Origin of the sequence: Luteimonas yanweni, assembly GCF_039548475.1 — a bacterium.
Lineage (GTDB): Bacteria > Pseudomonadota > Gammaproteobacteria > Xanthomonadales > Xanthomonadaceae > Luteimonas.
On record NZ_JBCLVC010000002.1, the window covers coordinates 113,823 to 171,493 of the forward strand.

Below are 57,671 nucleotides of genomic sequence, written 5' to 3' on the forward strand. Positions count from 1 at the left end.
GGCGGGCAGGTGCCCGGTGGCGTCGACTGTGAACGTAGCCGACATGCTGTTGGCATCCGCACCGGTGGTCGATCGCCACTGCGCCAGCGAACCATCCGTCAGGTTGCTGCCGGGCCGCGCGTCCCGGAACCGGCAGCTGGCCTGGAAACCGTTGTAGTCACTGCCGGGCGATCCGCTGAGCCCGGACAGGCCGCCGAGCTCGCTGGAGTAGCGGATCTCCACGCAGCGGCCGCCATCCTGGATCACCAGGTTGTTGCGCAGCATCGGATTGCGGTTGGCGGGGCGCCCCGCGGCCGGGTCCCAGTCCTGGAAGGTGATGCCGAAGTACAGCGGCGCATGGCCCTTCCGCGCCGAATTGACGATCGTGTTGTTGGCGACCAGAGAATCCCTGGACGCATACAGGCCGATGCCCGCATAGCCGGCGTTGCGCACGTAGTTGTTGCGCACCGTGCCGCGGATCGCCTCGTAGTAGCCAGGGTTGAGCTGCAGGTCGAAGAATTCCGGGCTGGTGTCGAAGCCGACCAGGATGCCCGCGTCACCGGTGTTCTCGATCCGGTTCCGCTGGATCACCACGTCGGCCGCGCCGCCCTTGAAATACAGGCCGGTGGTCGCGGTGTCGTGGATGTAGCTGTCTTCCACGACCATGCCTGAGCCATTGACGTTGTCGATGCCGTCGGCGTTCTTGGAATCGTCCGGCGTGCCCGGCGGATAGCCGACGCCGGTGGTGTGGATTTCGACGCGACGGATGGTCGCGTTGTCCGACTTGGGGGTGATCTTGATGCCGTCACGACCGGTGTCGTGGATCAGGAGATCCTCCAGCACCACGTTGCGCGCGCCATGGGCGCTGGACGGCCCGCCCTGCTCCCAGTTGGTCATCAGCATCACGCCGTAGTAGCCGCCGCTGATCTCCAAGCCCGCCACACGGCTGCCCGAGGCGTTGACATCGATGCGCACCGCGACATCGGACGTGTTGCCGCATTGGATATGCGCACGTTCGCCCGGATGGGTGCGGAGCACGAGCCGGTGGCGCAGGCGCACTTCGCACTCGTTGTAGGTGCGGTTGCTGGGCGGGCCACGGACGGTGATCGTGTCGCCCGCGGACGAAACGCTGCCTGCTGCGGCGTGCCTGATGGTGCGGAACGGCTTCTGCAGCGTGCCGGTGCCGGTGCTGTCACTGCCCGCCGTGGATACGAACCACTCGGCGGCAAAGCCCGGGAGCGAGGCGGCAAGAAGGAATACGGTGGCTGCTGCAGCCAGGATGCGCGTGTAGCGGGGCCTGCGCGAAGGCCGTGATTCGGGATCTGCGGCGGTCGAGCACGCAGGTAATCGCACTTCTTGGTGAAGACATAATCGCATCGGGGGAACTCCGGGAATGGCGACAGCGCCCCTGTTCGACGTCGCGGCTTGGATGTGGGCACCGGCGTCCGCGCGCGCGGACAGGTGCGGATCGGATCGTACCGGCGCGCCGCGCCCCGGAGGGTGCCGGGCGTCACACTTGGTCCCGCGATGGGCCGCGGCCTCAGCCGGGCGTCAGGCTCGCGACCCGTGCCGGCCCGCAAAAGCAGAAAGGCCAACGGTGCAAGCCCGTTGGCCTTTTGCGTGTTGCCTGTGGTGCGCCCGGAAGGATTCGAACCTCCGACCCCCAAGTTCGTAGCCTGGTGCTCTATCCAGCTGAGCTACGGGCGCGTTGTGCAGAAGCGGAATTATGCAGAGACAGCCAACTTTCGTCAATCGCCTTCCGCCGTTGAACTGGCGGAGAGTGAGGGATTCGAACCCTCGATAGAGCTATAAACCCTATACTCCCTTAGCAGGGGAGCCCCTTCAGCCACTCGGGCAACTCTCCGGGTGTTGCATCCCCACGCTGGCCAGGCCGGCGCGGTGCGTAAGAATACCGGCTCGGCCCGCAGCCGGCAAACTTAATTCGAATTGCTGACGTCCTCGTCGGTGCCGCCGTCCTCGCCGGCCGCTGCCACGGGCTCATTGCGCTGGATGCGCTGGTAGATCTCTTCGCGGTGGACCGAAACATCCTTGGGCGCGGTGATGCCGACGCGCACCTGGTTACCCTTGACGCCGAGCACGGTCACCGTGACCGAGTCACCGATCATGAGCGTCTCGCCGACCCGCCTGGTCAAAATCAACATGTGGGAGCTCCATGGGCCGGGTCTCCGCCCGGTCTTTGCTGGAAGGCGCGCACCAGCGGCCTTCCCGAGTGTTCACGCGATCCCGCCATGATAACTAGGCGCCGACCCGCTGCGTGCATGCACAAAGTAACGAATCCCGGCGCGGTTCAGGCCACCCGCTCCGCAACCCAGGCCGGGACCGCGGCGAGCGCGGCCTCGAGGGCCGGCCCGTCCTCGCCGCCGCCCTGGGCCATGTCCGCGCGGCCGCCGCCCTTGCCGCCGACCTGCGCGGCCACGTGCGAGAGCAACTCGCCCGCCTTGATCCGGCCAAGCGCGTTTCCGCTGACGCCAGCCACCAGTGCGGCACGGCCGTCGCTGGCGCCGGCAAGCAGCACCACGGCATCGCCAAGCTGCTGCTTGAACCGGTCCAGGGCATCGCGCAGCGCGCGGGCGTCGAGGCCCTCGATCCGCGCCGCCAGCACCTTGATCCCGCCGACATCGACCGCGCCGGCGGACAGGTCGGCCGTGGCACTGCTGGCAGCTCGCGCCTTCATCGCCTCGAGTTCGCGCTCCAGCTTCTTCTGCCGGTCCAACAGCGCGCGCAGCTTCTCGCCGACCTCGGCGGTGGTGCCGCCCAGGAGGCGCGCGGCTTCGGACAGGCGCGCCTGCTCCCCCGCCACGTGATCGAGCGCGGCGCGGCCGGTGAGCGCCTCGACGCGACGCACGCCGGCGGAGACACCACCCTCGGACACCAGCTTGAACAGGCCGATCTCGCCGGTGCGGCCGACGTGGGTGCCGCCGCAGAGTTCAACCGAGTCGCCCATCTTCACCACGCGCACCCGTTCACCGTATTTTTCGCCGAACAGGGCGATGGCGCCGGCGTCGATCGCCTCCTGCATCGCCATCTCGCGGATGCTGACGCCATGGTCGGCCCGCACTTCGTCGTTGACCCGGAGCTCGATGTCGCGGAGCTCGTCGGCGGTGATCGGCTCGAAGTGCGAGAAATCGAAACGCAGGCGGTCGGGCGCGACCAGCGAGCCCTTCTGCGCAACGTGGTTGCCCAGGCGCTCGCGGAGGGCGCCGTGCAGCAGGTGGGTGGCGCTGTGGTTGAGCACGGTGGTTCCGCGGCGGGCGCCGTCCACGCCGGCGGACACGCGGTCGCCCACCGCCAGCGTGCCGGTCCGGAGGCGACCGATATGACCGTGGTACTGGCCCGCGAACTTGCGGGTGTCCTCGACCAGGAAGCCGCCGCCGGTCGCCACTGGCGTGGCCGCCGCATCGGGCGCGAGCTCGCCGGTGTCGCCGACCTGGCCGCCGGATTCCGCATAGAACGGAGTGCGGTCCAGGAACACGATCGCCTCCTCGCCCGCTTCGATACGCTGCGCGGGGCGTCCGTCGCGCAGCAGCGCCACGACCTCGAGCCCATCGGCCTGCAGCTGCTCGTGGCCGAGGAAGCCGGTCGGCGCCATCTTCGCCACCAGCTCCGCCGGAAGCGTGGTGCCGCCACCGAACTTGCCGGCGGCGCGCGCGGTCTCGCGCTGTTGCTCCATCGCGGCCTCGAAGCCGGCGATGTCGACGTCCATGCCACGCTCGCGCGCCATGTCGGCGGTGAGGTCAAGCGGGAAGCCGTAGGTGTCGTACAGGCGGAACGCATCGATACCCGGGATCATTCCGCTGGCCGCGGGCCCCGCGCTGCGCGCGGCGACCTCGTCGAAGATGCGCATGCCCGAATCCAGGGTCTCGGCAAAGCGCTCCTCCTCGGCCAGCAGGGCGCGCTCGACCAGCGCACGCTGCGCGCGCAGTTCCGGGTAGGCATCCCCCATCAGTGCGTCGAGGGTGGGCACCAGGGCGTGGAAGAAGGGCTTGCGCACGCCCAGTATCCAGCCGTGGCGAAGGGCGCGGCGGATGATACGGCGCAGCACGTAGCCGCGGCCCTCGTTGGACGGCAGCACGCCGTCGACGATCAGGAAGCTGCAGGCGCGGATGTGGTCTGCGATCACGCGCAGCGACTTGTTGTCGAGATCCTGCGTGCCCGTGAGTTTCGCCGCCTCGCCGATCAGGGCCTGGAACAGGTCGATTTCGTAGTTGCCGTGCACGCCCTGCAGCACGGCGGCCAGCCGCTCCAGGCCCATGCCGGTGTCGACGCAGGGTGCCGGCAGCGGGGCCAGGTGCCCATCGGGCTGGCGGTCGAACTGCATGAACACCAGGTTCCAGATCTCGATGTAGCGGTCGCCGTCCTCGTCGGGCGAGCCCGGGGGACCGCCGGGGATGTGGGCGCCGTGGTCGTAGAAGATCTCGGTGCAGGGGCCGCAGGGGCCGGTGTCGGCCATCTGCCAGAAATTGTCCGAGGCGAAGGGCGCACCCTTGTTGTCGCCGATGCGCACGATGCGCTCGGTGGGCACGCCGACCACGTCGTGCCAGATGGCGTAGGCCTCGTCATCGGTGTGGTAGACCGTGACCAGCAGGCGCTCGGCCGGGATCTTCCAGACCTGCGTCAGCAGCTCCCAGGCCCAGGCGATGGCCTCCTTCTTGAAGTAGTCGCCGAACGACCAGTTGCCGAGCATCTCGAAAAAGGTGTGGTGGCGCGCGGTGTAGCCGACCTGGTCGAGGTCGTTGTGCTTGCCACCGGCCCGCAGGCAGCGCTGGACGTCGGTCGCGCGCACGTAGCCCGGCTTCTCGGCGCCGAGGAACACGTCCTTGAACTGGACCATGCCCGAATTGGTGAACAGCAGGGTCGGATCATTGCCCGGGACGAGCGATGCCGAGGGCACCACGGCGTGGCCGCGGCTGCTGAAGAAGTCGAGGAAATCACGACGGATATCGGCCGTGGTGGGGCGCGCGGAGTGGGTGCGATCAGGCATCTGGCGTACGGGCTTTTTGCGGGGGCGGCGCCTTCCCGGCGCCTCCACTGGCCGCAGCCGGACACGGGCGCCGGGCGCTTGCGCTCGGAACGGTCTAGGTTAGCAGGCCGCGGCCGCCCCGCAGCACTCCGCAGTGGGCGGACAGCCGCCGGACAGGCCGCTCAGTCGTCGGCGTCACCGGAGGCGGTCGCCGCGCGCACCGTCTCATGGTCGAAGCCGCGACGGAACAGGAGGTCGGCGGCCTTGCGCCGCAACACCGGATCATGGGCAAGCGCGGCCCCATAGCGGCGCCGCGCCAGGTCGCGCGCGCGCGCCCTCCAGTCGTCGGCGCCCGATTCCGCCAGCGCCTCGAACGCGGCCCCGATGTCCTCGCCGCCAAGCCCATGCGTGCCGAGTTCAGCGCGGATGCGCAGGGGGCCGTAGCCCGACTCGGCACGCATGCGCGCCAGCCCTGCGGCGAAGCGGCCATCGTCCTGCCATCCCGCTTCGGCCATGCGCTCGACCGCCGCCTCGGCCTGCCCGGCCTCGACGCCGCGGGCCTCGAGCTTGCGGGCGAGCTCCTTGCGCGAGTGCTCGCGCCGGACCAGCAGGGCGAGCGCCCGCTGTGCCGGGGTCGGCTCCGGCCGGGGCCGCCGGCCGCGACCGGACCCACCTTCGCGCTCGCCGCTGCCAGCCCCGCCCTCACCCACCCGCGCCATGCTCAGGCCTTCGCTTCCTTGGCCTCTTTGGCACCTTTGCCCGTCTTCGCACCCGTCTCGACGGCGACCTCGGCGCCTGCTTCGGCCGCAGCCAGGACGGCCTGCGGCATCAGCCGCGCGCGCAGTTCGCCCTCGATCCTCTTCGCGACCTCGGGGTTCTCCTTGAGGTACAGGCGGGCATTCTCCTTGCCCTGCCCGATGCGCTCTTCGCCGCAGCTGTACCAGGCACCGGCCTTCTCGACCAGCTTGGCCTCCACGCCCATGTCGATCAGCTCGCCTTCGCGGCTGATGCCCTCGCCGTAGAGGATCTCGGTGATGACCTGCTTGAACGGCGGCGCCATCTTGTTCTTGACCACCTTGATGCGGGTCTGGTTGCCGATGATCTCGTCGCCCTTCTTGATCGCACCGATGCGGCGGATGTCCAGGCGCACCGATGCGTAGAACTTGAGCGCGTTGCCGCCGGTCGTGGTCTCGGGACTCTGGCCCGGCATCATGATGCCGATCTTGTGCCGCAGCTGGTTGATGAAGAACACCATGCAGTTGCTGCGCTTGATGTTGCCGGTCAGCTTGCGCAGCGCCTGGCTCATCAGGCGGGCCTGCAGGCCCGGCAGCTGGTCGCCCATCTCGCCCTCGATCTCGGCGCGCGGGGTAAGCGCGGCGACCGAGTCGATCACCACCATGTCGACCGCGTTGGAGCGCACCAGCATGTCGGCGATCTCCAGCGCCTGCTCGCCGGTATCGGGCTGCGACACCAGGAGGTCGTCGACGTTGACGCCGAGCTTCTGGGCGTAGGTCGGGTCGAGTGCGTGCTCGGCATCGATGAAGGCCGCGGTGCCGCCCTGCTTCTGGCATTCGGCGATGGTCTGCAGGGTAAGCGTGGTCTTGCCCGAGGACTCGGGACCGTAGATCTCGATCACGCGGCCGCGCGGCAGGCCGCCGATGCCGAGCGCGATGTCGAGCTGCAGCGAGCCGGTGGGAATGACCGGCACCACTTCGGCGACGCGGTCGCCCATGCGTATCACCGAGCCCTTGCCGTACTGCTTCTCGATCTGGCCCAGGGCCGCGGAAAGCGCGCGCTTCTTGTTTTCGTCCATCGTTGGTGTCCTCGGATCAGGTATTCGGAATGTGGTCAGTGTGGGTGGCGAGGGTCGCAGGGGCTGCGACATCGCGCCGTGGTTCGAAACTAGTGCCAGCCCTGGCTCACCGGCAGCGGTGGAAGGCGCGCGCGGCAGTGGGGGAATTCCCCGTCACCGGTTCGGCCTGACGAGGCCGCAGTAGAGGCCCTCGATGGCGAAGTCCTGGTCCGGCAGGACCTCGATCGGCGCGTAGTCCGGGTTGCGCGGCAGCAGGCGGATGCGGTCCTTGCCCATCTTCAGCAGCTTGACGGTGATTTCGTCGTCGATGCGGGCGATGACGATCTGGCCCGAGCGCGCGTCGGCCGTGCGATGCACGCCGATGAGGTCACCGTCGAAGATGCCCTCGTCGCGCATGGAATCGCCGCGCACGCGCAGCAGGTAGTCGGGCGCCGGGGAGAAGAAGGCGCGGTCCATCAGCACCATCTGGTCGCTGCCGATGTCGGCGCCGATGGGGACGCCGGCGGCCACCTGCCCGAGGACGGGAAGCTCCAGGAGATCCGCGGCGGAGTTCGCAGGCGCCGCGCCCTCGGGGAGGGTTGTGCCCACGGCAGGCCGGCGTTCCGTCCCAGCGGTTGTGGCTGCGCCATCGTCCGCGCCGTCCACTCCCGGGAAGTCCAGCGCCCCCTGCGGACGCTCCGGCGGCCGCAGCACGCGGATCCCGCGCGCGCGCCCCGGGATGCGTTCGATCGCGCCGGCGGCTTCGAGGGCCTCGAGGTGGTACTGCGCGGCGCGCACGCTGCTGAAGCCGCAGGCGCGGGCGATCTCGGCCTGCGAGGGCGGCATGCCCTCCTCCGCTATGCGCTCGGCGATCAGGGCGAGGATGGCCTGCTGGGTATCGGTAAGATCCATGGTTAGTAGTAATACTACTAATGCCCGCGGGAATCAACGCCTGTGCGCGCCTTTCCAGATCGAGTACACGATCCACACTCCCACCGCGGCGGCGCCCACGAAGCCGGCCACCCCGAGCGCCATCAGCCACTGGTTGCGCGCCCCGCCGCCGACGCTGTTCATCACGATCGACGAGCCGATGATCAGCGCCGCGGTGATCACGCCCATCGTCAACCGGCTGGCTGCCCGGTCGACCTGGTCGCCCACGGCCTGCAGCGAGGGGATGTCGATGCGCGCGCCGAGCCGCCCACCGCGCGCGGCGCGAACCAGCCGGCGCAGGTCGCGCGGCAGTTCGGCACCGAATTCCAGCATTCCCGCCAGGCCGCGGCGGCCACGCCGGGCCAGGACGCCGGGTGCGAAGCGTCGGCGCAGCGCCCGCTCCAGCCACGGCCGCGCCTCGGTGGCCATGTCGAAACCGGGATCCAGCTGGCGGCCGAAGCCCTCCAGCGTGAGGAAGGCCTTGATCACCAGCGCAAGGTCCGGCGGCAGCATCAGTCCGTGGCGGCGCAGCAGGCCGGCGGCGTCGGACAGCATGGTGCCCATGCGCAGGTCCTTCAGGGCCACGCCGCGATAGCGGTCCACCACCACTGCGGTGTCCGCCTCGAGCCGCTCTTCGTCGACCTCGCCGCCAATACTCCAGTCCAGCAGGATGTCGGCGACCGCCTCGGCGTCCTGTTCGACCATCCCGTGCAGCAGGCGCGCGATTTCGATGCGACGGCGCTCGCCAAGGTGGCCGACCATGCCGAAGTCGATGACCGCGATGCGGCCATCCCGCAGGAAGAAGAGGTTGCCCGGGTGTGGATCGGCGTGGAACAGGCCATCCTCGAGCACCATCTTGAGCACGATGCCCGTACCGGCGCGGGCCAGCGCGCCGCGGTCCAGGCCGGCGGCATCGACCGCGGCGAGGTCGCCGGCGGGAATGCCATCCACGAAGTCCTGGACATTGAGCCGCTCCGACGTCCACTGCCAGTGCACCCGCGGCACCAGCACGCTGTCGTCGCCGGCGAAGTTGGCAGCGATCCGCTCGGCGCTGCGGCATTCCGCGGCGAAGTCCAGTTCGCGCCGCAGCGAGGCACGGAACTGGCGCACGACCTCGACCGGCCGATAGCGGCGCAGGTCCGGCAGTTGCGATTCGACCATTTCGGCCAGGCGCCCCATCAGCCGCATGTCGGCCTCGACCACCTCCACGATCCCGGGCCGGCGCACCTTCAGGATCACGGCGGTGCCGTCGTGAAGCCACGCCCGGTGCGCCTGGGCGAGCGAGGCCGCGGCGATCGCCACCGGCTCCACGCGCGCGAAGGCCACGTCCGGCTCGACGCCCAGGTCGTCCACGAGCTGCGGCCGCACGGCGTCCCAGGGCAGCGCGGGGACCGCGTTCTGCAGAAGCCCCAGCTCGGCGATCCACTCCGGCGGCAGCAGGTCCACGCGCGTGGCCAGCACCTGGCCGAGCTTGACGAAGGTCGGTCCCAGTTCCTGCAGCGCGCAGCGCAGGCGCTGCGGCGGCTTCATCTCCAGCCGCTCCTCGGCACGCTCCCAGTGCAGCAGGCGCCCGGCCCGCTCGAGCACGCCGGCCATGCCGCTGCGGCGCACGAGGTCGCCAAAGCCGTGGCGCACGAAGACGCTGGCGATCTCCTGCAGGCGCCCCAGATCGCGGACCCCGGCGAGGGCGTCGAGCATGGTCACCGGTGGCGAACCCGGCAGGGAACGAGGTCGATGCAATCGCGGCGCATCGCGCAACTATACCGGCGGCGCGCGCATCCGGAGCTCCGCCGGACATGTCCAGCACGCGGTACTTCCTGCGTTATCAAGCCTGCAACGGGCGGAAATCCGCCGCCGAACAGGGGACCCGACGTATCCATGAACGCATCTCGCATTCCAGGTGTCCAGCTGACCGAGGTCAGGCGGATTGATGACGCATTCGCCCTGGAGATCGACCACCTGGCCGCCAACGCGACCGAACCCAACCCGTTCTACGAGAGCTGGTGTTTGCGACCCGCACTGGAGCACCTGTCCAGCGAGCCTCTTCAGCTGTTGTCGGTACGCAGCGCCACGAACGGGTTGATCTGCGTGTTGCCGCTGACGTACCGCTCCCACTTCAAGCGCCTGCCGAAGCGGACGTTGCGGTCCTGGATCCACGAATCCGCGTTCCTCGCCGCGCCGCTCCTCCACCGCGGCCACGTGCAGGAAGCCATCGACGCCCTCCTCGACTGGTTCGCCAGCAAGGGCGCGGCGGCAGGCGTCATCGAGCTGGTCGACATCCGCATGGACGGCGAAGTGGCCTCCGCCTTGGACACGGCCATCGCACGGCGGCCGCAGCTGCTGACCCGTCGCACGCGCTGGACGCGCGCGATGCATCGCCTGGACAGGCCCGACGACCCCGGACACATGTCCGCCAAGCAACGCAGCACCCTGCGCCGCAAGGAGCGCCGCCTGGCGGAGGAAGGCGCGCTAGGCTACCGGACCATGTCCGACGGCGACGACCTCACGACCTGGCTGGAAAACTTCATGGACGTGGAAGCCTCAGGCTGGAAGGGCCGCGCAGGGACCGCCATGGGCGCCGATGCGGCGCGGCGGGCATTCGTGCTCGCCGCCTGCCGGGCAGCCCATGCGCGCGGCCAGCTGCACATGCTTGCACTGGAGCTTGACGGCCGGCCGATCGCGATGAAGTGCAACTTCATCAGCGGGAACCAGGCGTTCACCTTCAAGATCGCGTACGAAGAGGCGCATGCCCGACATTCGCCCGGGGTGCTCATCGAACTGTTTCAGATGCGCTGCATCCGCGACACGCATCCGCAGCTGCAGGCAGTCGATTCCTGCACCGTGGCCGACAACACCATGTTCCCGAACCTCTGGCCCGGTCAATGCGAACTGGGCGATTACGCCATCCTGCACAACACCCTGCTCAACCGCGTGGTGCTGAACCATGGCGAGCGGGTGCACCGGTTGCTGAAGCGCCTGCTGGTGGCGAGTGCATGAGCGCTGTCAAAGCGGCCATCGCGGCACCCGAGCCGTCGCCGCACTACACCATCCATTCCGGCGACGTCGAGCGCGATCGCGATGCGATCCTTGCGATCTGGGGCGACCATTTCGGCCCGCTGGCGATGCAGCCCGACAAGTACGACCATTTCTATCGCGACAGTCCACATGGGCCACCCATCATCCAGCTCCTGCGCCACCAGCCGGATGGCGCGCTGGTCGGCGTGATCGGCGCCGGTCCACGCCCCATGTATTGGCGGGGGCAGCCTCTCCGCGCGGCCGTCGTCGCCCATTTCGCCGTCACTGCGTCGCACCGCTCGCTTGGGCCGGCCCTGCTCCTGCAGCAGGCCCTGGTAGAAGCGGCCCGGGGGCGGTTCGATCTGTTGTATGGACTGCCACGACCGGGCGCCGTCGGGGTGAGCAGGCGTGCCGGCTTCGGCGTGATGGGCGAGCTGGTGCGGCATGCCAAGGTGCTCCGCCACGGCGCCTACCTGCGGCGACGCCTGCCTGCCACCCTTGCCCACCCGCTCGGTGCGATCTTGGACACCGCCGGCGTCGTGCGCGACCGCGTGGCCGACGGTTTGACGTCCGGTCTGCACTGGCGCTGGTCCGCGGCGAGCGATCCGGCGATGGATGGCCTGTGGCATTCCCCGGCTCGTCCTGGCGCCTTGGCCAGCGTCCGTGGTCACGCTGCAGTGCAATGGCGCTTCGACCTGCCGCCTGCCGGGCGGGCGCGCTATCTGCTCGTGTCCGACGGCGACGGAACGTTGCTGGCGTGGTTCGCTTGCGACGCCGAGGACAGGCCCGGTGATCCGCTGCAGGTGCTGGACTACTGGTCGGCCGACGCGCTGACCGGGCTCTCGCGGCCGCTTGTCCGGGCGCTGGCCGCCGCCGCGCGCGCGCAGCGGCGGCCCGCGATCCACCTGCTGCTGGCGGCAACACCCGCAGCACTGGCCGGCTGGCGTGCCGAGGGATTCGTCGCCCGCAGCAGCCAGCCGATCATCGGCCTCTGGCTGGGCGATGCCCTCGCTCCAGCCGGGCGACCCGACCTGCACATGACCTGGCTGGATCAGGACGGCTGAGATGATCGTATTCTCGCGAAAACTGGTCCGCCAGGTCCGCATCGATGGCGTGTCCGGCGTCATCGCCAAGATCCCCCTCTGGCTGCGGACGCTGCGCGAGATGCGGCTCGATCGCAAGCTGGGCATTGCCACCATGGGTCGGATCGAGGCCACCGAATCCGTCGGGACCGGACCGCACCCGCAACACCTGGACAACGCGGTCTTCTATGCCCCGCTGCCGTTCGTCAAGTTCAACCGGCTGATGCGTGTCGCGCAGCCGTTCGATCCTGCCGAGTACACCTTCATTGATTACGGCGCCGGCAAGGGGCGTGCGCTCGCGCTCGCCAGCGACATGGGCTTCCGGCACGTGGTCGGCGTCGAGCTGTTCGAATCGCTGTGCGTGGAAGCGCGCGTGAACATCGCCGCGTTCAGCGCGCGCCAGCCGCGCGGTGCCGCCATCGAACTGCTGTGCATGGACGCGGCCGCCTACGAGCCGCCGCCCGGCGACCTGTTCTGTTACTTCTACAATCCGTTCGACGACGTGGTGATCCGCAAGGTGCTCGCCAATCTCGAGGCGGCCCTCAGGGACGCCCCGCGCCGGCTCATCATCGCGTATTCGAATCCGCAGCACGCGGACGTGTTCGACGCCGCGCCGTTCCTGCGGTCGCACTATCGCAGCGACACGATGTGCGTCTACGTCGGCGTGCCCGCGCGCGTCATCCCGCCCGGTACGCAACACCGCTAGCCAAGGTCGTCACACGCGACTCAAAGCAGCCGCTCCAGTCCCCGCAGGGCTTCGGCCACGGTCTGCCTGCGGACCGCATCGCGATCACCGGCGAAGACGAAGACCTCCGCCTGCGGGTAGCCGCCCCGGCGCTTCCAGCCGATCCACACCGTGCCGACCGGCTTGTCTTCGGTGCCGCCGCCCGGCCCGGCGATGCCGGTCACCGCCACCGCCACCGTGGCCCCGGAATGGACCAGCGCGCCGGAAACCATTTCGATCACGGTCTCGCGGCTGACCGCACCGTGTTCCTCCAGGGTCTGCGGCCGCACGCCCAGCAGCGCCTGCTTGGCCTCGTAGCTGTACGCAGCCAGCCCACAGTCGAACCAGGCCGATGAGCCCGCCACGTCGGTGACGGTCTTTGCGATCCAGCCGCCGGTGCAGCTTTCCGCGGTCACCAGCATGTCACGGTCGGCCTGCAGCCGCGCGCCGGTGTGCTCGGCCAGTCGTGCCAGTTCTGCGTCGCCAGGGACATCCATCGCGTCGTTCCGTGCCGAAAGCACGCAGTATCGGGCGTCGTGGGCGGCTTGTCGCCCCGATGGGCGTGGCGCGCGCGGCGGCGCAGGGACCCGGAACGACGGCGGCCCGCCGAAGCGGGCCGCCGGACCAGCATGCGACCAGGGGCCGCGGACTCAGAAGTAGTTGAACCGCACGGTCACCCCGTAGGTCCGCGGCGCACCCAGGAAGGTGTTCCACGAGCCCGCCTGGATCGGCGCGTCGATCCCGACCTGCTTGTAGGTCTCGTCGGTCAGGTTCTGGCCCCAGAGCTCGACCATCCAGCGGCGGTTCCTGCTGCCGAAGCCGAGGCGCGCGTTGACCAGGGTGTAGGCATCCTGCTGCTTCTGCGGATCGAGGTCGGAGCCGGTGTTGTAGTCCGACATGTACTTGGCACCCACATTGAAGCGGCCAAGGAAGTCGGCACCGAAATCCCACTCGTAGGTCAGCGAGGCGTTGCCCGACCACTCCGGCGCGAAGCTCATCTGGTTGCCGGGCAGCAGCACCAGGTCGGCGTCGGGCAGCAGGTCGTCGCCGTACTCGGTCTTCGCATAGGTCAGGCCGCCCTGCAGCATGAGGCCTTCGATGCCCGGCTGCCACAGCAGGTCCATGTCGACGCCGGTCGAGGTCACCTCGGGGATCGCGCGGACCACGAACGCGGTGCCGAGGAAGCTGTTGAGCTGGAAGTCCTCGTACTTCTGGTGGAACACCGCGGCGTTGAACAGCAGGTTGCCCTCGGCCCAGGTCGACTTCATGCCCAGCTCGAAGCTGTTGACGAACTCGCCCGGGAAGTAGGTGTCGTCCTGCGGGGTGATGCCGACCTGCACACGGTCCAGGTTGAAGCCGCCGGCCTTGTAACCGCGCGCCGCCGAGACGTAGCCCATGACGTCATCGGAGAAGTCGTAGGCGACCTTCAGCGTGCCGGACCACTCCTTCTCGGTGCTCTCCTGCCGCGTCTCCCGGCCGTCGTGCAGGACGTTGGCCCACGGCAGGCACATGAAGCCGGCGACCTGCTGGATCGCGGGACCCAGCTGCGGCAGCATCTGTTCAAGCAGCTGCTGCTGCAGCGCCGGCGGCAGGTTCGCGAAGCCATTTACCCGCCCGATCATCGCACCGCCCACCGCACCGACCGGATCCGAGAGGGCCACGCCGCAGGCCGCGCTGCCGTTCGGGTTGGTGAAGTGCGAATCGAGCGTTTTCTTCTCGCGCGTGTAGCGCAGCCCCAGGGTGATATCCAGCGCGTCGGTGGCGTGGAAGGTGTTGTTGGTGAAGATCGCGGCGCTCCTGGCGTTCTGCGCATAGGTGTCATGCGCGCCGATGCCCCTGTAGTTGGTCCCGAATGGCAGGCCCGTGACTTCAGACAGGAAGGTTGCGGGATTGGCCATGTTCACGCTCAGTCCCAGCTGCGGCGGAAGCTGCCCGATCGCCCCCGCCAGCCCGGCCAGCACCTGGCTGCCCACGAGCGTGGACAGGTAGGGCTCGTAAGCCGCGCCCATGAAGTAGGAATCGTTGCGCGCCAGGTCCTCGTCGGAATAGAACAGGCCCACCATCCAGTCGACGCGGTCGGTCGAGCCGGTCAGGCGGAACTCCTGGCTGAAGTTCTCGAACGCGACCAGCGAGTAATCCTCCTCCGGCGGCCGGTACATGATGTCGGCCGCGGTGTAGTCGAAGTCGATGCTGGTGATCGCATCCCAGTTGCGGAGCGCGGTGATCGAGGTCAGGACCGCCTCGTTGGCCCAGGGCGTGGTCCAGTTGACCTCGGCCGAGATGCCCTTGTCCTTCAGGTCCTGCTCGGTGGTGCGGTTGGCGAAGCCCAGGCGGCGGTCGAGGTCCGGCACCGGGATCACGCCCACGCCACCCGGCGTCAGCGCATCGATGATCGCCGCCGTCGGCCCGCGATGGGTGGTCATGGTCACGCAGCAGTTCTCTTCGCGGCTTGCGTAGTCGGCCACGAAGTTGATGTTCAGGGCGTCGGTCGGCTCGAACAGCAGCTGGGCGCGCACTGCATGGTAGTTCTGGTCGCCGTCGTCGGTTTCCTGGCGCGGGCCGTTGGCGGTGAACACGTCATCCACGCCGTCGCGCTTGCGCTTGGTGGCATAGACGCGGAACGCGGCGTTTTCGCCCAGCGCGTCGTTGTAGGAGCCGGAGACGCCGAACAGGCCGTAGTTCCCCGCCGTGACCTCGGCTTCGACGCTCTGCGAATAGCTCGGGCGGCGGGTGATCACGTTGATCACGCCGGCCGAGGTGTTCTTGCCGAACACCGTGCCCTGGGGGCCCTTGAGCACTTCGATCCGCTCCAGCTCGCCCAGGTCGCCGAAGGAGACGCTGTTGCGGGCGCGGTACACGCCGTCGATGACCACGCCCACCGACGATTCCAGGCCGGGGTTGTCGCCGACCGTACCGATGCCGCGGATGCGCGCGGTGGTCTGGGCGGCCGACTGGGTGCTGGTCACGGTCAGGCCGGGCACCAGCACCTGCATGTCCTTGATGTCGCGCACGCCGGTATCCACGAGCAACTGCTCGGGCAGCACGTTGATCACGATCGGTACATCCTGCAGGGCTTCCTCGCGCTTCTGCGCGGTGACCGTGATGCCGGCAAGCGTGGTGGGTTGTTCGTCGGCCGCGGGCGCAGCGTCCTGGGCATGCGCCGTGGACACCAGGGACGGAGCGGCGAGGATGGCGAGAAGCGCCGTGGCGAGCGCGTGGCGTTGCAGATGGCCTGAGACCATGGGTGTCCCCCTACGATGGATGTTGTTTCGGTCATCGGTGTCGGCGCGGCCGCCGCCATGAATTGCATGGCGGAACGCACGGGGCCCGTGTGGGGGGACTGGCCCGGTGCTGCGGTTTTCGCAACCTTGAGGCGACGCTAGCACAATTCCGGACGCATGCGTATGTGCGTCGCGGCCGGCCCTGGAACCCTGCATTCATGCCGGCCTGCACCGCCGCGCGCGACAATGCGCCGATGACTGCAGATCCCTCCCCGGCCAGCGCCCGACCCGACCCCCAGCCCCCGCCCGACGCGCGCCTGCTGGCGGACTGGCGACGACGGCTCGAGGCGGCTTCGGACGACGTCCGGACCCTGCTTGCCCGCGTCGTGGCGGAGGGCGGCCCGGCGGTGGCGGACCACTTCTACGGCGACATGCTCGACGATCCGCGGGCGGCCCGGTACCTCGACGTCGACCAGGTGCGCGAGCGCCTGAAGCCCTCGCTGCAGCGCTGGCTAGCCCAGCTGCTCTCGGCGCGCGCCGACGAGGTGGACGCGCTGCAGGCGACCCAGGAAAAGATCGGCCACGTCCACGCGCGCATCGGCATCCCGGTCGACCTGGTGGGCCGCGGCGCCCGCATGCTCAAGGACGACCTGCACGCGGGCATCCGCCGGCAGGCGGTCGATGGGGACATGGCGCTGGACACGATCATCTGCGCCGACGGCCTGGTCGACATCGCGCTGGAATCGATGACCCGCGCCTACAGCCGTGCGCGCGAAGCCGCAGGCCAGGTGGACGGCGCCTTCAGGCTGTTCTCGCTGATCCAGAACATCGGCACCGAGCGCGAGCGGCAGCGCGCGCTGCTGCTGACCTGGGAGAACGCGCTGATCTACGCGCTCACCTCGGACCACCCGGGGTCGGCGGCGGCGCTGCAGGTCTCGCGCTCGGAGTTCGGACTCTGGTTCCTGCACAAGGGCATGGCCAGCTTCGGCGACACCGCCGAGACCCGTGAGGTGAACCTCATCACCTCACGCATGGACAGCACGCTGCGCACGCGCCTGCCCCTGGCCACCACCCCGGCCGAGCGCCGCGAGCTGCTCGACACGCTCCGTGCCGATGCCGACGCCATTCGCAGCCTGGTGTCCATGCTCTTCGACGGCATCGGCGACCTCGAGTCCGGCCGCGACGCACTCACGCGGCTGCTCAACCGCCGCTTCCTGCCCACGATCCTGCGCCGCGAAATCGCGCTGCAGGCCAATACCGGGCGCCAGTTCGCGGTGCTCATGCTCGACCTCGACCATTTCAAGTCGATCAACGACACCCATGGCCACGAGGCCGGCGACCGCGCGCTCAAGCACGTCGCGGCCCTCCTGGTCGAGAACACCCGCGGCAGCGACTACCTGTTCCGCTACGGCGGCGAGGAGTTCGTGGTGGTCCTGGGCTCGGTGTCCGGCGAGGACGCAACCGCGATCGCCGAAGGCCTGCGCAACGCGATCGCCTCTGGGCCGGTGCTGCTTGCCGACGGCAGCGCGCTCCAGCTCACCGCCAGCATCGGCGTCGCCATGCAGGACGGCCACCCGGACTACGAACGCGTGCTGGCCCGTGCCGACGCGGCGATGTACCAGGCCAAGCGTGGCGGCCGCGACCGCGTGGTGGTGGCCGAGGGTGAACTTCCGGAAACCCCCGGCGCACGCGCGCTCCGCGGCTGACCATCGGCGTCGCCCGGCTACAATCCGGGGCCGGGCGCGTCCCTCGCCCGCCCCTGCCGCCGGACGAATGACGCTGGACAGAAAGCCCGAACACACCCCGCTGATGAAGCAGTACTTCGCCGCCAAGGCGGAGCACCCCGACGTGCTCCTGTTCTTCCGCATGGGCGACTTCTACGAGCTGTTCCACGACGACGCCCGCAAGGCGGCGAAGCTCCTGGACATCACCCTGACCCAGCGCGGCGCGTCCGGTGGGGCGCCGATCCCGATGGCCGGCGTGCCGCATCATTCCGCCGAAGGCTACCTCGCTCGGCTGGTGGCGCTGGGCGAGTCGGTGGCGATCTGCGAGCAGGTGGGCGACCCGGCGACCAGCAAGGGCCTGGTCGAGCGCAAGGTGGTGCGGATCGTCACGCCGGGCACGGTCACCGACGAGGCGCTGCTGTCCGAACGCCGCGATACCCTGCTGCTGGCGCTCAGCCGCGGCGGCGCCACGTCCAGGGGCTGCAGCTATGGCCTGGCCTGGGCCGACCTCGCCGGCGGGCGTTTCCTGGCCAACGAGGTCGTCGGCGACGACGCATTGGAAGCCGAGCTTGCGCGACTTGACCCCGCGGAGCTGCTGCTCCCCGACGAGGACGGCTGGCCCGCGTTTGCGACCGGCCGCGGCGGCGTTCGAAGGCGCGCGCCCTGGCTGTTCGATGCCGACAGCGGACGCAGGCAGCTGCTGCAGTTCTTCGGCCTGCACGACCTGGGTGCCTTCGGCATCGAAGACCGTCCGCAGGCCATCGCCGCGGCCGGTGCGCTGCTGGGCTACGTCGAGGAGACGCAGAAGCAGCGCCTCCCGCACCTGACCGCGATCGCGCTGGAATCAAGCGACGGCGCGATCGCGATGAACGCCGCCACCCGTCGCCACCTGGAACTCGACACGCGCGTGGATGGCGAGCAGAAGCACACCCTGCTCGGGGTGCTCGACAGCACGGTCACGCCGATGGGGGGGCGCCTGCTGCGGCGCTGGATGCATCGCCCGCTGCGCGACCGCACGATCGTCGGCCAGCGCCAGCACGCGGTCGGCGCACTGATCAGCGACGGCGTCGAGCGCGACCTGCGCGAGCGCTTCCGCGCGCTCGGCGACGTCGAACGCATCCTCTCGCGGATCGCGCTGCGATCCGCGCGCCCGCGCGACCTGTCCACCCTGCGCGATGCGCTGGGCCTGCTGCCGGGACTGCGCGCGGCGCTCGGCGCGGTGGATTCCCCGCGGCTGCAGGCGCTGGTGGCCGGCCTGGGCGAGCACGCGGCCCAGGCGGCGCTGCTGGCGGAAGCCCTGGTCGAGCAGCCGCCGGTCCTCGCCCGCGACGGCGGCGTGTTCGCCGACGGCCACGACGCCGAGCTTGCCGAACTGCGCCGGCTGTCGACCCATGCCGACCAGTTCCTCATCGACCTCGAGGCGCGCGAGCGCGCGGCCAGCGGCATCGCCACGCTCAAGGTCGGCTACAACCGCGTGCACGGCTACTACCTCGAGATCGGCAAGGCGCACGTGGCGAGGGCGCCGACGCACTACACCCGGCGGCAGACGCTGACCAACGCCGAGCGCTACATCACCGAGGAGCTGAAGGGCTTCGAGGACAAGGTGCTGTCGGCGCGCGAGCGTGCGCTGGCCCGCGAGCGCCTGCTCTACGAACAGATCCTTGACGAGCTCAACCTGCACCTGGAGTCGCTCAAGCGCTGCGCCGCGGCGCTGGCCGAACTCGACGTGCTCGCCGGCCTGGCCGAGCGCGCGATCGCGCTGGACTGGTCACGCCCGGAGCTGGTCGACGACGCCTGCCTCGAGATCGAGCGCGGCCGCCACCCCGTGGTGGAAGCGGTGCGCGACGAACCCTTCGAACCCAACGACCTGATGCTTGACGGCGACCCGGATGCCAGTGCGCGCCGGATGCTGGTCATCACCGGCCCGAACATGGGCGGCAAGAGCACCTACATGCGCCAGAACGCGCTGATCGTGCTGCTGGCCTGCATCGGCAGCTTCGTGCCCGCCGCGCGTGCGCGCATCGGCCCAATCGACCGCATCCTCACCCGCATCGGCGCCGGCGACGACCTCGCCCGCGGCCAGTCGACCTTCATGGTCGAGATGAGCGAGACCAGCCATATCCTGCACCACGCCACGGAGCAGTCGCTGGTGCTGATGGACGAGATCGGGCGCGGCACGTCGACCTATGACGGTCTTGCCCTGGCCGAAGCCTGCGCGCGCCACCTTGCCGCGCACAACCGCTGCTACACGCTGTTTGCCACCCATTACTTCGAGCTGACCGCGCTGGCCACGCCGGGCAGCGGGATCGCCAACGTGCACCTGGACGCGGTCGAACACGGCGAGCGGCTGGTGTTCATGCACGCGGTGAAGGACGGCCCTGCCAACCGCAGCTTCGGCCTCCAGGTGGCCGCGCTGGCCGGGCTGCCGAAGCCGGTGCTGCGCCAGGCGCGCGCGCGCCTGGCCGAACTCGAGCAGCAAGGCCCGGCGGCGTCCCCACCCCTGTCGGCGGAAGCACTGGATGCACCGCAGCAGTTCGGGCTGTTTTCGCCGTCATCGGCTGCGCTCGAAGCTCTGGCCGGAATCGATCCCGACGAACTCACGCCCAAGCAGGCGCTGGAAGCGCTGTACCGGCTGAAAACACTGGCATGACTACCGCTCCGGAAATCCATGTGCGCGTGGAGGCCCTGCTCACCGGCGTGGCGGTTCCCTACGCCCGCCCCGGCAGCCGCAGCGGGATCGACAAGCGCCCACGCAGCGGCCCGCTGCGCATCACCGCCACCGGCCTGGACGGCGATGAGCAGGGCGACCTGCGCGTGCACGGCGGCGTCGACAAGGCAGTGCACCACTACCCCTTCGAGCACTACGCGACGTGGCGCTCGGAGCTCGGCGAGCTGCCGGTACTCGCTGCGCCAGGCGCGTTCGGCGAGAACATCAGCAGCGAAGGCTTGGACGAAGGCTCGGTTTGCATCGGCGACCGCTTCGCGCTTGGTCACGCGGTGCTCGAAGTCAGCCAGGGGCGCCAACCGTGCTGGAAGCTCAACGACCGCTTCGGCGTACCGGACATGGCGCGGCGCGTACAGGACAGCGGCCGCACCGGCTGGTACTACCGCGTGCTGCAGCCAGGCGTGGCCGAGGCCGGCGACACCCTGCGCCTGCTTGAGCGCCCGTGGCCGGACTGGTCGCTGGATCGCCTCAACCGTCTGCTGTTCGATCGGGTGCTCGATCCCTTGGCACTGGAACCGCTGCTGGAGCTGCCGTTGGTGCCATCCTGGCGCAGGCTGGTCGAGCGTCGCCTGCAGCTGCACACCGTCGAGCAATGGGGGCCGCGCATCGATGGACCCGACCCCGGACCGACACCATCCCGCGAGTCCTGAGCCGGCACTCGTGGCACGTCGTTGCGCCATCGAAACGACGTAGGATCGGAGATCCGACCCCGAGGATACGGACATGGCCAATCTCACCGACGATCTTCTTTCACAGCTCCAGGGCGCGCCTGCACAGCAGGTGGCACAGCAGCTGGGCGTTGCACCGGCGCAGGCTTCCGACGCGATCCGCGCGGCGCTTCCGCTCCTGATGGGTGCACTCGGCAAGAACGCCAGCCAGCCTCAGGGCGCGCAGGCGCTGTACGGCGCGCTGCAGAAAGACCATGCGGGCCTCGACCTGGCCGGGGTGATGGGCGCGGTGCTTGGCGGTGGCAGCGCCGGTGGCGCCAATGCGGGCGCCGGCCAGGGCGGCGCGATCCTCGGCCACATCTTCGGCGGCAACCAGCCGCGCGCCGAAGCCGGCGTCGCGCAGGCCACCGGGCTGGGCCAGGGCCAGGCCGGGCAGCTGATGAAGATCCTGGCGCCGATCGTGATGGCCTACCTCGCCAAACAGATGTTCCAGCAGCGCCAGACCGGGGCCAGCGGCGACGGCGCAGACGCACTGGGCAGCATCCTCGGACAGGAGCAGCGGTCGATCCGCGAGCAGTCCGGCGCGGGCGGCCTGTTGGGCGCCGTGCTCGACCAGGACGGCGACGGGCAGCTCGGCATCGGCGACCTGGTGAAGCTTGGCGGCGGTCTGTTCGGGAAGAAATAAAGCCGGCGATAGCCAGGTGCTATCAATCGAAGGCCTCAAATCGATTTCATCTTTCCATCACCTCGCCGTAGAGTCAAAGCCGACCACCACGGCACTGGGAGCCAGCGCATGAACACACCCTCCGACGACGGGAAGAAATGCCCCGTCACCCATCTCACCACCGATTTCGGCGCCCCGGTTCCGGACAACCAGAACAGTCTCACCGCCGGCCCGCGCGGCCCGCTGCTGTCGCAGGACGTCTGGCTGCACGAGAAGCTCGGCAACTTCGTGCGCGAGGTGATCCCCGAGCGGCGCATGCACGCCAAGGGCTCCGGTGCCTTCGGCACCTTCACCGTCACCAATGACATCACGAAGTACACCCGCGCGAAAATCTTCGAGGCCGTCGGCAAGACGACCGAGATGTTCGCCCGTTTCACCACCGTTGCCGGCGAGCGTGGCGCGGCGGACGCCGAACGCGACATCCGCGGCTTCGCGCTGAAGTTCTACACCGAGGAAGGCAACTGGGACATGGTGGGCAACAACACCCCCGTGTTCTTCATCCGCGACCCGCGCAAGTTCCCCGACCTCAACAAGGTGGTGAAGCGCGACCCGCGCACCAATCTGCGTTCGGCCACAAACAACTGGGACTGGTGGACGCTGCTGCCCGAGGCGCTGCACCAGGTCACGATCGTCATGAGCGACCGCGGCATTCCGGCCAGCTACCGCCACATGCACGGCTTCGGCTCGCATACCTACAGCTTCTGGAACGAAGCCGGCGAACGCTTCTGGGTGAAGTTCCACTTCCGCACGCAGCAGGGCATCAGGAACCTGAGCGATGCCGAGGCCGCGGACATCATCGGCAATGATCGCGAGAGCCACCAGCGCGACCTGTACGACGCAATCGAACGCGGCGACTTCCCGAAGTGGACGCTGTACATCCAGGTCATGGCCGAAGCCGAAGCCGAGAAGGTGCCCTACCATCCCTTCGACCTGACCAAGGTCTGGCCCAAGGGCGACTACCCGCTGATCGAGGTCGGCGAGTTCGAGCTCAACCGCAATCCGGAGAACTTCTTCGCCGACGTCGAACAGGCCGCGTTCGCACCCAGCAACCTGGTGCCCGGCATCAGTGCGTCGCCCGACAAGATGTTGCAGTCGCGCCTGTTCAACTACGCCGACGCGCAGCGCTACCGCCTGGGCACCAACTACCAGCAGATCCCGGTCAACGCCGCGCGCTGCCCGGTCAACAGCAACCATCGCGACGGCATCGGACGGGTCGACGGCAACTACGGCAGCCGCCTCCACTATGAGCCCAACAGCTTCAACCAGTGGCAGGAACAGCCGCAGTTCCGCGAGCCGCCGCTGCAGATCACCGGCGACGCCGACTGGTGGGATTTCCGCGACGACGATGCCAACTACTACAAGCAGCCTGGCGACCTGTTCCGGCTGATGACACCGGACAAGCAGCAGCTGCTGTTCGACAACACCGCGCGCGCGATGGGCGACGCGCCGGACTTCATCAAGCAGCGCCACGTCGACAACTGCACGAAGGCCGATCCGGCGTATGGAGCCGGCGTGGAGGCGGCATTGCGCAAGCTCGGCGCGTTTGCCGGCACCACCTCGCCCAACAGCCTGGGTGAACAGGAGCCGCGCTCGGAGAGCTGATCGTCCGGTTCAGATGCTGCAACGCGAAGGCCGCGACGCCGATGGAGTCGCGGCCTTTTTCGTCGCCGGTCAGCTGGCGTCGATGTCGCCGAGGGCGCGGATCAGCCGCCGTGCGCGCTTGTCCGGGCGGTGCTCCGGCGCGCGATAGCCGTCATGGGCGGCACGGCGGGCGAGCGCCGCCTGTTCGCGTGCCTGGCGGGAGGCATCGGACTCGCGGTACAGGAGTCGCGCGACCGGGGCCGGGCCGCGGTCGTCGGAAAGCCCCAGCACCTCGACCTCGAACGCGTCCTCGCCGCGCAGCACGCGCAGTGCATCGCCCACGCGCACCGTGCGCGAGGGCTTGGGCCGCTGGCCGCCGATCTCGACCTTGCCGTTGTCCACGGCCTGCCTGGCCAGCGTGCGCGTTCTGAAGAAGCGGGCAGCCCACAGCCAGATGTCGATGCGTACCCCGGCCGCCGGGGCCGGTGCCTGGTCCTGTGCAGTCATGTCCCGATTCTAACGCCGGCCTCGACATCGCTTCTGGCACGATGCGTCCATGGCAAAACCTTCGACGCGCGACCTCACCGCGGGCGCCATCGCCCCCACCCTGCTGGTCTTCGCGCTGCCGATCCTCGCCGGCAACGTGCTGCAATCGCTCAACGGCTCGGTGAATGCGGTCTGGGTCGGGCGATTCCTGGGCGAAGAGGCCTTGGTCGCCACGGCCAACGCCAACAACATCATGTTCTTCCTGCTGGGTTCGGTGTTCGGCATCGGCATGGCCGCGACCATCCTGGTGGCGCAGGCGATCGGTGCGCACGACCCGGTGCGGGCGCGGCGCGTCATCGGCACCAGCGCGAGCTTCTTCGGCGCGCTGTCGCTGCTGGTGGCTGCCGCCGGCCTGCCGCTGGCGCGCCACATCCTGGATTGGATGGGCACGCCGGAGGCTTCGCTCCCGCTGGCCGAGGCCTACCTCCAGGTCATCTTCCTGGCGGTGCCCTTCATGTACATGTTCGCCTTCCTCACCGCGGTGCTGCGCGGTGCCGGCGACACCCGCACGCCCTTCGTGTTCCTGGCGGTGGTGGTGGTGGTGGACATCGTGGTCAACCCGGTGCTGATCTTCGGGCTTGGCCCGTTTCCGCGGATGGGCATCGCAGGCTCCGCCGGCGCGACCCTGGTGGCGAATGCCTGCAGCCTGGCGGCGATGCTGGCCTGGCTGCGCTGGCGCCGGCACCCGCTGTGGATCCCGCGCGCCGAGGTCCGCGCCTACCTGCCCGACCCGGCGATCGTGCGCGCGCTGGTGGTCAAGGGCGTGCCCATGGGACTGCAGATGATCCTGGTGTCGCTGGCGATGCTGGTGATGATCAGCATGGTCAACGGCTACGGCGTGGATACCGCATCGGCCTATGGCGCGACCCTGCAGCTGTGGACCTATGTGCAGATGCCGGCGATGGCGATGGGCGCCGCCTGCACTTCGATGGCGGCGCAGAACGTCGGCGCCGGGCGCTGGGACCGGGTCGACGGCACCATGCGTGCCGGCGTCGCCTTCAACTTCCTTCTGACCGGCGCGCTGATCGCACCGCTGCTCTTGTCCGGCCCGCGGATCCTGTCGCTGTTCCTGCCTCCGGGCAGCCCGGCGATCGAGGCCGGCCAGCACATCAACCTGATTGCGATCTGGTCGTTCCTGTTCTTCGGCGTGACCTTCGTGGTCTCGGGCGTGGTGCGCTCGACGGGCGCCGTGGTACCGCCGCTGCTGATTCTCGTGGTCGCGCTGTGGGGCATCCGCGTGCCCTTCGCGAACCTGCTGCAGCCGGCGCTGGGGGCGGATGCGATCTGGCTGAGCTTCCCGGTGAGCGCGCTGTGCGCGATGGTGATGTCGCTGGCCTACTACCGCTGGGGCCGCTGGCGCGAGGCGCGCATGCTGGCAGGCGACGGCGACACGGATACGGTCGCGATCCCCGCCGAGATACCGGCGCAACCGCCGGCACCGGTGGCCGACGCCTGTCCGCGCATCGCGCCGCGTCCCGGCGCCGTGCCGGCAGGCGCGCGGGCGGCGGCGCAGGGCGCGGATTGAACGCGGAAATCCGGGCCCGGAAACGCGAACGGCCGCCCGAAGGCGGCCGTCCGGTGGAGCGCGTGGCCGGGCTTACTTGGCCGACGCTGCCTCGCTGGCTGCAGCGGCTTGGGCGGCGGCCTTCGCACGCGCCTTGGCGTTGCCGGCCAGGTCTTCCTTGATGCGCGCCTTGCGGCCCTCGAGCTCGCGCAGGTAGTACAGCTTGCCGGCGCGCACCGCGCCGCGGCGCTTGACCTCGACCGAGTCGATGGCCGCGCTGTGGGTCTGGAACACGCGCTCGACCCCGAAGCCGTGCGAGATCTTGCGCACGGTGAAGGCGGAGTTCAGGCCCGCGTTCTTCTTGGCGATCACTACGCCCTCGTAGGCCTGGAGGCGCTCGCGATTGCCCTCCTTCACCTTGACGTTGACGATCACGGTGTCGCCGGGGCCGAAGACGGGGAATTCGCGCGTGACCTGCTCGGTCTCGAAGTTCTGCAGCAGGGTATTGAGTGAGGGCTTGTTCATGGTCGTGGTTGCCTGTGCCTGTTGGTAGTGCCCTGTGGGCTGTTATAGCGCGAGTGCACGTGGACCCGCGTCTTGGCGTGGTTACAGCTAGCCGCTCATTGTAGCGTGGTTCCGCCCCTGCCCGCCAGCGGCGTGTTACCGGGGCGGGCGCGGGTCGTCGCCGACAGGCGCCAGGCCGGCTTCGGCCAGCCATTCGTCAAGCAGGCGCCGGTCGGCCCGGGACAGCGCGCCCGGGTCGATCAGGTCGGGGCGGCGCAGCCAGGTCCGCCCCAGCGCCTGCTGGCGGCGCCAGTTGGCGATCGCAGCGTGGTTGCCCGACAGCAGCACCGGCGGCACCACTCCCAGCGGATGCTGGACCGGCCGCGTGTAGTGCGGGCAATCGAGCAGAAGCGGCCCGTCGCCGCCGTCGGCCTCGAAGCTGTCCTGGGCGGCCGATTCGGCGTCATTCAGGGCCCCGGGCAGCAGGCGGGCCACGGCATCGACCACCACGGCCGCGGCCAGTTCGCCGCCGGAGAGCACGTAGTCGCCGATCGACAGCTCCTCGTCGACCTCGGCCGCGAGCAGGCGCTCGTCCACGCCTTCGTAGCGTCCGCAAAGAAGCACCAGGCGCGGCAACAGCGCGAGCTCGCGGGCTTTTGCCTGGTCGAGCGGCCGCCCTTGGGGGCTCATGTAGATCACGTGCACAGGCGCAGTGTCGGCCGCGCGCGCGGCGGCCAGCGCGGCACGCAGCGGGTCGATCAGCATCACCATGCCCGGCCCGCCACCGAAGGGGCGGTCGTCGACGCGGCGATAACTGCCTTCGGCGTGGTCGCGCGGGTTCCAGCCGTGCAGCGACAGCAGGCCGCGCTCCGCCGCGCGCCCGACCACGCCGTGGCCGGCCATCTGGGACACGAAGTCCGGGAACAGGCTGATGACGTCGATGCGCATCGGGTCGCGCGTGGTGGTGTCGACGTCGGCGGCGTCGATGGCGCCCGCGGCCATGCCTAGAATTCCGGGTCCCAGTCGACGGTGACCAGGCCGGCCTCGAAATCGACCGAGACGATGTAATCGGGGGTCACGAAGGGGATCATCCGCTCGCGATCACCCACGGCCACCAGCACGTCGTTGGCGCCGGTGGAAAACAGGTGCGACACGGTGCCGAAGTCGACGCCTTCGACAGTGGCCACGCGCAGGCCTTCCAGGTCGACCCAGTAATATTCGCCGGGCGCCGGTGGCGGAAGCGCCGCGCGCGGCACCCAGACTTCGCTGCTGCGCATCGCCTCGGCGGCGTCGCGGTCTTCGATTCCCGGCAGCGTCACGACCAGGCCCTTGGGGCTTTCACGACCCTGCGCGCCCGACAGCTCCCGTTCGCGGCCCTGCGCGTCGCGCAGGATCCAGGGCTGGTAGCGAAGGATCGCGCGTGCCGGATCAGTGAACGATTCCAGCTTCAGTTCGCCACGCACGCCAAAGGCGCCGTGGACCCTGCCCAGCAGGATGCGGCGCCCGGTGGTGTCCATGAAGGATATGGCCGCGCGCGAAAGCGCGGCCCGGCCATCAGGCGGCGGGAGCCGCCGCGGCGCTGGTCGCTTCCTTGTACAGGTTGCGGACCTTGTCGCTGACCTGCGCGCCCTGCGAGACCCAATGGTCCACGCGGGCGGTGTCGAGCACCACGCGCTGTTCGGCGCCCTGCGCAACCGGGTTGTAGTAACCCACGCGCTCGATGTTGCGGCCGTCGCGCGCGCTGCGCGAGTCGGTGACGATGATGTGGTAGAAGGGGCGCTTCTTGGCGCCACCGCGGGTAAGGCGGATCTTGACCATGGTGCGTTCTCTGTGTTGCCCAGTCGCCAGGGTGGCGAGGTAAGCCGGGAATTATAGCGCAGGCCGCGGCCGCGCGAAACCCGGCACCGCCGCCCGATCCCGCGCCTAGAAATCCTCCCAGGGAACGGCGGCCAGCAGGTCCCTCAACGCGCCGCCGAACCCGGCGTCACCCGGCAGCGCATGGGCGTCGATCGACGCGATATCGCGGATCCCGCTTGAATTGACCGCGAAGGCAGCACGCTGGCATTCGACGTCTTCGAGAAGTACCGGCACGCGCCGCTGCGGGATTCCGGCATCGTGCAGCTCCCGCTGCAGCAGCCGCCAGGTGACGCCCGCCAGCGCAGGCGCCCGGGGCCAGGTCACTGTCTCCCCGTCCCAGAAGGCGATGCTCCAGAAGCTTCCTTCGGCAATACACCCGTCGGGGGCGATCAGGAGCGCATCGTCGTAGCCCGCTGCCTGCGCCTGCGACCGCATGGCGAACTGGGGCTGCAGGGCGAGATGCTTCACCAACGGGCAGGCGCGAAGGCCGTGATGGCTGCGCACGCGAAGCGGGGACGCGGAAACCGTACGCGGTGGCTCGATCCGGACGTCGACGCGCAGCAGCCGGGCGGAGTCGCCCTGTGCCGAGGGGTCGTACCGGAACGGCGAAGCGACAGCCGCGCGGTCATCCGGTGACACCCCGCGACCTGCGGGACGCACGCAGATCCTCAGCGTGCAATCGGCGCGGTCATCACACTGCAGGAAGGCATTGCGGATCTCTCGCCGCAACCGGCCCTTGTCCGTGCCGATCCGCCACAGGTCCTGGGAGGCGTGGCGCAGCCGCAGCAGGTGCAGGTCGCGCCCCTGCACCCTGTCCCCGCGCATCTGCAGGCTGGTGAAGTGGCCGGCGTCCACAGGATATTCCGCGGGGGCGGCAAGGCCTTCGGACACCGCAGGATCCTCCGCCATGCGACGAGTTCCGGCGATCAGCGGAACGGCATCCCGCCGCGCCCGCCCATCATGCCCTGCAGGCCGCGCATCATCCCCTTCATGCCGCCGCGGCCCAGCTTGCCCATCATCTTTTCCATCTGCTGGTACTGCTTCATCAGCTTGTTGACGTCGGCCGGCGTGACGCCGGAACCGGCGGCGATGCGCTTGCGGCGCGAGCCGTTCAGCAGCGCCGGATTGCGACGCTCCTTCTTCGTCATCGAGCCGATGATCGCGACCATGCGCGGCACTTCCTTGCCGGTGACCTGGTTCTTCACGGAATCCGGGATCTGGCCCATGCCCGGCAGCTTGTCCATCAGGCCGTGGATGCCGCCCATGCCCTGCATCTGCTCGAGCTGGTCGCGCATGTCGTTGAGGTCGAACTTCTTGCCCCTAGCGACCTTCTCGGCGAGCTTCTGCGCCTTGTCCTTGTCGACCTGGCCTTCCACCTGCTCGACCAGCGACAGCACGTCGCCCATGTCGAGGATGCGGCTGGCGATGCGGTCGGGGTGGAACACGTCCAGGCCGTCGACCTTCTCGCTGGTGCCGATGAACTTGATCGGGCGACCGGTGATGTAGCGCACGCTGAGCGCCGCGCCGCCGCGGGCGTCGCCGTCGGTCTTGGTCAACACCACGCCGGTCAGCGGCAGCGCTTCACTGAAGGCCTTCGCGGTGTTGGCCGCGTCCTGGCCGGTCATGGCATCGACCACGAACAGGGTCTCGACCGGCTTGACCGCGGCGTGCAGTTCCTTGATCTCGGCCATCATCGCTTCATCAATGGCGAGCCGGCCGGCGGTGTCGACCAGCAGCACGTCGATGAACGACTTGCGCGCATCGGCAATCGCCGCGCGGACGATGTCGGCAGGCTTCTGCGACACGTCCGAGGGGAAGAAGCGCACGTCGACCTGCTTCGCCAGCGTTTCCAGCTGGGCGATGGCGGCGGGACGATAGACGTCGGCGCTGACCACCATCACCTTCTTCTTGCGCTTCTCCTTCAGGAGCCTGGCCAGCTTGCCGACGGTGGTGGTCTTGCCCGCGCCCTGCAGGCCGGCCATCAGGATCACCGCCGGCGCCGGCACGTTGAGGTTGAGGTCGGAGGCGGCCGCGCCCATCACCGCGGTCAGCTCGTCGCGCACGACCTTGATCAGGGCCTGGCCGGGGGTCAGCGACTTCAGGACCTCCTGGCCGACCGCGCGCACCTTGATGCGTTCGATCAGGGCCTGGACAACGGGCAGCGCGACGTCGGCTTCCAGGAGTGCGATGCGCACTTCGCGCGTGGCCTCGCGGATGTTCTCCTCGGTCAGGCGGCCGCGGCCGCGCAGGCGCTCCATGGTGCCGGAGAGTCGCTGGGTGAGGGATTCGAACATGGAGGACGCCTGGCAGGGATCTGTGGACCGCCAAGTATAGCTTTCAGCCGTGAGCCCCTCGCGCGCCCGCGGCGAGTCGCGACCGGTCGGCCCGGCGCCGGTCAGTCGGGACGCGGCGCGGCGCGGCGCAGCGGTGGACCGCGGCGGCGGACGCTGTCGCGGACGTCGACTTCGAAGGCGAGCCTCAGCGCCGCTTCGCCGCCGGGCAGCGCGAACTCCAGGGCATCGCGGCATGGCAACCGGGCAACGTAGTCGCGCACCTCGGCCTCGGGAAGGCTGAAGGTCCACGCTCCGCCATCGGCGTCGAAGCGCGCAGCGGCCCTGCCCTCGTCGCTGGTCGCGGCAGTGGCCGCGTCGCCAACCAGCAGCCGCAGCCGCTGGCAGGCCACGGCGCCCGGCGCCGCCTGCGTGCGGTTCACCACGTCTTCGCCAGCCAGCAGCCGCGCCAGTTCCTCCTCGTCGATGCGCAGGCGCAGCGATGGGCCTTGAAGCTGGACTTTCATCGCTGCGTGGCGGACGGAAGCGACGCGCCCCCCCTCAAGCGTCGAAGCCACGCCAGCCCTCCGGTCATCGGCATGCGGGTGGCCATGGCTGTCGGCGTGAAGATGGGCACCGGCATGATCGTGCCCGTGACCTGCGTCCTCGCCATGCGCAGCGGCGTTGGCGTCATCGACGCCGCACAGCGAGCAGCCCTCGCTCCAGACGCTGTCGCCATCCTCGTAATGCTCCTGCTTCCAGATCGGGCTGGTGTGCTTCACCTGCTCGATCAGCTCGCGGCAGGCGCGGAAGGCCTCGTCGCGGTGCGGGGTGCCCGCGGCCACCACCACCGCCAGGTCGCCCACGCCGAGGCGTCCCCTGGCATGCGCGACGTACAGCCGGACCTTCGGTCCGAAGCGCGTATCGATCTCTTCGGCGATGGCCCTGAAGCCATTCAGCGCCAAGGGCTCGAACATGTCGTAGCTGACGCCGGTGACCACGCGGCCGTGGTTGAGGTCGCGCACGCGGCCGATGAACATGGTCATGCCGCCGAAGCCGGGATCGGACACGAACTCCAGCGCCGACGCGGGATCCAGCGGGCCGTCGACGATGTCGGTCACCGCGCAGTGGAAGCGCACCATGTTCAACCTCCGCTCACCGGCGGCAGCACGGCCATTGCCACGCCGGGGACCAGGGCCTCGGCATCGCGCATCACCGTGCGCTCGCTCGCGAAGGCCGAGGCCTTCAGCAGTTCCGGCCGGAACGCCGGCCAGTGTTCGCGGGCGTGCTGTTCCAGGGCTTCGCGCAGGTCGGACACGCGCGCACCATCGGGGACTTCAAGCTCGACCTGCGCCGCGGGATCATGCGCCCGGAACGCACCAAACAGGCTCAGCTGCACCTTCACTCCAGCACCCCTCCGATCAGCGGGGCCTCGAGGTGCCCCAGGCCATAGACATCCACCATCCCGCCGGCCTCGAGCGCCATGGATTCCGGCGGCACCACGATCCAGGCGTTGGCCGCAAGCAGCGGCAGCACCTTGAACGACTCCTGGCCCTGCAACACCCGGGCGCGCAGGCAGCCGTCGACAAGCTCGACCCGGGCCTTGAGGTGGAAGCGCAGCGGCGCGCGCTTGCGGTAGGCGGCCGCCAGCGGCATGCGCAGGGGGCGCTCGGCCGCCATGCCGGTCATTGCGCGCAGGGCGGGCTCCGCGAAGAAACGCAGGCCGACCGCGCTCGACACCGGATTGCCGGGCAGCCCGAAGAACAGCGCGCCACCGGCCAGGCGCGCGAACAGCAGCGGCCTGCCGGGACGGATCGCGACCTTGTGGAACCGGATGTCGGCGCCGATGCCGCGCAGCGCGTCGGGCACGAAATCGTGTCGGCCCATCGACACCGCGCCGGTGCTCAGCACCACGTCGGCCCCGGCCCCGAGCGCGCGCTCGAGCGCGGCCAGGAACATCTCCGGCTCGTCGCCGACGGTCTCGCGCAGCACGATGTCCGCGCCCGCCGCGGCCGCGCGCGCGGCCAGGAACGGCCCGTTGCTGTTGCGGATCTCGCCCGAGGCCAGCGGGCGCGCCGGGTCGTCGACCAGCTCGCGGCCGGTGTTGATCACCGCCACCCGCGGGCGCCGCCGCACCGCCACCGTGCTGACGCCGAGCGAGGCAAGCACCATCAGCTCGGCCGCGCCGATGCGGCTGCCGGCAGGCACGGCCGGCGCGCCCGCGAGGATGTCCTCGCCGCGCAGGCGCACGTTGTCGCCGGGCGGCACGTCGGTGGCCAGCCGGATGCGTCGCGGCCGCCCTTCACCGTCGTGCCCGAGGATCTCCACGCGCTCGACCGGCACCACGCTGTCCAGCCCCTCGGGCATGCGCGCGCCGGTCATGATTTCCCAGGCGCCCCCGCCCGCCGCCGAAGCTTCGTCGCCGGCTACCTGCGCGCCGGAGACGTCGAACTCGCGGCCCGCGGCCAGCACCTCGCCCGCGGCGCGCAGCGCGAAGCCGTCCATCGCCGAGTTGTCGAAAGGCGGCAGGTCCGCTTCGCTCGCGACCGCCTCGGCCAGCACCAGGCCGAGCGCGTCCTGCGGAGCGCGCCGCTCGATCGCAAGCGGCGCCGCTTCGCCCAGGACCATCGCCAGCGCGTCGTCGTACGCGAGGGCCGCGCTCACGGATGCCCCCCGCCATCGACCATCGCCAGCGCATGCGCCAGCAGCGGCGCCAGGATGTCGATGCCCTGCTGTGCCGCGCGCCGGCTGCCGGGCAGCGCGAACACCAGCATGCCGCCGACCTGCACCACGTCGGCGCGGCTGAGCCAGGCCAGCGGGGTGTGCTTGGCGCTCTCGCTGCGGAACATCTCGGCCAGTCCGTCGACGCCGCGATCGGCCACCGAACGCAGGGCTTCGGGCGTGTGGTCGCCGGGGCCGAGGCCGGTGCCGCCGGTGGTCAGGCAGATGCGCACGCCTTCGGCGGCGAGCGCGCGCAGGCGCCCCGCAAGCGGCTCGATGCCGTCGGGAAGCACCTCGGCACCGGCCACCTGCGCGCCGAGGCGGCGCAGGCCGTCGACCAGCAGCGGGCCGGACAGGTCCTCGTACTCGCCGCGGCTGGCGCGGTCGCTGAGGGTGAGCACCGCGCATGGCACGCCGTCCAGACGGGCGATGTCGCGCGGCCGGTAGTGCGCGCGTTCGTCGCCGTCCATGCCGTCGGGGTGCAGCCACAGGCCGCTCTTGCCGCCTTCCTTGAACAGCAGGCGGATGCCATCGATGGCAAGCGCCGGCTCCACCGGTTTGGTCAGGTCGTACAGCGTCAGCAGCGCCGCGTTCACCCCAGCCAGCGCCTCCATCTCGACGCCGGTGCGGGCTTCGGTGGCGCACTCGCAGTACACGCGGATGGCATTGCGCGACGGCACCGGAACGCAACGCACCTGCACCAGTTCCAGCGGCAGCGGGTGGCACAGCGGCATGAGTGCGGATGCCATCTTCGCGCCCTGCAGGCCAGCCACTTCGGCCATCACCAGGGCGTCGCCCTTGGGCAGGCGGCGCTCGACGATCATCGGGAAGGCAGCCGCACCGGCCATCAGTTCGCCGACCGCCACCGCGCGCCGGCGCGTGGGGCGCTTGTTGCGGATGTCGGCCATGTGGAAGGCCGCCGGTTCACCGGTCACGCGCTGTCCGCCCATGTGTTCGCTGGTCATTGCGCCGCTCATCCTCCGATGGATGCGAGATGCGGGGTGAGGCCGGTCTCGCCCTGGTGCAGGCCATGGCCGGCCGCCTTCAGTCCGAGCTGGGTGCTGATGCGCGCAACCAGCGCGTCATGGTCGTCGTCGGACTGCAGCAGCGGACGCAGGCCGATGCCGAAGTCGCCGAACAGGCACAGCCGGAGGTCGCCGCGTGCGGTCACCCGCAGGCGGTTGCAGCCAGCGCAGAAATCCTTCGAGTACGGCGCGATGATGCCGATGCGACCCCTGTAATCCGGATGCGAATACTCGCGCGCAGGGCCGGCGTCGGGCGCGCGCGGACGCAGCGTCCAGCCGGCCTCGACGATCTCGTCCTCCAGCGCTTCGGCGCGCAGGTGGTGGCGTTCGAAGAACTCGAGGTTGTCACCGGTGCGCATCAACTCGATGAAGCGGATGGCGATGTCGCGCTCGCGCAGGTAGTCGAACCAGCCGGGCAACTCGTCGTCGTTGCGACCGCGCAGCAGCACCGCGTTGAGCTTGACCGAATCGAAGCCGAGGCCCAGCGCCATCTCCACGCCCTCGGTGACCTCGGCGAAACGGTCGTGGCCGGTGATCGCACGGAAGCGTTCCGGGTCCAGCGTGTCCAGGCTGACGTTGAGCGCGGTCAGGCCGGCCTCGCGCCACTCGCGCACGTGGCGCGGCAGAAGGGTTCCGTTGGTGGTGATGGCGATGCGGCTGACGCCGGGCACGGCGGACACCGCGGCGATGATCGGCAGCAGGTCCTTGCGCAGCGTCGGCTCCCCGCCGGTAAGCCGGATCTTGCTCATCCCGAGCGCCGCGAAGGCGCGCACCAGGCGCTGGATCTCATCGAGTTCGAGGAAGCGCGGACGCCCGTCCGCCTGGTAGCCGTCCGGCAGGCAATAGCTGCAGCGGTAGTTGCACGCCTCGGTCAGGGAGAGGCGCAGATAGGGGAACGACCGCCCAAAACGGTCGACCAGGGCAGCCATGTTGTCGCTCCATTCCGGGACCAGGGAGGCCGGCCCGTTTCCAGTCCGACCCGGTGGCCCGCGAAGGCCACGGCCCGGGCGCCATATCCGTGGAATCCTTCGGACACAGGCAGCCGGGCTTGGAGTGCCACGGGGCCAAGGCCCCGCTTGCGGACAGCATAGCGCGCCCGCCGCGCAACGTCGCCGCCCGTTCAGGCCGGCGGGTGCGTATGCGACACTGCGCGGATGCTTCCCGTCCTCATCGCGATCGTTCTCTACCTGGCGGCCGCCGGCCTGCTGGTGCGCGGAATCCGGCGCGGCCAGTGGGGCCACGCCTGGCCGGTCGCGGCGACTGGCGCGATGCTGGCGCATGCGATCGAGCACGTGCTGGCCTGGCGTGGAATCGGCGGCGCGGACATGCATTTCTTCGCGGCCATCTCGCTGGTGACCCTGGGCATGGCAGCGCTGACCACCGCCGTCGGCATCCGTGGGCGGCGCATGGGCACGCTCGGCGTGGTGGTCTTCCCCATCGCCGCGCTTGCGCTCCTCGGCAACCATCTCCACGGCCACATCCCGCCCGAGCCGCTGGACTGGCGCCTGCAGCTGCACGCCTGGCTGGCACTCCTCGCCTACGCCACCCTGGGCGTGGCCGCGTTGCTGGCGGTGATGCTGTGGCTGCAGGAGCGCGCGCTCAGCCGTCGCGAGATCCACGGCTGGCTGCGCGCCCTGCCGCCGCTGGTCGAACTCGAGACCCTGCTGTTCCGCACCATCGCCACCGGCTTCGTGCTGCTCGGCGCCACCCTCCTCACCGGCGTGCTGTTCGTCGAGGACCTGCTGGCACAGCACCTGCTGCACAAGACCGTGCTGAGCGGGCTGTCGTGGCTGGTGTTCGGCGTGCTGCTGATGGGCCGGTGGCGGTTCGGCTGGCGCGGGCGAAAGGCGGTGCACTGGACGCTGGCGGCGATGGCGCTGCTGGTGCTGGCCTTCTTCGGCAGCAAGTTCGTGCTGGAGCTGGTGCTGCAGCGGGTCTGAAGACCCTCAGCCTGCGGCGTCGATGGCGTCGGCCAGGCGCTCCACGCCCACCACTTCAAGATCCTTGTAACGCCCGGCTTTCGGCGCATTCGCCCTGGCCACGATGGCGCGCCTGAAACCATGGGTGGCGGCCTCCTTCAGCCGCTCTTCGCCGTTGGGCACCGGACGGATCTCGCCCGACAGCCCGACCTCGCCGAAGGCGATCGTCTTCTCCGCCAGCGGCCGGTCCTGGAGCGACGACAACACAGCCAGCAGCACTGGAAGGTCGACCGCGGTCTCCTGCACGCGGATGCCACCGACCACGTTGACGAACACGTCCTGGTCGCCCACCGCGATGCCGCCATGCCGGTGCAGCACCGCCAGCAGCATCGCCAGCCGGTTCTGTTCCATGCCCACCGCCACCCGCCGCGGGTTGGACAGCGGCGATGAATCAACCAGGGCCTGGACCTCGACCAGCAGCGGGCGCGTGCCCTCGCGGGTCACCATCACGCAGCTGCCGGGCTGGCGCGTGCCGCCGGAAAGGAAGATCGCCGACGGATTGGGCACTTCCTTCAGGCCCTTGTCGCCCATCGCGAACACGCCGAGTTCGTTGACCGCGCCGAAACGGTTCTTGAACGCGCGCAACACCCGGAAGCGGCTGCCGGAATCGCCTTCGAAGTACAGCACCGCATCGACCATGTGCTCGAGCACGCGCGGGCCGGCGATGCCGCCCTCCTTGGTGACGTGCCCGACCAGGAACACCGCGGTGCCGGTCTCCTTGGCGTAGCGCACCAGGCGCGCGGCGGATTCGCGCACCTGGCTGACCGAACCAGGCGCCGCGGTGAGGGTCTCGGTCCACAAGGTCTGCACGGAGTCGGCCACGATCAAGCGCGGGCGCAGCTTGGCGGCATGGCCGAGGATGTGCTCCACGCAGGTCTCGGCCAGCGCGTTCACGCCCTCGAGCGGCAGGCCCAGGCGGGTGCCGCGGCCGGCGACCTGCGCCAGCGACTCTTCGCCGGTCACGTACAGGCCCGGGAGCGTGGACGCCATGCTGGCCATGGCCTGCAGCAGCAGGGTGGACTTGCCGATGCCGGGGTCGCCGCCCACCAGAACGACGGCGCCCTCGACCAGCCCGCCGCCCAGCACGCGGTCGAATTCGCCGATGCCGGTGGACACGCGCTGGTCGTCGACCTGCATGACGTCCTTCAGCGGCGTGACCTTCGGCGCCTCGGCCTTGCCCGCCCAGCCGCCGCGCCGCGCGGGGCCGGCGGCTTTTGACGAGGCGGCGGACTCCAGAACGATCTCGGACAGCGTGTCCCAGGCCCCGCAGGCGCCGCACTGGCCCTGCCACTTGCTGGAGTCGGCGCCGCATTCTGTGCAGACGTAGGCCGTCCGTGCCTTGGCCATGGATGGATTCCGTGTGGAAGGCGCTCAGGATAGCGGCGCGGCGTCGCGCCGCGCGAGACGCCGCGCCCGGCCCGGGGCAAGCCGGGGTGGATGACCGCTGCCCGCCCGGCTTGGCGTTGTCAATCAACGGCGCCCCCGTATGCACGGCAGCCGCGCCGAGGAGACTCCGCTTGATACTCGACTATCTTGATCCTTCGGCGCCCAGCGACTACCGGAGCGACCTCTGCATCATCGGCGCGGGACCGGCCGGCCTGGCGGTCGCCAGCGCCTTCGCCAACAGCCGCTTCACCGTCTGCCTGCTCGAAAGCGGGGGCATGGAAAGCGAACCCGACGCACAGGCGCTGAGCGAAGGCGAATCCGTGGGCTCCTCCCGGCTCGACCCGCACCTGTGCCGGCTGCGCGCGCTGGGTGGCAGCTGCCGGCTCTGGGGCGGAGGCTGCGTGCCGCTGACGCGCCTTGACCTCGCGCCGCGCGACTGGGTGCCCCGCAGCGGCTGGCCGATCGGCTTCGACGAGCTCGCCACCTGGTGCAGCCACGCACGCTCCGAGCTCCGCATCGACCCGCGCCACGGCATCGGCGACGGCAGCTTCGGCAATGCGCACTTCCCGCATGCGCTGCCGCTGCTGGAGGAATACGCGGTGGATCGCGTATGCATCGAGAGCCCGGTCTTCTTCCAGGCCGATTACCGGCCGCTGCTCGAAAAATCGGACAACATCACCCTGCTGCTGCACGCCAACCTGATGGAGCTCGCGGCCACGCCAGGCGCAGGGCGCGTGCAGGAGGCGCGCATCGGCAGCCTGGACGGCCGTCGCGGCACCGTGCACGCGCGCCACTACGTGCTCGCGGCCGGCGGCATCGAGAACGCGCGCCTGCTGCTGCTTTCCGATGGCGCGCACCCGCACGGCCTGGGCAATGCCCACGACCAGGTGGGCCGCCACTTCATGGATCATCCGCGGTGCCTCGCCGGACAGGTGCTTGGAGGCAACCTGGACATGCTGCTGCGCCCCTACGACCGCGAGGGCCAGCGCGAGTCGCGCCCGCTCTATCGCGAGCTCGCGCTGGCCGACAGCGCCCAGCGCCGCCTGCGCCTGCTCAACGCCCGCGCCCGGCCGCTGCCGGTGCTCGACTCCGCGCCCGCCGGGCTGCAGGCACTGCGCGACCTGCGCGCCAGCTTCCGCACGCCGCCGGCCAATGACGACAGGGGAGTCGAAGAAGGAGTACAGAGCTCCCTGGCCTCTGGCCTCGCGGGCACGCACCCGACCGCGCCACCGGCCGCGGGCGGAGCCCGGCGGGCGCGCCTGGCGCTGCGCATGGGCATGAACGCCGGTCACGTGGCGGGTGCCGTCGCCCGCAAGCTGCGGCATCGTCCCGTCGACCGCGTCAGGTCCGTGGACCTGATGGCCTATTTCGAGCAGGCGCCCAACCCCGAGAGCCGGATCACGCTCGGCGAGTCACGCGACGCACTGGGGCTGCGCAAGGTCCGCGTGGACTGGCGCTTCACCGATTTCGACTACGCGTCGTTCCGCACCAGTGCAGGCCTGCTCGGCAGCGAGGCCGCTCGCTGCTGCGGCGGCCGCTTCCAGTCCGCGCCCTGGATCGCCGACACGACGCTGAGCCCCGACCTCGTGGGCACGGCCCACCACATCGGCACCACCCGCATGTCCGACCGGCCCGGCGACGGTGTGGTCGACCGCGATTGCAAGGTCCACGGCGTTGAAAACCTGCATGTCGCCGGAAGCTCGGTGTTTCCAACAGGTGGCTGGGCCTTCCCGACGTTCACGATCGTGGCCCTGGCGATGCGCCTGGCCGACCGCCTGCGCACCGGCCTGGAGGTCGGGGGGCCTGTGATGCTTTGACCGCGGCGCGGGCGCACCCCTACAATGTGCGGCCCCGCCGGAATAGCTCAGTTGGTAGAGCGGCGCATTCGTAATGCGTAGGTCGTAGGTTCGATTCCTATTTCCGGCACCAGCATCAGGAGAAAGGCCGCCCCCGGGCGGCCTTTTTCTTTCCGGCATCCGGCGGACAGGCGCGCGCCTCAGTCCACCAGGCGCAGCCGCAGCTCCTTGGGCAGGGCGAACACCATGTTTTCGCGCTCGCCGGCGAGCTCGCTCACGCTGTCGGCGCCGAGCCCGCGCAGCCGGGCCAACACGCCTTCCACCAGCACGTCGGGAGCCGAAGCGCCGGCGGTCACGCCCACGTGGCGGCGGCCAAGCACCCATGCCGGGTCGATCTCGTCGGCACCGTCGATCAGGTAGGCCTCGACGCCGTCGCGCTCCGCAAGCTCCCGCAGCCGGTTGGAGTTCGAGCTGTTGGGCGAGCCCACCACCAGCACCAGGTCGCACCTGGTCGCCAGGAGGCGCACCGCGTCCTGGCGGTTCTGGGTGGCGTAGCAGATGTCGTCGTTCTTCGGGCCCTGGAGCGCCGGGAAGCGCGCCCGCAGGGCCTCGATCACGCCGCGCGTGTCATCGACCGAGAGCGTGGTCTGGGTGGTGTAGGCCAGGTTCTCCTGCTGCGCGACCTGCAGCGCCTCGACGTCGTCCACGTCTTCGACAAGGTAGATGGATCCGGTACCGCGCTCGCGGCTCCACTGTCCCATCGTGCCTTCGACCTCGGGGTGCCCGGCATGGCCGATCAGCACCACGTCGCGGCCGGCGCGACAGTGGCGCGCGACCTCGAAATGCACCTTGGTCACCAGCGGGCAGGTCGCGTCGAAGACCTTCAGCCCGCGCCTGTCGGCTTCCTGGCGCACCGCCTGCGACACGCCGTGGGCGCTGAAAATCACCGTGTTGCCGTCGGGCACCTCGTCGAGCTCCTCGACGAAGATCGCCCCGCGCTCCTTGAGGTCGTCGACCACGTAGCGGTTGTGCACGACTTCGTGGCGCACGTAGATCGGCGCCCCCAGCGTCTCGATCGCGCGCTTGACGATCTCGATCGCGCGGTCGACGCCGGCGCAGAAGCCGCGGGGGTTGGCGAGCAGGATATCCATGCCGCCATTCTACCCCTGCCCCGATGGGAGCGCTCCTGCCCTCGCGGGCGTGGCCTTCCGCTGGAGCGGGAGCTGGAGCGGCCGTCCGCTTTTGTGGGAGCGGCTATAGCCGCGATGGCGTGGTGCCCCGATCGCGGCTATAGCCGCTCCCACAAACAGCTGTCCTACAGGGTTTCGGGCTTCTTCGGGGCGAAAATTCCGAACAGGGCAATCCCGATGGCGCCACCAACGATGGCGGCATCGGCGATGTTGAAGGCCGGCCAGTAGTGCTCGCGCCAGTGCCACTGGATGAAGTCGATCACGTGCCCGTGCAGCAGGCGGTCGATCACGTTGCCGATGGCACCGCCGATCACCAGCGCGAACGGCAGCGCCGTGCGCCAGTCCGCGCGCGGCGTGCGTGCCAGCCAGACGCCCAGCAGGCCGCTGATGCCGAAGGCGAGCACGGTGAAGAACCACTTCTGCCAGCCGCCGGCATCGGACAGGAAGCTGAAGGCGGCGCCCGTGTTGTAGGTGCGGTACCAGTTCCAGAAGCCCTCGACCACGGGGATCGCGGTGTACTCCGGCAGGCTGGTCAACACCCACTGCTTGCTGAGCTGGTCGAGCACCAGCACCACCAGGGAAACGACCAGCCACGGCAATGCGTTGGGCTTCGGCTTCAGAACCACAGGCGATCCTCCCCCGGGCCTTCGACGTTCGACACGCAGCGCGTGCACAGCTGCGGATGGGCCGCGACCTTGCCGACGTCGCCGCGGCGCTGCCAGCAGCGCACGCACTTGGGCTTGTCGGTGGGCACGGCCGCCACCGCGACTTCGCCGGCGTCGTCATCGGCCACCAGGGCCACGTCGCCGCTGATGAACAAGAAACGCAGTTCGTCGAGCAGGCCCGACAGGCGGTTCTGGTCGGCCACGCCGCAGGTCAGGGTGATCTCGGCGTCAAGCGCCGCACCGATCGCGCCGCTGGCGCGCATCGGCTCCAGCACCCTGGACACCTGCTCGCGCAGGCGCAGCAGCTCGTCGAACTCGCGCGCGGACAGCGCTGCATCGTCGGTGAGCGGAGCCAGGCCTTCGTACCAGGTGGCGAACAGCACGTTGCCTTCGCGATCGCCCGGCAGGTAGCCCCACATCTCGTCGGCGGTGAAGGCCAGGATTGGGGCGATCCAGCGCACGAAGGCCTCGGCCATGTGGTACATCGCCGTCTGCGCGCTGCGCCGGCCGCGCGAGTCCTCGCGCATGGTGTAGAGCCGGTCCTTGGTCACGTCGAGATAGAGCGAACCGAGATCGACGCTGCAGAAGTTCATCAGCAGCTGCACCACCTCGGCGAAGTCGTAGCGCGCACAGGCATCGACGATCTTCTGCTGCACACCGTGGGCGCGATGCACGATCCAGCGGTCGAGCGCGACCATGTCGGCCGACGCCACCACGTCCACCGCGGGGTCGAAACCGTGCAAGTTGCCGAGCAGGAAGCGCGCGGTGTTGCGGATGCGGCGGTAGGCGTCGGCGTTGCGCTTGAGGATCTCCTTCGACAGCGACATCTCGTTCGAATAGTCGGCCGACGCGATCCACAGGCGCAGGATGTCCGCGCCGAGCGTCTTCATGATTTCCTGAGGCTCGATGCCGTTGCCGAGCGACTTCGACATCTTGCGGCCGTGCTCGTCCACGGTGAAGCCGTGGGTCAGGCACTGCCGGTACGGTGCGGCACCATCGATCGCGATACCGGTCAGGAGCGAGGACTGGAACCAGCCGCGATGCTGGTCGGAGCCTTCCAGGTACAGGTCGGCCGGCTTGCCGATGCCGCGCGCCGCCAGCACGCACTCGTGGGTGACGCCGGAGTCGAACCAGACGTCGAGGATGTCGGTGACCTTGTCGTAGTCGGCGGCCTCGTCGCCAAGCAACTGCGCCGGATCAAGCGCGAACCAAGCATCGATGCCGCCCCGCTCCACCAGGTCGGCCGCGGCGCGCATCAGCTCGCTGGAGCGCGGATGCGGCTCGCCACTTTCCCGGTGCACGAACAGCGCGATCGGCACGCCCCAGGTGCGCTGGCGCGAGATCGTCCAGTCCGGGCGACCCTCGACCATGCCGGCGATGCGCGCTTCGCCCCAGCCGGGGAACCACTCGACGCCGTCGATCGCGGCCAGCGCGTCGCGGCGCAAGCCGGCCTTGTCCATCGAGATGAACCACTGCGGCGTGGCACGGAACGCCACCGGCGTGCGATGGCGCCAGCAGTGCGGATAGCTGTGTTCGATCTTCGAATGCGCCAGCAGCGCGCCGCTCGCGCGCAGCGCCTCGACGATGGCGTCGTTGGCCTTCCAGATATGGGTGCCGGCCAGCTCCGTCCCGTTCGCCGCGGGCGTCGACGGCAGGTACACGCCACGCCCGTCGACGGGGTTCATCTGCGCCGCGGTGTAGCGGTCGACGATGCCGTACGCGCGCGCGGCCGTGAAGTCCTCCTGGCCGTGGCCCGGCGCGGTGTGCACGGCGCCGGTGCCGTCATCGTCGGTCACGTGGTCGCCCAGGATCACCGGGATATCGCGTTCGGCGTAGAACGGATGCGCGAACAGCAGGCCGTCCAGCGCGGCGCCCTTGGCATGGCCGTGGACCACCGCCTCGCCTTCGACCCCGTAGCGTGCCAGGACCTTCGAGGCCAGCGACGCGGCCACCACCAGCCAGCGGGCACGCCCGTCGTGCGCGGGCCCCTCGACCAGCGCGTACTCGATGTCCGCGCCGAGCGACACCGCGAGCGACGCCGGCAGCGTCCACGGCGTGGTGGTCCAGATCGGCAGCGCGACCTCGACGCCGTCGGGCAGCACTGCGCCAAAGACCCGCGCCACCGCGCCGGACTCACGCGCCGCATAGGCCACGTCCACCGCCGGGGACACCTTGTCCTGGTACTCGATCTCGGCCTCGGCCAGCGCCGAGCCGCAGTCGAAACACCAGTACACCGGCTTCGCGCCGCGCACCAGGTGGCCGTTGTCGATCACCTTCGCCAGCGCGCGCATCTCGTTGGCTTCGTACGCCGGGTCGAGCGTGAGGTAGGGATCGTCCCACTCGCCGAGCACGCCCAGTCGCTTGAAGTCGGCCTTCTGCAGCTCGACCTGCGCCAGCGCGTATTCGCGGCAGGCCTGGCGGAACGCCGCGGCGTCGAGCTTCGCGCCAACCCGGCCGTGCTTCTTCTCGATCGCGATCTCGATCGGCAGGCCGTGGCAGTCCCAGCCCGGGACATAGGGCGCGTCGAAGCCGGCGACCGTCTTGGAACGGACGATGATGTCCTTCAGGATCTTGTTGACCGCATGCCCCAGGTGGATGGCGCCGTTCGCATACGGCGGGCCGTCGTGCAGGACGAAGCGCGGCCGGCCCGCGGCATGCTCGCGCAGGCGGGCATACAGCCCGTCCGCCTCCCAGCGCGCCAGGGTCGCCGGCTCCCGCTTCGGCAGGTCGCCGCGCATCGGGAAGGCGGTCTCGGGCAGGAGGATGGTGGGCTTGTAGCGCTGGCTGTCGTCGGTCACGCGGTCGCTCGCTGCGGGGTATGCATCAGAATGTGGCGCGCCTGGGCGGCGTCGCGGTCCATCTGCGCGACCAGGGTCGGCAGGTCGGGGTACTTCTCTTCGTCGCGCAGGCGCGCGACGAATTCAACTTCGATGCGGCGACCGTACAGGTCGCCGTCGAAATCGAACAGGTGGGCTTCCAGCAGCGGCTCGATGCCGTCCACCGTGGGCCGCGTGCCGAAGCTCGACACCGACGGCCAGGGCGCGTCGCCGACGCCGTGCACGCGGGTGGCGAAGATGCCCTGCAGCGCCGGCACCCTGCCGCCGAAGCGCAGGTTGGCGGTCGGGAAGCCGAGCGTGCGCCCGAGCTGGCGGCCGCGCACCACGCGCCCGCCGATGGCATACGGCCGCCCGAGCAGGCGCGCGGCGGCTGCGAAGTCGCCTTCCGACAGCGCGGCGCGGATGCGGGTGCTCGACACGCGACCGCCGTCGAGCTGCACGGGCTCGATTTCGCCGGCCTCGAAGCCGAGGCGCGCGCCGGAATCGCGCAGGGTGCCCAGGTCGCCGGCGCGGCGGCTGCCGTAGCGGAAGCCGGGACCGACCCAGACCTCGCGCGCGCGCAGCCGCCCGGCGAGCACGCGTTCGGCGAACACATCCGGCGGCATCGCCGCGAATGCGCGGTCGAAGCGCAGCAGCCCGACCAGGCCGGCCCCCTGCCCGCACAGCCCCTCGACGCGCGCGCGCGGCAGCATCAGGCGTGGCGGCGGCGCGTCGGGTGCGAAGAACTCTCGCGGCAGCGGTTCGAAGCTCAGCGGCACCAGCGGCAGGCCCAGCGCGCGGGCGCGGGCGGCCGCATGGCCCACCAGCGCCCGGTGGCCCAGGTGCAGGCCGTCGAAGGCGCCGATGCAGGCCACGCTGCCTTCGGGGCACAGGGGCCCGCCGTCGACGTCGCGGAACAGCTGCTTCATGGAATCCAGGATGGTTTGCCGCGGCCGCCGGCGGCGGCGCGCCCGACCGGAGTCGGTCGGCAAGTATAGCGGCGGCGCGGTGGGGGCAGGCCCCGCACCGGGCGCCCGGAGATCAGTGGCGCAGGTCGCGCGGGCGCAGGCCGACCGCCAGCAGCGCGGCGCCATATGCCAGGGCGCCGGCCGCCACCACCGCGACAAGCAGCAGGGCCCGCAGCAGCAGGCTCTCGATCGCGGTCCAGTCGCCCACCCAGCCGCTCAACGCCAGCACCGCCGCAGCCATCACCCCGCAGGCCACGGCCAGGCGCAGCCAGAAACGTCCCCAGCCCGGCTGTGGCCGCATCAGGCCGGCGCGCTTGAGGTAGCGCCAGAGCAGCCACGCATTCAGGATGCCGGCCAGGCCGGTGGCAAGGGCGATGCCGACGTGCGCGCCCTGCACCTCCCAAAGCCAGAGCGGCGTGGTGAAGGCGATGGTCATCAGCACGTTGGCGATCACGGTGATGATGGCCGCGCGCATCGGCGTCTTCGTGTCCTGGCGCGCGAAGAACGCGGGCGCCAGCACCTTGGTCAGCATGAAGGCCGGGATGCCGACGCTCATCGCCGACAGGCTGATCGCCGCCATCCGGGTGTCGTGCGCCGTGAAGCGCCCGCCCTGGTAGACCACCGCGGTCAGCGGTTCGGCGAGCAGGAGCAGGCCGACCGCGGCGGGCACGCCGCCGAGCAGTGCCATGCGCAGCGCCCAGTCGAGCGTCGCGCCATAGCCCTCGCTGTCGGCCGCGGCGTGGCGGCGGGAGAGGTGCGGCAGGATCACGGTGCCGATGGCGACGCCGAACAGCCCCAGCGGAAACTCCACCAGGCGGTCGGACAGGTACAGCCAGGTCTGGCTGCCGGTCACCAGCAGCGACGCGAAGATCGTGCCTACCAGCAGGTTCAGCTGCGCGACCGACGACGAGAACAGCGTGGGCACCATCAGCTTCGCCACCCGGCGCACGTCGGGGTGGCGGAACCCGGGCGAGAACCGCGGCCGCAGCCCGAGCCGCCCCAGCGCCGGCCACAGCACGGCCAGCTGCAGCACGCCCGCCACCAGCACGCCCCAGGCAAGCGCCTTGACCGGCTCGGCGAACCAGCGCGATACCCAGACGATGGCGACGATCATCACCAGGTTGTGCAGCACCGGCGTCACCGCCGGCAGCGCGAAGCGCCCGAAGCTGTTCAGCACCGAGGCCACGAGCGCCATCAGCGAGATGAACACCAGGTAGGGGAAGGTGATGCGCAGCATGTCCGCGATCAGGGCCAGCTTTTCCGGATCGTCGAGGGCCCCGGGCGCGAACATGCGCGCGATCAGCGGGGCGGCGAGCATGCCGACCGCGGCGAACACGAGTACCACCGCGAGCAATGCTCCGGCCATGGCATCGACGAAGGACTTGAGTGCCTGCGGGTCGTCGCGCTCGCGCAACTCGTTCAGCACCGGCACGAAGGCCATCTGCATCGAGCCTTCGGCGAAGATGCGGCGCAGGTAGTTGGGGATCCGATAGGCGATCACGAACGCGTCCATCGCCACCGAAACGCCGAACACGCGCGACTGCAGGGCGTCGCGCAGGAAGCCGGCGATGCGCGACAGCAGGGTCATGGCGCTGAACACGGCGGTGGAGCGCAGCAGCCCGCCTCCGCGGCGGCCGCCGCCGGCAGGGCTCGCGCCAGGCGTGCCCGGAGACCCGGCGGCGGGCATCGACGCGGCCGGATCCAGCCCGGCCGCAGGCACGCCCGGGGCCGCCACGGCCACGTTGCCCCTTGCCTCGTGGCCGTCCTGCACGGCCCCGCTCATGCCAGCCACCGCCGGCGAGGCGCATTCTTGACGCAAGCTCCTGATTCCCCCATAATTTCCTGCTCGCTCGACCCGAATTCCGTCTTTACACCCGTTCCCAGGATCCCATTGTGGCCAACATCAAGTCCTCCAAGAAGCGCGCCAAGCAGGCTGTCGTGCGCAACCTGCGCAACAACAGCCAGCGTTCGCAGCTGCGCACCGCCGTCAAGAAAGTGCTGAAGGCACTCGAAGCCAACGACGCCACCGCCGCGCAGGAAGCCTTCACCGCCGCGCAGCCGCTGCTCGACCGCTTCAGCGCCCGCGGCCTGATCCACCGCAACAAGGCCGCCCGCCACAAGAGCCGCCTGACCGCCCGCATCAAGGCGATCGCCAGCGCCGCCTGAGGCGAACCGCAGCGCGGTGGAAGAAAGCCCGGCTCCGGCCGGGCTTTTTGCGTGCGTCGCCAGGGAGGCGTTTCTGGCCACGGATTGGCGCGCATGCACGCGGACTGAGCAAAGGCAGGGCGAACTGCTCTGCTTCTGATCCGTGGTCATCCGCGTAGATCCGTGGCTGAAAGCTGCTTTTGCCACCGCGCCCGCCTCAACCCCCGGCGGCATCTGCCGCGTCTGCCGCATCGGCGGCGTCGCGGGCCTGCTCGTCGAGGAAGGCCTGCACCTTCAGCATGACCTCGCGGGTGCCCTCGCGGGCGAGGCCCGAAACGACGAACCACGGGCCGGTCCAGCCCAGGTCGGCAACCACCCGTTCGGCAAGTGCGCGCGAGTCCTCGGGCGGCAGCAGGTCGGCCTTGTTGAACAGCAGCCAGCGCGGCTTGTCCATCAGGCCTGCGTCGAACTTCCCGAGCTCGTGCTCGATCGCGCGCACCTGGTCGGCGGCGTCGGAGCCGTCCAGCGGCTCGACCTCGACCAGGTGCAGCAGCAACCCGGTGCGCTGGATGTGGCGCAGGAACAGCGCGCCCAGGCCGGCACCGTCGGCGGCGCCCTCGATCAGGCCCGGGATGTCCGCGATGACGAAGCTGCGCGCAGGCTCCACGCTGACCACGCCGAGGTTCGGGTACAGCGTCGTGAACGGATAGTCCGCCACCTTCGGCGTGGCCGCCGACACGGCACGGACCAGGGTGGACTTGCCGGCGTTCGGGAAGCCAAGCAGGCCGACGTCGGCCAGCAGCTTCAGCTCCAGCCGCAGCTCGCGCTGCTCGCCCTCCTCGCCCGGCGTGGCCTTGCGCGGCGCGCGGTTGACCGACGTCTTGAAGTGGATGTTGCCCAGCCCGCCCTTGCCACCGCGGGCAACCAGCAGGCGGTCGCCGTCGCCGACCAGGTCGCCGATCACCTCGTCGGTGTTGATGTTCAACACCTGGGTGCCGACCGGCACCATGATCACCGTGTCCTCGCCGCCCTTGCCATAGCGCTGCTGGCCCATGCCGTCCTCGCCGCGACGGGCGCGGAACGTCCGCTGGTGGCGGAAGTCGACCAGAGTGTTGAGGTTGCGGGTGGCCTCGAGCCAGACGTCGCCGCCGTTGCCGCCATCGCCGCCATCGGGACCGCCGAGCGGGATGTACTTCTCGCGCCGGAAGCCCACGCAGCCGTTGCCGCCATTGCCGGCGGTAACGGTGATTTCGACTTCGTCGACGAGTTTCATGGCGATGGATCCAGGCTGTGGCGGGACCGGGCCGGGGGGCCGCGGCGGGTGACCGGAAGTCTAGCGGGTGCCGGCGCGGGCGCCGGAAACGAAAAGCCCCGCCGGAGCGGGGCCTTCGCGGAGCGTGGTGCCGGGCTCAGGCCTCGGCCACCACGTTCACGGTGCGGCGCTTCTTCGGGCCCTTGGTCGTGAACTCGACTTTGCCGTCGATCAGCGCGAACAGGGTGTGGTCGCGGCCGAGGCCGACGCCCGAACCCGGGTGGAACTGGGTGCCGCGCTGGCGGACGATGATGTTGCCGGCATCGATCGCCTGGCCACCATAGATCTTCACGCCGAGGTACTTCGGGTTGGAGTCGCGGCCGTTGCGCGAGGAACCTACGCCTTTTTTATGTGCCATGGCTGCGTCTCCTTACTTCTTGTCGCCGGAATCAGCGATCCCGGTGATCTCGATTTCGGTGTAGTGCTGCCGGTGGCCCATCTGCTTGCGATGGTGCTTGCGGCGGCGGAACTTCACGATGCGCACCTTGTCGGCGCGGCCGTGGGCCTTGACGGTGGCGGTGACGGTCGCGCCCTTGAGCGCGTCGCCGACCTTGATGCCCTCGCCGTCACCCAACATGAGCACGTTGTCGAACGTGATCTCGTTGCCGGCTTCGACGTCCAGCAGCTCGACGCGGAGCGTCTCGCCTTGCATCACGCGGTATTGCTTCCCGCCTGTTACCAGGACTGCGTACATGACCAAGCTTCCTATGTAGTTATTGTGGTCGCCTGCCTCCCTTGGGGGTAGACAGGAGCGGAATTGTAATTGGAACGCGGCTTTCGGGTCAAACCAGGCTGAATGAGGGCTATACGGTTGCGCATCGCCCCCTGCATCCGGTAGGTTCGAACGGTCGGACGGGCCACAGGGGACCATCCGCTGCAAGGACAGCTACAGGCGTCCGTTGTCGCGCATTGCAAGCGCGCACGGCGCGGGATCATCTCTTTCCACGGAGAGCCTCTGTACGTGCATTGTTCCACCTGTATCAGCAACGCGACGCAAGGCCACCCCGGCTCCCGGTCGACTGGCGCGCTCGCGCGCCGCATCGCCCCGCCCGTCGCCCACGGCCTGCGTGCAACCAGCTCGAGGCACCGCGCCCTGCGCCCGTGCCCGCGCATTTCCATATCCGGATTCCGCCCGCCCGCTGGCCGTCGACCCCTGGTCGCGCCGCGGACGCGCGCACAGCTTCCACTGAAGTAGCGACAGCGACTGCGTGGATGGGGCCGACGCCATAGATGCGCCGGATCGACGAAAGGAGAGAGGAACGAAATGACCAGCACGACTTGGAACACCACAACAACCGCGCTCGCGGTGGCGATCACCGCCGCCCTTGTCGCGGGGCCGTCCTATGCGGCACTGAAGATGCCGACTGCCAGCAAGCCCGCGCAGACGCAGAAGAAGAGCGCCGTCAAGGCCCCTCTGTTCGCCAAGCCCGCCCACCCCTACGGAATGAACCTGAAGGCGCCGGCGGACACCGAGTACGATTCATTCATCGTCAGCTTCCAGAAGGGCGCCAAGCCCGCGGCGAACCTGCAGCGCCAGCTCGACTCCGTCGGCAAGCTGCTCGGCACCCGCATCGCGATCCAGCGCACCACCGGCACGGGGGCGCAGGTCATCCGGACCGGACGCACCATCGACGTCGTCGAACGCAAGCAGCTTGAAGCCGCGCTGATGGAAAACCCGGCGATCCGCGCCGTCGAGCCCAACGGCCGCATGTACCGCATGCTCGAGCCGAACGACCCGCTGTTCGCACAGCAGTGGCATTACGAAGGCGACGGCATGGGCATCAATGCCACCGAAGCCTGGGATACCGTCGACGGCACCGGCTACATCGTCGCGGTGCTCGATACGGGACAGGTCGATCACGCCGACCTGGCTGGCCAGTTCATCGCAGGCTATGACTTCATTTCCGACCCCGCCAACGCGCGTGACAGCGATGCCCGCGACCCGGATCCGAACGACGAGGGCGACTGGGACAGCAAGTACGACAGCAGCTGGCACGGCACCCACGTGGCCGGCACCATCGCCGCGCTGACCGACAACGGCGTCGGCGTCGCGGGCGTTGCCCACGGCGCCAAGGTCCAGCATGTCCGCGTCCTGGGCAATGCGGGCGGCAGCTTCGAGGACATCAACGACGCCATCGTCTGGGCCTCGGGCGGCAGCGTTCCTGGCGTTCCCGACAACACCACGCCGGCGCACGTCATCAACCTCAGCCTGGGCGGCGCGATCGCCTGCCCGACGGACATGCAGGATGCGATCGATATCGCCGTCGCGAACGGCACCTCCGTGGTCGTGGCGGCGGGCAACTCGAGCTCGGACATCGCCAACTACGCTCCGGCGGGCTGCAACGGCGTGATCGTGGTCGCGGGCACGGGTCCCGACAACACGCGTTATGCCGCCACCAACCACGGCGTGGGCATCAGCGTCGCGGCTCCGGCCGGCAGCGGCGTCATGCCCAACGAGGACCAGGTCCTGTCGACGTTGAACAGCGGTGCGACCGTCCAGGAAGACGACGCCTATGCCTGGTACGCCGGCACGTCCATGGCAACGCCGCACGTGGCCGCCACGGCCGCGCTGATGATGGAGGCAGCGGGCGAGTGGCTGCCGCCGGACGAAGTCAAGACGATGCTGCGCAACACCGGCTATGCCGCCAACGGCCTGGTCACCGACTGCGACACCAGCTCGCGCTGGTGCGCCAGCCTGATCGACGCCGGCCGCGCGGTTGCCGTGGCATCCAGCGCCGAGGAACTCCCGGCAGACCCGCCGCCGCCGCCGGCCCCGCCGCCGCCGACCGACCTCGAGAACGGCGTCCCCGTCGAGCTGGAATCGATGGGCCAGGGTAACGAGAAGTTCTTCGTGCTCGACGTACCGGAGGACATGGGCTCGGTGGTGTTCAACCTGACCCCGGGCACCGGGGCGACCGGTGACTCGGACATCTACGTCCGCTACGGCGCGGCGCCGACCAACTCGCTGTACGACTGCCGTCCGTGGACGGGTGGCGTGGTCGCCGAAACGTGTGAGTTCACCGCCCCCGAAGCGGGTGAATGGCACGTCAGGGTCGTCTCCTACAGCGCGTCCAACGGCTATTCCGTGATGGGCACGTACGACGACACGCCGATCGTGGTGGACCCGCCCACCGAGCTCGAGAACGGCGTCACCGTGACTGGCATCGACGTGGATGCCGGCGAGGAGGTGTTCTACGTCATCGACCTTCCGGAGGGCGCCACCAATCTGGAAGTGCTGATGGACGGCCCCAACGGTGACACCGACCTCTACGTGAGGCACGCCGAGCTGCCGACGGATACCCTCTATGACTGCCGTCCGTACCTCTTCGGCAGCATCGAGGACTGCCTGATCGAGGCTCCCGCCGCCGGCGAGTGGTTCATCCGCATCGACGGCTACGAGTCGGCCACGGGCATTTCGCTGACCGCCAGCTTCGACATCGGAGACGTTGGCGATGCACCAGCAGGCCTGATGGCCCGCCAGGTGTTCCCGCTGCGTGGCCAGCGCATCCGCGTGCCGCTGGCGTGGACCGGTGGCGAAGGTGAGCAGGTCGACGTGCTGTTCAATGGCGAAGTGGCTGCCACTTCGAGCAACACCGGCGCGTTCGTGCACACCTTCACCGCGGAGTCGACGGGCCCCGGCTCGGCGACCTACCAGGTCTGCAACGCCGGCACCAACGTGTGCTCGGAGACCATCACGGTGAACTACACCGCGCGTCGCTGATACAGGTCGCAAGGTGACATGGAGGGGCCCGGTTCGCCGGGCCCCTTTTCTTTCGCCCGTCTACCGGGATCTGGAAATCCGGCGGTTTGCCCCCATCCAAGGGGCTCGGTAGGCTGGCTGATCGCCCACCCTCTCCCTTTCCCCCGGACGACCCGATGGCGCTCGACCTCATCCGCATCCGCGGAGCACGTACCCACAATCTCAAGGACATCAGCCTCGACCTGCCGCGCGACCGCCTGATCGTCGTCACCGGCCTGTCCGGGTCCGGCAAGTCCTCGCTCGCGTTCGACACGATCTACGCCGAGGGCCAGCGCCGCTACGTCGAGTCGCTGTCGGCCTATGCGCGCCAGTTCCTGAGCGTGATGGACAAGCCCGACATCGACCACATCGAAGGCCTGTCGCCGGCGATCGCCATCGAACAGAAGTCGACCTCGCACAACCCGCGCTCGACGGTCGGCACGATCACCGAGATCTACGACTACCTGCGCCTGCTCTACGCCCGCGTGGGCCAGCCGCGCTGCCCGGACCACCAGTACCCGCTGGAGGCGCAGACCGTCAGCCAGATGGTCGACCAGGTGATGGCGCTGGCCAACGATCCGGCGAACGCCGAGCGACGATGGATGCTGCTGGCGCCGGTCGTGCGCGAGCGCAAGGGCGAGCACGCCCAGGTGTTCGAACAGCTGCGCGCGCAGGGCTACGTGCGCGTGCGCGTGGACGGCGCCGTGCATGAAATCGACGCGGTGCCGCCGCTGGCGCTGCGCCAGAAGCACACCATCGAGGCCGTGATCGACCGGTTCCGCGTGCGCGAGGACATGCAGCAGCGCCTGGCGGAGTCCTTCGAGACCGCGCTCAAGCTGGGCGACGGCATGGCCGAGGTCCGCCCGCTCGACGACGAGTCCGGGGAGCCGCTGCTGTTTTCCTCGCGCTACAGCTGCCCGGTCTGCGACTACGCGCTGCCCGAACTCGAGCCGCGCCTGTTCTCCTTCAACGCCCCGGCCGGCGCCTGCCCGACCTGCGACGGCCTGGGTGTCAGCCAGTTCTTCGATCCGGGCCGCGTGGTGGTGCACCCCGAGCTGTCGCTGGCAGCCGGCGCCGTGCGCGGATGGGACCGGCGCAACCACTACTACTTCCAGCTCATCGCGTCGCTGGCGCGGCACTACGGCTTCGATGTCGACAGCCGCTGGCAGGAGCTGCCCGAGGCGGTGCGCCAGGCCGTGCTGTTCGGCAGCGGCGGGGAGCGCATCCCGTTCACCTACGTGACCGAGAGCGGCGTGCGCAGCAAGCGCAGCCATGCCTTCGAGGGCATCGTCCCCAACCTCGAGCGCCGCTACCGCGAGACCGAGTCCTCCGCGGTCCGCGAGGAGCTGTCCAAGTACATCAGCGAACAGCCCTGCCCCGACTGCGGCGGCGCGCGCCTGAATCGCTCGGCGCGCAACGTGTTCGTGGCGGAGCGCGCGATGCCGTCGATCGTGGTCCTGCCGATCGGCGAGGCGCTGGAGTTCTTCGCCGGGCTGGAGCTTCCCGGCTGGCGTGGCGAGGTGGCCGCGCGCATCGTCAAGGAAATCCGCGAACGCCTGGGCTTCCTGGTCGACGTCGGCCTCGACTACCTGACGCTCGAACGCAAGGCCGATTCGCTGTCCGGCGGCGAAGCCCAGCGCATCCGGCTGGCGAGCCAGATCGGCGCCGGCCTCGTGGGCGTGATGTACGTGCTCGACGAGCCCTCGATCGGCCTGCACCAGCGCGACAACGAGCGCCTGCTGGGCACGCTCACCCGCCTGCGCGACCTCGGCAATACCGTGATCGTGGTCGAGCACGACGAGGACGCGATCCGCCTCGCCGACCACATCGTCGACATCGGCCCCGGAGCCGGCGTGCACGGCGGCGAAGTGGTGGCCGAGGGCAGCTACGAGGACATCCTGGCCGCGCCGCGTTCGCTGACCGGCCAGTATCTGTCCGGCAAGCGCCGGATCGAGATCCCGGCCAGGCGCCATGCGCCGAACCCGAAGCTCGAGCTGCGCCTGCTGGGCGCCAGCGGCAACAACCTCAAGGACGTGGACCTGGTGATCCCCAACGGGCTGTTCACCGTGGTGACCGGCGTGTCCGGCTCGGGCAAGTCCACCCTGATCAACGACACGCTGTACGCACTGGCGGCCAACGAGATCAACGGTGCCTCGCACACGCCGGCGCCGTTCCGCTCGGTCGAGGGCCTGGACCTGTTCGACAAGGTGGTCGATATCGACCAGTCACCGATCGGGCGCACGCCACGCTCGAACCCGGCCACCTACACCGGGCTGTTCACGCCGCTGCGCGAGCTGTTCGCGCAGGTGCCGGAATCGCGCGCGCGCGGCTACGGCCCGGGCCGCTTCAGCTTCAACGTCCGCGGCGGCCGCTGCGAGGCCTGCCAGGGCGACGGCCTGATCAAGGTCGAGATGCACTTCCTGCCCGACATCTACGTGCCCTGCGACGTCTGCGGCGGCAAGCGCTACAACCGCGAAACCCTGGAGATCCGCTACAAGGGCCTGAACATCCACGAGGTGCTGGAGCTGACGGTCGAGGCCGCGCTGGACCTCTTCCACGCCGTGCCGACGCTGGCGCGGAAACTCGAGACCCTGACCGACGTCGGGCTCGGCTACATCCGGCTGGGACAGTCGGCGACCACGCTGTCCGGCGGCGAGGCGCAGCGGGTGAAGTTGTCGAAGGAGCTCTCGCGCCGCGACACCGGGCGCACGCTGTACATCCTCGACGAACCCACCACCGGCCTGCACTTCCACGACATCGAGCACCTGCTCGGCGTACTTCACAAGCTGCGCGACGACGGCAACACCGTGGTGGTGATCGAGCACAATCTCGACGTGATCAAGACCGCCGACCGGGTGATCGACCTTGGCCCGGATGGCGGCCACCGCGGCGGCGAGATCATCGCCCAGGGCACGCCGGAAGAGGTGGCGGCGATGCCGCAGTCGCACACCGGACGCTTCCTCGCCAAGCTCCTGGACGAACACAGGGCGCGCTCCGGAGTGCCCGTGGTCGGCGAGGCGCCACGCCCGCGCTCGCGCGGCAAGACCGGAACCCCCACGCGTCGCCGCAAGGCCAGGGACATCACATGAACCGCGAACCCGCCGAACACGGCAAGCTCCTCCACAGCATGCCCATCGAGCTGCGCTGGCGCGACCTGGACGCCTTCAACCACGTCAACAACTCCAACTTCATGACCTACCTGGAGGAGGCGCGGATCCGCTGGTTCGAATCGCTGGGCACGGAGTGGGTGACCGACACCACCGCCCCGCTGCTGGCCGCGGTGCAGATGAACTACCGCCAGCCGATCCCCTACCCGGGATCGATCATGGTCGAGCTGACCGCCGACCGCGTCGGCACCAGCAGCGTCACCCTCGGCCACCGCATCACCAGCGCGGACGGCACGGTGCTGCACGCCGATGGCCACGTGGTGATGGTCTGGGTGGACCGCGCCAGCGGCCGTCCCACACCGCTGCCCGACGTCGTGCGGGCGATCGCGGCTGGCTGAACCCGGCGCCCCACCCGGGGTCGCAAGGCTCAGGCCCTGGCGGATTCGTCCGCGCCGCCACGCAGGCCATGCCGGTTCATCAGCCGGTACAGCGTGACCCGCGAGATTCCAAGATCGCGCGCCGCCGCCTGGAGGTGGCGCCCGTTGCGGACCAGGGCGCGCTCGATCGCCACCCGCTCGCCTTCCAGGCGCGCCTCGCCCAGGGTCTGCAACGTCACCCCGGCGTCCTGCAGGCGCAGGTCGCGGGCGGTGATGCGCGACCCTTCGGCCATCACGACCGCCTGGCGCACGCGATTGACCAGCTCGCGGACGTTGCCGGGCCAGGGATGGTCGTGCAGCGCCCGCAGCGCGTCACGGGTGAAGCCGCGCACGCGGCCGCCTCCCTCCCCTGCGTGCCGCGCCAGCGCCCACACCGCGAGCAGCGCGATGTCGCTCCCGCGCTGGCGCAGGGGCGGCATCTGCAGTTCGATCACGCGCAGGCGGTGATACAGGTCTTCGCGGAAGCGTCCGCTTTCCACGGCCGATTCCAGGTCGATATGGGTCGCACAGATGATGCGCGCGTCCACGGCGATGTCTTCGTGGCCGCCCAGGCGCTGGATGGTGCCCTGCTCAAGGAAGCGCAGCAGCGAAGCCTGTGATTCCAGCGGCAGGTCCCCGATCTCGTCAAGGAACAGCGTGCCGCCATCGGCATGTTCGAAGCGCCCGCGCTTGCGTTGGCTGGCGCCGCTGAATGCGCCTCGTTCGAAGCCGAACAGCTCGGACTGCGCCAGGCTTTCCGGGATCGCGCCGCAGTTGATCACCACCAGCGGTGCGCCGTGCCGCGCGGAATGGCGATGGATCGCCGCCGCCGCGAGCTCCTTGCCGGTGCCGGTTTCGCCACCGATGCAGACCGGCGCCCCGGTCATCGCCGCCCGCTGCAGCTGGCGGTAGAGGGCATGCATCACCGGGCTGTCGCCGATCATGCCGTCGGGCGTCGGGACCGGGCGGAGTGCGACGCGGCTGCAGTCCTCCAGCCGCGCCATGCCGCAGGCGTGGCCGAGCACGGTGGCCAGCAGGAGGCCGTCACAGGGCAGCACCACGTAGTCGTGGCAGTGGTCGCGCACCAGCTGGCGCACCGGCTCCAATCGCACCTGTCCGGGGGCAAGGCCTGCCACCCAGCCACGGCCACCCCGGGCCAGCACGTCGCCGATGCGTTGCAGTGACTCCGCCGAGGGCGGGTCACATCCCCTGAGATCAAGCAGGCCGGCCCGCCAGGCATCGTCGCCATCGGCATCGGGTGCCGGGATCACGCCCGTCCGCGCCACCCTCCGGGCTCTCCACCCGCGCGACTCCAGGCCTTCGGGCAGCGCCTCGAGCACGGCGCGTTCGGCCAGGACCCAGTGGATGAATTCCCGCACTCCTGTGCATGCCGGCATGTGTACGTGCTGCACCCGCCCCCTTCCGGATGGCCTCCCGTCTCCCGTCCAGCAAGGTCAACGCGGCCGGCGACCACACGCGGACACTCAGAAGCGGATCGGAAGTCGCGCAACCAGGCTGACGTCGGGCGTGTCGCGGGTCATGCCGGCGCCGAGGGCGATGTTGAAGCTGGTGCGGTCGCTGATGCGGTAGGTGCCGCCCAGCATCAGCGTGCCCAGCACCACCCGTACCGAACCCGGCATGTCGCTGCCGTTCTGGCGCGAACGCGCGACCAGGCTGTGGTCGTAGCCGATGCTGATCGAGGCACGGTCGTTGAGCGCCAGTCCCATCCCGAGGTTGAAGCCGAAGATGTCGCCGGCGTCGATCTCGCCCAGGTATTCCGTGGTCGTCTGCGGGAAGCCTTCGGGCGCGCCGGTGAGCGTGGTCCGCGAGACGTCTTCGCGGGCGAAGTTGTGCAGGTAGCTGAGGCTGCCGAAGAACACCACGGGATCGGAGGCGTACATCCAGGTCACGCCCGGCTGCAGCGAGGCGAAGCCGCTGCCCGTGGGCAGCTCCAGTGGCAGGCCGGTGCCGGTCGCGTTGGCGACGCAGCGGGTCACGCAGTCGGTGGTGACTTCGAACAGGTCCTTGCCCGTGCGCGCCTTGTAGCGCAGCCAGACCACGTAGAACGGCCGGTCCGCGCCCTTGTTGGGCAACTGGTAGCGCGCCGTCGCCTCGACGTCGCCCAGGCCGCTGCCGTCGGCGCTGAACACGCTGTCCTGGGCGGCGCCGGTGAAGATCTCGCGGCTGACGGTGTCGCCGCGGATATGCATGTACGGGACCTTGAGCTCGACTTCGAAGCGTTTGCCGATGCCGTAGCGCGCGGCGAGCGCCGCGGTCACGCTGGTGGTCTTCACCTGGCGCACGTCGATCAGGCCGATCAGGATCGCGGGGATGACGGTGTAGCCCACCAGCGCCACGCGATCGTTCGAGTAGTAGCCGGTCTGCAGCGACGGCTCCAGGATCAGCGTCCCGGCCGGCGTCAGCACGCCGGGCTGGTCGAAGATCTGCGCCACTTCCGGCGGCCGGGTGGCGTCCTCGGGCGCCTGCCCGACCGGCGCCGGGTCGCCCGCGTCCTGCGCAACCGCGGCGGCCATCGCGGGCATCCCCGGCTGCGCGGCGCCCGTGGCACCGGCGCCGGC

Annotated in this window: 46 protein-coding genes, 3 tRNA genes, 1 pseudogene and 1 riboswitch (2 of these 51 cut by a window edge); of the genes and pseudogenes, 16 read left to right on the top strand and 34 right to left on the bottom strand. The window is 69.8% G+C overall.

Features of this window, described 5'->3' with window-relative positions; translation table 11 throughout:
- The 9 genes from WCE39_RS00580 to WCE39_RS00620 form a co-directional block, all read right to left on the bottom strand.
- On the bottom strand, window positions 1–1,356 hold the 5' portion of the coding sequence (locus WCE39_RS00580) for a right-handed parallel beta-helix repeat-containing protein (RefSeq protein WP_343274767.1). Its footprint begins 381 nt before the window's first position; the window shows 1,356 of its 1,737 coding nt (coding positions 1–1,356); the start codon lies at window positions 1,354–1,356; the stop codon falls past the left edge of the window.
- A gap of 253 nt (window positions 1,357–1,609) precedes the next feature.
- Window positions 1,610–1,686, bottom strand: a tRNA-Arg gene (locus tag WCE39_RS00585).
- Between the two features lie 64 nt (window positions 1,687–1,750).
- Window positions 1,751–1,843, bottom strand: a tRNA-Ser gene (locus WCE39_RS00590).
- A gap of 73 nt (window positions 1,844–1,916) precedes the next feature.
- Window positions 1,917–2,141, bottom strand: coding sequence for a carbon storage regulator CsrA (csrA, locus tag WCE39_RS00595; protein ID WP_343274768.1), 225 nt, complete (start codon window positions 2,139–2,141; stop codon window positions 1,917–1,919).
- A gap of 146 nt (window positions 2,142–2,287) precedes the next feature.
- Window positions 2,288–4,981 (bottom strand): alanine--tRNA ligase, encoded by a 2,694-nt coding sequence (gene alaS, locus WCE39_RS00600; RefSeq protein ID WP_343274769.1) that lies wholly within the window; start codon window positions 4,979–4,981, stop codon window positions 2,288–2,290.
- Window positions 4,982–5,142: 161 nt separating this feature from the next.
- Window positions 5,143–5,679, bottom strand: a complete 537-nt coding sequence (locus WCE39_RS00605; protein WP_343274770.1) for a regulatory protein RecX — start codon at window positions 5,677–5,679, stop codon at window positions 5,143–5,145.
- Between the two features lie 2 nt (window positions 5,680–5,681).
- A complete protein-coding gene (recA, locus tag WCE39_RS00610; protein WP_343274771.1) occupies window positions 5,682–6,773 on the bottom strand; it encodes a recombinase RecA in 1,092 nt (363 codons plus the stop codon).
- Window positions 6,774–6,926: 153 nt separating this feature from the next.
- The gene (gene lexA, locus WCE39_RS00615; protein WP_343274772.1) at window positions 6,927–7,664 is read right to left on the bottom strand and encodes a transcriptional repressor LexA; all 738 of its coding nucleotides are present in this window, start codon (window positions 7,662–7,664) and stop codon (window positions 6,927–6,929) included.
- 33 nt (window positions 7,665–7,697) lie between these two features.
- Entirely contained in the window at window positions 7,698–9,380 is a 1,683-nt protein-coding gene (locus WCE39_RS00620; RefSeq protein WP_343274861.1) for an ABC1 kinase family protein, read from the bottom strand.
- A 180-nt stretch (window positions 9,381–9,560) separates the two neighbouring features.
- On the opposite strand from WCE39_RS00620, the gene WCE39_RS00625 reads away from it, so the two are divergent.
- The 3 genes from WCE39_RS00625 to WCE39_RS00635 are packed head-to-tail and all read left to right on the top strand — an operon-like array spanning window position 9,561 to window position 12,485.
- Window positions 9,561–10,679 carry a GNAT family N-acetyltransferase gene (locus WCE39_RS00625; RefSeq protein ID WP_343274773.1) on the top strand — a complete coding sequence of 373 codons (1,119 nt, stop codon included), beginning with the start codon at window positions 9,561–9,563 and terminating at the stop codon, window positions 10,677–10,679.
- Window positions 10,676–11,761 carry a GNAT family N-acetyltransferase gene (locus WCE39_RS00630; protein WP_343274774.1) on the top strand — a complete coding sequence of 362 codons (1,086 nt, stop codon included), beginning with the start codon at window positions 10,676–10,678 and terminating at the stop codon, window positions 11,759–11,761. Before WCE39_RS00625 ends, WCE39_RS00630 begins: the two co-directional genes overlap by 4 nt.
- A 49-nt stretch (window positions 11,762–11,810) precedes the next feature.
- On the top strand, window positions 11,811–12,485 hold the full coding sequence (locus tag WCE39_RS00635) for a class I SAM-dependent methyltransferase (protein WP_343274775.1): 675 nt from the start codon (window positions 11,811–11,813) through the stop codon (window positions 12,483–12,485).
- A gap of 20 nt (window positions 12,486–12,505) precedes the next feature.
- Here WCE39_RS00635 and WCE39_RS00640 read toward each other — a convergent pair whose 3' ends face one another.
- Both WCE39_RS00640 and WCE39_RS00645 read right to left on the bottom strand, forming a co-directional pair.
- Window positions 12,506–13,000: a CinA family protein gene (locus WCE39_RS00640; protein ID WP_343274776.1), complete on the bottom strand. Its 495-nt coding sequence runs from the start codon at window positions 12,998–13,000 to the stop codon at window positions 12,506–12,508.
- Between the two features lie 153 nt (window positions 13,001–13,153).
- A complete protein-coding gene (locus WCE39_RS00645) occupies window positions 13,154–15,745 on the bottom strand; it encodes a TonB-dependent receptor (protein WP_343274777.1) in 2,592 nt (863 codons plus the stop codon).
- Window positions 15,746–15,978: 233 nt separating this feature from the next.
- On the opposite strand from WCE39_RS00645, the gene WCE39_RS00650 reads away from it, so the two are divergent.
- The 5 genes from WCE39_RS00650 (at window position 15,979) to WCE39_RS00670 (ending at window position 23,167) form a co-directional block, all read left to right on the top strand.
- Window positions 15,979–17,430 carry a GGDEF domain-containing protein gene (locus WCE39_RS00650; RefSeq protein WP_343274778.1) on the top strand — a complete coding sequence of 484 codons (1,452 nt, stop codon included), beginning with the start codon at window positions 15,979–15,981 and terminating at the stop codon, window positions 17,428–17,430.
- Between the two features lie 67 nt (window positions 17,431–17,497).
- Window positions 17,498–20,098: a DNA mismatch repair protein MutS gene (gene mutS / locus WCE39_RS00655; protein WP_343274779.1), complete on the top strand. Its 2,601-nt coding sequence runs from the start codon at window positions 17,498–17,500 to the stop codon at window positions 20,096–20,098.
- The gene (locus WCE39_RS00660; protein WP_343274780.1) at window positions 20,095–20,823 is read left to right on the top strand and encodes an MOSC domain-containing protein; all 729 of its coding nucleotides are present in this window, start codon (window positions 20,095–20,097) and stop codon (window positions 20,821–20,823) included. Before mutS ends, WCE39_RS00660 begins: the two co-directional genes overlap by 4 nt.
- Before the next feature lie 73 nt (window positions 20,824–20,896).
- A complete protein-coding gene (locus WCE39_RS00665; RefSeq protein WP_343274781.1) occupies window positions 20,897–21,526 on the top strand; it encodes a DUF937 domain-containing protein in 630 nt (209 codons plus the stop codon).
- A 108-nt stretch (window positions 21,527–21,634) separates the two neighbouring features.
- Window positions 21,635–23,167 carry a catalase gene (locus WCE39_RS00670; protein WP_343274782.1) on the top strand — a complete coding sequence of 511 codons (1,533 nt, stop codon included), beginning with the start codon at window positions 21,635–21,637 and terminating at the stop codon, window positions 23,165–23,167.
- A gap of 69 nt (window positions 23,168–23,236) precedes the next feature.
- Here the strand turns inward: WCE39_RS00670 and WCE39_RS00675 are convergent, their stop codons facing one another.
- A complete protein-coding gene (locus WCE39_RS00675; RefSeq protein ID WP_343274783.1) occupies window positions 23,237–23,653 on the bottom strand; it encodes an RNA-binding S4 domain-containing protein in 417 nt (138 codons plus the stop codon).
- Window positions 23,654–23,702: 49 nt separating this feature from the next.
- Between WCE39_RS00675 and WCE39_RS00680 the strand changes: the two genes are divergently transcribed.
- Window positions 23,703–25,217 (top strand): MATE family efflux transporter, encoded by a 1,515-nt coding sequence (locus WCE39_RS00680; protein WP_343274784.1) that lies wholly within the window; start codon window positions 23,703–23,705, stop codon window positions 25,215–25,217.
- 72 nt (window positions 25,218–25,289) lie between these two features.
- Here WCE39_RS00680 and rplS read toward each other — a convergent pair whose 3' ends face one another.
- From rplS to moaA, 11 genes and pseudogenes are all read right to left on the bottom strand, one after another.
- Window positions 25,290–25,721 carry a 50S ribosomal protein L19 gene (rplS, locus tag WCE39_RS00685; RefSeq protein WP_343274785.1) on the bottom strand — a complete coding sequence of 144 codons (432 nt, stop codon included), beginning with the start codon at window positions 25,719–25,721 and terminating at the stop codon, window positions 25,290–25,292.
- Between the two features lie 135 nt (window positions 25,722–25,856).
- Complete coding sequence (gene trmD / locus WCE39_RS00690) at window positions 25,857–26,648, bottom strand: tRNA (guanosine(37)-N1)-methyltransferase TrmD (protein ID WP_343274862.1); 792 nt, start codon at window positions 26,646–26,648, stop codon at window positions 25,857–25,859.
- Between the two features lie 56 nt (window positions 26,649–26,704).
- Window positions 26,705–27,217: a ribosome maturation factor RimM gene (rimM, locus tag WCE39_RS00695; RefSeq protein ID WP_343274786.1), complete on the bottom strand. Its 513-nt coding sequence runs from the start codon at window positions 27,215–27,217 to the stop codon at window positions 26,705–26,707.
- Between the two features lie 37 nt (window positions 27,218–27,254).
- Entirely contained in the window at window positions 27,255–27,518 is a 264-nt protein-coding gene (gene rpsP / locus WCE39_RS00700) for a 30S ribosomal protein S16 (RefSeq protein WP_343274787.1), read from the bottom strand.
- Between the two features lie 105 nt (window positions 27,519–27,623).
- Window positions 27,624–28,448: an aminotransferase class IV gene (locus tag WCE39_RS00705; RefSeq protein ID WP_343274788.1), complete on the bottom strand. Its 825-nt coding sequence runs from the start codon at window positions 28,446–28,448 to the stop codon at window positions 27,624–27,626.
- Between the two features lie 35 nt (window positions 28,449–28,483).
- Window positions 28,484–29,851: a signal recognition particle protein gene (ffh, locus tag WCE39_RS00710; RefSeq protein ID WP_343274789.1), complete on the bottom strand. Its 1,368-nt coding sequence runs from the start codon at window positions 29,849–29,851 to the stop codon at window positions 28,484–28,486.
- A 617-nt stretch (window positions 29,852–30,468) separates the two neighbouring features.
- Window positions 30,469–30,969 (bottom strand): annotated as a pseudogene (locus WCE39_RS00715) (molybdenum cofactor biosynthesis protein MoaE); the annotation flags it as partial.
- A 2-nt stretch (window positions 30,970–30,971) separates the two neighbouring features.
- Window positions 30,972–31,232 carry a MoaD/ThiS family protein gene (locus tag WCE39_RS00720; protein WP_343274790.1) on the bottom strand — a complete coding sequence of 87 codons (261 nt, stop codon included), beginning with the start codon at window positions 31,230–31,232 and terminating at the stop codon, window positions 30,972–30,974.
- A complete protein-coding gene (locus WCE39_RS00725) occupies window positions 31,229–32,491 on the bottom strand; it encodes a molybdopterin molybdotransferase MoeA (RefSeq protein ID WP_343274791.1) in 1,263 nt (420 codons plus the stop codon). The genes WCE39_RS00720 and WCE39_RS00725 overlap by 4 nt, the downstream gene beginning before the upstream one ends.
- Complete coding sequence (gene moaCB, locus WCE39_RS00730; protein ID WP_343274863.1) at window positions 32,488–33,483, bottom strand: bifunctional molybdenum cofactor biosynthesis protein MoaC/MoaB; 996 nt, start codon at window positions 33,481–33,483, stop codon at window positions 32,488–32,490. The genes WCE39_RS00725 and moaCB overlap by 4 nt, the downstream gene beginning before the upstream one ends.
- A gap of 38 nt (window positions 33,484–33,521) precedes the next feature.
- A complete protein-coding gene (moaA, locus tag WCE39_RS00735) occupies window positions 33,522–34,502 on the bottom strand; it encodes a GTP 3',8-cyclase MoaA (protein ID WP_343274792.1) in 981 nt (326 codons plus the stop codon).
- Window positions 34,494–34,636: riboswitch (molybdenum cofactor riboswitch) on the bottom strand. It overlaps the preceding gene by 9 nt.
- 91 nt (window positions 34,637–34,727) lie before the next feature.
- On the opposite strand from moaA, the gene WCE39_RS00740 reads away from it, so the two are divergent.
- Window positions 34,728–35,513 (top strand): cytochrome C assembly family protein, encoded by a 786-nt coding sequence (locus WCE39_RS00740; RefSeq protein ID WP_343274793.1) that lies wholly within the window; start codon window positions 34,728–34,730, stop codon window positions 35,511–35,513.
- A 6-nt stretch (window positions 35,514–35,519) separates the two neighbouring features.
- Here the strand turns inward: WCE39_RS00740 and radA are convergent, their stop codons facing one another.
- Window positions 35,520–36,899 (bottom strand): DNA repair protein RadA, encoded by a 1,380-nt coding sequence (radA, locus tag WCE39_RS00745; protein WP_343274794.1) that lies wholly within the window; start codon window positions 36,897–36,899, stop codon window positions 35,520–35,522.
- A 170-nt stretch (window positions 36,900–37,069) separates the two neighbouring features.
- On the opposite strand from radA, the gene WCE39_RS00750 reads away from it, so the two are divergent.
- Entirely contained in the window at window positions 37,070–38,755 is a 1,686-nt protein-coding gene (locus WCE39_RS00750) for a GMC family oxidoreductase (RefSeq protein ID WP_343274795.1), read from the top strand.
- Window positions 38,756–38,791: 36 nt separating this feature from the next.
- A tRNA-Thr gene (locus tag WCE39_RS00755) sits at window positions 38,792–38,867 on the top strand.
- Between the two features lie 67 nt (window positions 38,868–38,934).
- On the opposite strand, the gene ispH is transcribed toward WCE39_RS00755, so the two are convergent.
- From ispH to murJ, 5 genes are all read right to left on the bottom strand, one after another.
- Window positions 38,935–39,885: a 4-hydroxy-3-methylbut-2-enyl diphosphate reductase gene (gene ispH, locus WCE39_RS00760; protein ID WP_343274796.1), complete on the bottom strand. Its 951-nt coding sequence runs from the start codon at window positions 39,883–39,885 to the stop codon at window positions 38,935–38,937.
- A 164-nt stretch (window positions 39,886–40,049) separates the two neighbouring features.
- Window positions 40,050–40,550: a signal peptidase II gene (lspA, locus tag WCE39_RS00765; RefSeq protein ID WP_343274797.1), complete on the bottom strand. Its 501-nt coding sequence runs from the start codon at window positions 40,548–40,550 to the stop codon at window positions 40,050–40,052.
- Window positions 40,541–43,327: an isoleucine--tRNA ligase gene (gene ileS, locus WCE39_RS00770; RefSeq protein WP_343274864.1), complete on the bottom strand. Its 2,787-nt coding sequence runs from the start codon at window positions 43,325–43,327 to the stop codon at window positions 40,541–40,543. Before ileS ends, lspA begins: the two co-directional genes overlap by 10 nt.
- Window positions 43,328–43,383: 56 nt before the next feature.
- The gene (locus tag WCE39_RS00775; protein WP_343274798.1) at window positions 43,384–44,334 is read right to left on the bottom strand and encodes a bifunctional riboflavin kinase/FAD synthetase; all 951 of its coding nucleotides are present in this window, start codon (window positions 44,332–44,334) and stop codon (window positions 43,384–43,386) included.
- A gap of 112 nt (window positions 44,335–44,446) precedes the next feature.
- A complete protein-coding gene (murJ, locus tag WCE39_RS00780; RefSeq protein ID WP_343274799.1) occupies window positions 44,447–46,156 on the bottom strand; it encodes a murein biosynthesis integral membrane protein MurJ in 1,710 nt (569 codons plus the stop codon).
- 110 nt (window positions 46,157–46,266) lie between these two features.
- Between murJ and rpsT the strand changes: the two genes are divergently transcribed.
- Complete coding sequence (rpsT, locus tag WCE39_RS00785) at window positions 46,267–46,539, top strand: 30S ribosomal protein S20 (RefSeq protein WP_343274800.1); 273 nt, start codon at window positions 46,267–46,269, stop codon at window positions 46,537–46,539.
- A 196-nt stretch (window positions 46,540–46,735) separates the two neighbouring features.
- Here rpsT and cgtA read toward each other — a convergent pair whose 3' ends face one another.
- From cgtA to rplU, 3 genes are all read right to left on the bottom strand, one after another.
- A complete protein-coding gene (cgtA, locus tag WCE39_RS00790; protein WP_343274801.1) occupies window positions 46,736–47,791 on the bottom strand; it encodes an Obg family GTPase CgtA in 1,056 nt (351 codons plus the stop codon).
- 136 nt (window positions 47,792–47,927) lie between these two features.
- Window positions 47,928–48,188, bottom strand: a complete 261-nt coding sequence (gene rpmA, locus WCE39_RS00795) for a 50S ribosomal protein L27 (protein ID WP_132984603.1) — start codon at window positions 48,186–48,188, stop codon at window positions 47,928–47,930.
- Window positions 48,189–48,200: 12 nt separating this feature from the next.
- The gene (rplU, locus tag WCE39_RS00800) at window positions 48,201–48,524 is read right to left on the bottom strand and encodes a 50S ribosomal protein L21 (protein ID WP_343274802.1); all 324 of its coding nucleotides are present in this window, start codon (window positions 48,522–48,524) and stop codon (window positions 48,201–48,203) included.
- Window positions 48,525–49,094: 570 nt separating this feature from the next.
- Between rplU and WCE39_RS00805 the strand changes: the two genes are divergently transcribed.
- From WCE39_RS00805 to WCE39_RS00815, 3 genes are all read left to right on the top strand, one after another.
- A complete protein-coding gene (locus WCE39_RS00805) occupies window positions 49,095–51,551 on the top strand; it encodes a S8 family serine peptidase (protein WP_343274803.1) in 2,457 nt (818 codons plus the stop codon).
- A gap of 155 nt (window positions 51,552–51,706) precedes the next feature.
- Entirely contained in the window at window positions 51,707–54,658 is a 2,952-nt protein-coding gene (gene uvrA, locus WCE39_RS00810; protein ID WP_343274804.1) for an excinuclease ABC subunit UvrA, read from the top strand.
- On the top strand, window positions 54,655–55,074 hold the full coding sequence (locus WCE39_RS00815) for an acyl-CoA thioesterase (protein ID WP_343274805.1): 420 nt from the start codon (window positions 54,655–54,657) through the stop codon (window positions 55,072–55,074). Before uvrA ends, WCE39_RS00815 begins: the two co-directional genes overlap by 4 nt.
- 29 nt (window positions 55,075–55,103) lie before the next feature.
- Here the strand turns inward: WCE39_RS00815 and WCE39_RS00820 are convergent, their stop codons facing one another.
- Both WCE39_RS00820 and WCE39_RS00825 read right to left on the bottom strand, forming a co-directional pair.
- Window positions 55,104–56,471 carry a sigma-54 dependent transcriptional regulator gene (locus WCE39_RS00820; protein WP_343274806.1) on the bottom strand — a complete coding sequence of 456 codons (1,368 nt, stop codon included), beginning with the start codon at window positions 56,469–56,471 and terminating at the stop codon, window positions 55,104–55,106.
- Between the two features lie 105 nt (window positions 56,472–56,576).
- A protein-coding gene (locus tag WCE39_RS00825; RefSeq protein WP_343274807.1) for an acetate kinase crosses the window boundary here: on the bottom strand, window positions 56,577–57,671 show its 3' portion. Its footprint extends 270 nt past the window's final position; 1,095 of the gene's 1,365 nt are visible here — the last part of the coding sequence; the start codon falls outside the window, past its right edge — the gene reads right to left on this strand; it ends in the stop codon at window positions 56,577–56,579.

Excerpts from the sequence above, each read along its gene's own strand:
- WCE39_RS00650 (WP_343274778.1), top strand. The coding sequence starts at position 15,979 with ATGACTGCAGATCCCTCCCCGGCCAGCGCCCGACCCGACCCCCAGCCC.
- ffh (WP_343274789.1), bottom strand. The coding sequence starts at position 29,851 with ATGTTCGAATCCCTCACCCAGCGACTCTCCGGCACCATGGAGCGCCTG.
- ileS (WP_343274864.1), bottom strand. The coding sequence starts at position 43,327 with ATGCGCGGCGACCTGCCGAAGCGGGAGCCGGCGACCCTGGCGCGCTGG.
- WCE39_RS00640 (WP_343274776.1), bottom strand. The coding sequence starts at position 13,000 with ATGGATGTCCCTGGCGACGCAGAACTGGCACGACTGGCCGAGCACACC.
- recA (WP_343274771.1), bottom strand. The coding sequence starts at position 6,773 with ATGGACGAAAACAAGAAGCGCGCGCTTTCCGCGGCCCTGGGCCAGATC.
- WCE39_RS00645 (WP_343274777.1), bottom strand. The coding sequence starts at position 15,745 with ATGGTCTCAGGCCATCTGCAACGCCACGCGCTCGCCACGGCGCTTCTC.
- cgtA (WP_343274801.1), bottom strand. The coding sequence starts at position 47,791 with ATGAAACTCGTCGACGAAGTCGAAATCACCGTTACCGCCGGCAATGGC.
- rplU (WP_343274802.1), bottom strand. The coding sequence starts at position 48,524 with ATGTACGCAGTCCTGGTAACAGGCGGGAAGCAATACCGCGTGATGCAA.
- moaA (WP_343274792.1), bottom strand. The coding sequence starts at position 34,502 with ATGGCTGCCCTGGTCGACCGTTTTGGGCGGTCGTTCCCCTATCTGCGC.
- WCE39_RS00665 (WP_343274781.1), top strand. The coding sequence starts at position 20,897 with ATGGCCAATCTCACCGACGATCTTCTTTCACAGCTCCAGGGCGCGCCT.
- csrA (WP_343274768.1), bottom strand. The coding sequence starts at position 2,141 with ATGTTGATTTTGACCAGGCGGGTCGGCGAGACGCTCATGATCGGTGAC.
- alaS (WP_343274769.1), bottom strand. The coding sequence starts at position 4,981 with ATGCCTGATCGCACCCACTCCGCGCGCCCCACCACGGCCGATATCCGT.
- WCE39_RS00740 (WP_343274793.1), top strand. The coding sequence starts at position 34,728 with ATGCTTCCCGTCCTCATCGCGATCGTTCTCTACCTGGCGGCCGCCGGC.
- trmD (WP_343274862.1), bottom strand. The coding sequence starts at position 26,648 with ATGCGCATCGACGTCATCAGCCTGTTCCCGGACTTCGTGTCCCAGATG.
- WCE39_RS00815 (WP_343274805.1), top strand. The coding sequence starts at position 54,655 with ATGAACCGCGAACCCGCCGAACACGGCAAGCTCCTCCACAGCATGCCC.
- WCE39_RS00775 (WP_343274798.1), bottom strand. The coding sequence starts at position 44,334 with ATGAAGCAGCTGTTCCGCGACGTCGACGGCGGGCCCCTGTGCCCCGAA.
- WCE39_RS00630 (WP_343274774.1), top strand. The coding sequence starts at position 10,676 with ATGAGCGCTGTCAAAGCGGCCATCGCGGCACCCGAGCCGTCGCCGCAC.
- lexA (WP_343274772.1), bottom strand. The coding sequence starts at position 7,664 with ATGGATCTTACCGATACCCAGCAGGCCATCCTCGCCCTGATCGCCGAG.
- WCE39_RS00660 (WP_343274780.1), top strand. The coding sequence starts at position 20,095 with ATGACTACCGCTCCGGAAATCCATGTGCGCGTGGAGGCCCTGCTCACC.
- rimM (WP_343274786.1), bottom strand. The coding sequence starts at position 27,217 with ATGGACACCACCGGGCGCCGCATCCTGCTGGGCAGGGTCCACGGCGCC.
- WCE39_RS00670 (WP_343274782.1), top strand. The coding sequence starts at position 21,635 with ATGAACACACCCTCCGACGACGGGAAGAAATGCCCCGTCACCCATCTC.
- WCE39_RS00605 (WP_343274770.1), bottom strand. The coding sequence starts at position 5,679 with ATGGCGCGGGTGGGTGAGGGCGGGGCTGGCAGCGGCGAGCGCGAAGGT.
- mutS (WP_343274779.1), top strand. The coding sequence starts at position 17,498 with ATGACGCTGGACAGAAAGCCCGAACACACCCCGCTGATGAAGCAGTAC.
- rpmA (WP_132984603.1), bottom strand. The coding sequence starts at position 48,188 with ATGGCACATAAAAAAGGCGTAGGTTCCTCGCGCAACGGCCGCGACTCC.
- ispH (WP_343274796.1), bottom strand. The coding sequence starts at position 39,885 with ATGGATATCCTGCTCGCCAACCCCCGCGGCTTCTGCGCCGGCGTCGAC.
- radA (WP_343274794.1), bottom strand. The coding sequence starts at position 36,899 with ATGGCCAAGGCACGGACGGCCTACGTCTGCACAGAATGCGGCGCCGAC.
- rplS (WP_343274785.1), bottom strand. The coding sequence starts at position 25,721 with ATGAACAAGCCCTCACTCAATACCCTGCTGCAGAACTTCGAGACCGAG.
- WCE39_RS00675 (WP_343274783.1), bottom strand. The coding sequence starts at position 23,653 with ATGACTGCACAGGACCAGGCACCGGCCCCGGCGGCCGGGGTACGCATC.
- murJ (WP_343274799.1), bottom strand. The coding sequence starts at position 46,156 with ATGAGCGGGGCCGTGCAGGACGGCCACGAGGCAAGGGGCAACGTGGCC.
- WCE39_RS00805 (WP_343274803.1), top strand. The coding sequence starts at position 49,095 with ATGACCAGCACGACTTGGAACACCACAACAACCGCGCTCGCGGTGGCG.
- uvrA (WP_343274804.1), top strand. The coding sequence starts at position 51,707 with ATGGCGCTCGACCTCATCCGCATCCGCGGAGCACGTACCCACAATCTC.
- WCE39_RS00680 (WP_343274784.1), top strand. The coding sequence starts at position 23,703 with ATGGCAAAACCTTCGACGCGCGACCTCACCGCGGGCGCCATCGCCCCC.
- WCE39_RS00625 (WP_343274773.1), top strand. The coding sequence starts at position 9,561 with ATGAACGCATCTCGCATTCCAGGTGTCCAGCTGACCGAGGTCAGGCGG.
- rpsP (WP_343274787.1), bottom strand. The coding sequence starts at position 27,518 with ATGGTCAAGATCCGCCTTACCCGCGGTGGCGCCAAGAAGCGCCCCTTC.
- WCE39_RS00620 (WP_343274861.1), bottom strand. The coding sequence starts at position 9,380 with ATGCTCGACGCCCTCGCCGGGGTCCGCGATCTGGGGCGCCTGCAGGAG.